The organism is Nocardioides mangrovicus, from assembly GCF_003674065.1.
Lineage (GTDB): Bacteria > Actinomycetota > Actinomycetes > Propionibacteriales > Nocardioidaceae > Marmoricola > Marmoricola mangrovicus.
In genome coordinates, this window is sequence record NZ_RDBE01000001.1 from 748,174 (window position 1) to 803,874 (window position 55,701).

Consider the following 55,701-nt stretch of genomic DNA (forward strand, 5'->3'; position numbering starts at 1 on the left):
CGATGGCGGAGTACTTCCGCGACGTGCAGAACCAGGACGTGCTGCTCTTCATCGACAACATCTTCCGGTTCACCCAGGCCGGCTCGGAGGTCTCCACGCTGCTGGGCCGGATGCCGTCCGCGGTGGGCTACCAGCCCAACCTGGCCGACGAGATGGGCGTGCTGCAGGAGCGGATCACCTCGACGCGTGGTCACTCGATCACCTCGATGCAGGCGATCTACGTGCCCGCCGACGACTACACCGACCCGGCGCCGGCCACCACGTTCGCCCACCTCGACGCCACCACGGAGCTCTCCCGCGAGATCGCCTCGCTGGGCATCTACCCCGCGGTGGACCCGCTGACCTCGACCTCGCGGATCCTCGACGCCCAGTACATCGGGCAGGAGCACTACGACTGCGCGATCCGCATCAAGCAGATCCTGCAGCGCAACAAGGAGCTGCAGGACATCATCGCGATCCTCGGCGTCGACGAGCTGTCCGAGGAGGACAAGATCATCGTCAGCCGGGCCCGCCGGATCCAGCGGTTCCTCTCCCAGAACACCTACGTGGCCAAGCAGTTCACCGGCATCGAGGGTTCGACCGTGCCCGTCAAGGACACCATCGAGGCCTTCAACAAGATCGCCGACGGCGAGTACGACCACGTGGCCGAGCAGGCGTTCTTCATGTGCGGCGGTCTCGACGACGTCGAGCGCAAGTGGGACGAGATCCAGAAGAACCTCTGACCCCGCCCGCCGGTTGAGGAGGTCGCGAAGCGACCGTGTCGAAACCAAGGGCTGAAGGAGTAGGACGTGGCTGACGGACTGCAGGTGGAGCTGGTCTCCGCCGACCGCCTGGTGTGGTCGGGGGAGGCCACGATGGTGCGCGCGAAGACGGCCGAGGGCGACATCGGCATCCTCAAGGACCACGCGCCGGTGCTCTCGGTGATGCGGGCGGCGCCCGTGGAGATCGAGACCAGCGGCGAGACGGTGGTCGCGGCGGTCGACGACGGGTTCCTCTCCGTGGCGGCCAACCGGGTCTCGATCCTGACCGAGCACGCCGAGCTCGCCGCCGACGTCGACGCCTCGGCCGCACGGGCCGAGCTCGACCGGCTCTCGGGCTCCGACGCCGATGACGAGGAGGCGCAGGCCGCCATCCGGGCCGCCGAGGCCCGGGTCGCTGTGTCCGAGCGTTCCTGACCGGTCATACTGGGTGCTCGCACCTAGGAGGTACACAGCGGCGTGGCGCTCTGGCAGTGGTTGGTCGACTCTGCCGGATTCGTGCTGCTCCTGGTACTCGTGTACGCGGTGGGGCTGGTCGTGCGGCGTCGGCTGCTCTCGCGCCACGGCGGCACGTTCGAGCTCTCGGTGCGCACGCCCGACGCCGACTCCGGCCGGGGCTGGATCCTCGGCCTGGGCCGCTACGGCGGGGAGGACGTCGAGTGGTTTCGGATCTTCTCGCTCTCGCCGTGGCCCAAGCGGACCTGGTACCGCGGGCACCTGGCGTACGAGTCGCAGCGACCCTCGGCGGACAACGAGCGCTTCACCCTCTACGAGGGCCACGTCGTGGTGGTGTGCCGCACCGACGACGGACCGGTCGAGATGGCGATGAGCCCGAGCGCGCTGACCGGGCTGCAGTCGTGGCTGGAGGCCGCACCACCGGGCGCCGGTGCGCGCCGCGAGCCGTCCTAGTGCTGGCCTAGTGTCGACCCGGGCTCGCAACGCGGTCGCGGTCTCCTTCCTGCTCAACGGGTTCGGCTTCGCCAGCTGGGTCTCCCGGATCCCCGAGACCCGGGCGCGGCTGCACCTGGACAACGGACAGCTGGGGCTGCTGCTGCTGTGCATCTCGGTCGGCTCGCTGGCCGCGATGCCCAGCGCCGGCGTGCTCATCGACCGCCTCGGCACGGCCGCGGTGGTGCGGGTGGGCACGGTGGCCGACGTCGCCGGTCTGGTCGTGGTCACCGTCGGCGTGGCGGCGTGGCAGGCGTGGTGGCTGACCGGCCTCGGACTCCTGGTGTACGGGCTCGGCGTCGGCATCTGGGACGTCGCGATGAACGTCGAGGGCGCAGCCGTCGAGCAGCGGCTGGGCCGCACCGTGATGCCGCGCTTCCACGCCGCCTTCAGCGGCGGCACCGTGCTGGCGGCCGGCGTCGGGGCGCTGGCCGAGCTGCTCGGGGTGCCGATCTGGGTGCACCTGCCCGTCGTCGCGCTGCTGCTGCTCGCCGGAAGCCTGGGCAGCGTGGGTCGCTTCCTTCCCGAGGCCGAGCGGGTCGCCGCCCACGGCCCGCAGGACGCCGACGACGCCTCCTTCGGCCGCAGCCGCGCGTGGCTGGAGCGGCGCACCCTGCTGGTGGGCGTGATGGTGCTCGCGCTCGCGCTGACCGAGGGCACCGCCAACGACTGGCTCGCCGTGGCCCTCCAGGACGGTTACGACGCCCCCCGCTGGCTGGCGGTCACCGGCTTCGCCGGGTTCGTCTCGGCGATGACGCTGGGCCGGCTGGTCGGGCCCGGTCTGCTCGACCGCTTCGGGCGCGTGAGCGTGCTGTGGGCCACGATGGCCGCGGCCGCCGTCGGCGTGCTGCTGATCGTCTTCGGCGGCCAGCTCGTCGCCGGGCCGGTGCTGGTGGTGGCGGGCATCGTGCTGTGGGGTGTGGGTGCGTCGCTCGGGTTCCCGGTCGGGATGAGCGCGGCGGCCGACGAGCCGCGCCGGGCCGCTGCGCGCGTCAGCGTCGTCTCCACCATCGGCTACACCGCCTTCCTGGCCGGCCCGCCGCTGCTGGGCTTCGTGGGCAACCAGGTGGGCACGTTGCGGGCGCTGCTCGTGGTGGCGGTGCTGCTGGTGCCGGCGGCGATCGTGGTGCCGGCGGCCCGGCAGCCTCGCTCCTAGGGGACGATCACCACCCGCTCGGGACCCTCGTACTGCCAGGCCCGGTCGACCTCGGCGAGGCCGAACGCGCGGTAGGAGACGGAGACGGTGCCGTCGGCGATGAGCGCCATCAGCTGGGGGAGCGTCGCGACGAGCTGCTCGGTGGAGATCGAACCGGCGCCGCTGCCGATCACGCGGATGCGCCGGCTGCGCAGCAGGGTGGAGGGCAGCGCCGCCGTGGCGCCGGCCAGCGACCCGATCTGGACGTAGGTCAGGTCGGCCTCGTCCTCGGCGAGTCCGGTGCGTCCCAGCGCGGTGAACGCCGCCTCGGCCACGGGGCCCCACACGAAGTCGAGCAGGATGCTGGGCGCGTGGCCCTCGAGCGCCGCGGCGATCGCCTGGGCGTCGCTCTCGGGATCGGTGAGGCGCACCGTGGTGACGTCGGGGCCGTCCAGCTGCTCCAGCCGCGCGGCGTCGCGGCCGACGGCCACGACGTGGCTCGCGCCGAGGGCGGCGGCCGACTGCAGTGCCATCCGGCCGGCCGCGCCGGTGGCGCCCAGCACGACGACGGTGCCCAGCGTGCTGCTCGCCGCCGCGAGCTCGTCGGCGCGCGCGGCCAGCGGCACCCAGCCGGCCATGCCCGGGTTCAGCCCGGCGGCCACCGCCAGCGGGTCGACGTCGGCGGGCAGCGGCAGCCCGAGCGGGGTGGCCAGCCGCTCGGCGACCGTTCCCCACGGTGCGGCCGGCCACCCGGTGTAGACGAGGCCGCCGTCGGCGTCCTGCGCCACGGCGTCGACGCCGATGCCGGCGGGGTAGACCCCGTGGCTGCCGTAGTGCCGCCCGGCCGCGAGCGAGCGGACGACCTGGTGGAGGCCGGCGCCGACCAGTGAACGCACCTGGCGGTGCTGGTCGGCCTCGGGCTCGGGGAACTCCCGGCAGGTCGGGATCGCGCCCGGCCCGGTGATGACGGCTGCTCTCATGACGACTCCTTAACTAAGTTCAAGTATGGCGATCCGGAGTGTTACTTAACTTTGTTAAGGACGTCAAGTACCCTGCTGGGATGCCATTCACCCGCGCCGACGTCGTCCGTGCCGCGCTCGAGCAGCTCGACGACGGCGGCATCGACAGCGTCACCGTGCGAGCCGTCGCCCAGCGCCTGGGCGTCAAGGCGCCGGCCCTGTACTGGCACGTGCGCAACAAGCAGGAGCTGCTCGACGAGATGGGTACCGAGGTGCAGCGGCGCATCGTCGCCGCCAGCCTCGCCGCGGCCGAGGCGGACGACGACCTGCTCGCCCTGCTCGGCAGCCACGCCAGGGCGACGCGGACCGAGTACCTCGCCCACCGCGACGGCGCGCGGACCTTCAGCGGCACCCGGCTGACCGACCCGGGCGTAATCCGCGACCAGGAGCCCGGGCTACGGGCACTGGTCGAGCGCGGTCACCGGCTGGAGTCGGTGATCACCGGCTTCCAGATCGTCAACGCCTTCGTCGTCGGGTTCGTGATCGAGGAGCAGGAGCGCGCCCAGTCGGCCCCCGAGCGCTACGACCTCGGCGCGCGCGACCAGGCCGTCGGTGAGGAGCACCCGTTGGCGCTGGCCGCCGGGCGCGTCGGCTTCGGCGACGCGGACGCGCAGTTCGCCGAGCAGCTCGAGGTGGTGCTGGCCGGCGTGGGGTCGGTGCTGCTCAGCGCTCCCCGCCCGGCTTCCACAGCACGTCGCCACCGTGATGCAGGTTCGCGTGGCGGGCCAGGATGAACAGCAGGTCCGAGAGCCGGTTCAGGTAGGTGATGGCCAGCATGTTCATGGACTCGCCGAACTCCTCCCACGCCAGCCAGGCGCCGCGCTCGGCCCGCCGGCAGACCGTGCGGGCCACGTGCAGGTGGGCGGCGCCCAGCGTGCCGCCGTTGAGGATGAAGGAGCGCAGGTTGGGCAGGTCCTCGTTGTAGCGGTCGCACCAGGCCTCGAGCCGGTCGATGTAGTCGGCGGTGATGCGCAGCGGCGGGTACTCGGGGTCCTCGACCACCGGGGTGCACAGGTCGGCGCCGACGTCGAACAGCTCGTTCTGCACCTGGCGCAGCACCTCCACCACGCCGGTCTGGAACTCATGGCTGGCCAGCGCGACGCCGAGATGGGCGTTGGTCTCGTCGACGCTGCCGTACGCCTCGACCCGCGGGTCGCGCTTGGAGGTCTCGCTCATGTCGCCCAGCCGGGTGCTGCCGGCGTCGCCGGTGCGGGTGTAGATCCGCGTCAGGTTCACCATGGGGTCACGGTAGCCGCGCGCCGGTTCGCGGAGGCCGGGGATCCGACCGGGCGCTCGCTGCGTCTGACTATCGTGGCGGCGATGGGCAGTTTCGTGATCACCTCCGAGGGGCCGCACCGCCGGCCTCTGGCGGGCACCGTGCACGTGGGCGGAGCGAAGAACTCCGCGCTCAAGCTGATGGCCGCCGCCCTGCTCGCGCCGGGCCGCACCGTGATCCACAACGTGCCGCGCATCCTCGACGTCGACGTGATGGGCCAGCTGCTCGAGCAGCTCGGCTGCCAGGTGAGCATCACCCACCCCGTCGACGTCGACCCCACCCGCGGGCTGACCAGCGGCACCGCCACCATCGACGTGCCCGAGGTGCTCGTGCCCGAGGCGCCTTATGACCTGGTGCGCCGGCTGCGGGCCTCGATCAGCGTGCTCGGCCCGCTGGTGGCGCGGTGCCGCCGTGCGAGCGTCGCGCTGCCGGGCGGCGACGCGATCGGCTCACGCGGGCTCGACATGCACGTGCGCGGGCTGGAGGAGCTGGGCGTCAAGGTGCGCGTCGAGCACGGCCAGGTGGTGGCCGAGGTGCCCGGGCGCTACGCCGGGGCCAACCTGTGGCTGGACTTCCCCAGCGTCGGCGCCACCGAGAACCTGCTCATGGCCGCGGTGCTGGCCGAGGGCACGAGCGTCATCGACAACGTCGCCCGCGAGCCCGAGATCGGCGACCTGTGCCAGATGCTGCTCTCGATGGGTGCCCGGATCGAGGGCGTCGGCAGCTCCACGCTGACCGTCGAGGGGGTCGCCGAGCTGCGGCCCACCGAGCACACCACCGTGACCGACCGGATCGTCTCGGGCACCTGGGCGTTCGCCGCGGCCATCGCCGGCGGCGAGGTGGTGGTGCAGCACGGCGTGGCCGGCCACCTCGACCTGGTGCTGGACAAGCTGGTCGACGCCGGGGCGGAGGTGGACCAGGGTGAGGGGTCGTTCACGGTCAGGTCGTTCGAGCGGCTGCGGGCCTTCGACGTCGTCACGCTGCCCTACCCGGGCTTCCCGACCGACCTGCAGCCCTTCGCGCTCGCGCTGGCGTCGGTCTCCCAGGGGGCCGCGATGATCACCGAGAACGTCTTCGAGGCGCGCTTCATGTTCGCCCAGGAGCTCGCCCGGCTGGGGGCCGACGTCCGCACCGACGGCCACCACGCCATCGTCCGCGGTCAGTCGGTGCTCTCCGGCGCGCCCGTGGAGGCGCACGACATCCGGGCCGGCGCGGCCCTGGTGCTGGCCGGGCTGGCCGCCCAGGGCACGACCACCGTGGCCGAGTCGCACCACATCGACCGGGGCTATCCCTCCTTCGCCGAGGTGCTCGCCGGGCTGGGTGCCGACGTGCATCGCCAGGACTGACCCGCGCGTCGCTGCGTGATCTGGGCCACGGCGGGGGTGACGATGGGCGCGCGGGGGCTGAACGGCGGGGACCGGATGGGCACGGAGATCTATCGCGACGGGGCGGTGCTGGTGGTCGTGGGACCACTCGACGCCCGGTGCGTGTGCGAGGTGCGCTCGGCCGTCTACGACCTGCTGGCCGCCTACCCCGAGGGGATCCACGTCGACCTCACCGACGTGCCGTGGGTGGACTCGGCGGCGCTGAACATGCTGGCGATGGCGGCCCACCATGCCGAGGTCGAGCAGCGTCACCTGCGGCTGCGCGGCTGCTCCAAGGCACTGCGTCGCACCCTCTACCGGACCCGGTTGCGGGCCCTGTTCGAGCTCGAGGGCGGCACCGCGGCCGGGTAGCGGCGCCCCTGAGGAATACCTCACTGATCGGTGACCGGCGGGTAACCCCGGCCTTACCCTCCGGACATGACCGAGCGCGACAAGCCCTGGGTGATGCGGACCTACGCCGGTCACTCCAGCGCGGCCGACAGCAACCGGCTCTACCGGGGCAACCTGGCCAAGGGGCAGACCGGGCTCTCGGTGGCCTTCGACCTGCCCACCCAGACCGGGTACGACCCCGACTCGCCGCTGGCCAAGGGCGAGGTCGGCAAGGTCGGCGTGCCGGTGCCGCACCTGGGCGAGATGCGCCGGCTCTTCGAGGACATCCCGCTGACCGGGATGAACACCTCGATGACCATCAACGCCACCGCCATGTGGCTGCTGGCGCTCTACCAGGTGGTGGCCGAGGAGCAGAACCCCTCGGCCGAACCCGCCGAGGTGGCCGCCCAGCTGGCCGGGACCACCCAGAACGACATCATCAAGGAGTACCTCTCCCGCGGCACCTACGTGTTCCCGCCCGAGCACTCGCTGCGGCTGATCGCCGACGTCATCTCCTACACCGTCCACCAGATCCCGAAGTGGAACCCGGTCAACATCTGCAGCTACCACCTGCAGGAGGTCGGCGCGACGCCGGTGCAGGAGCTCGCCTACTCACTGTGCACCGCGATCGCCGTGCTCGACGAGGTCAAGGACGCGGGCCAGGTGTCCGAGGAGGACTTCGGACGGGTGGTCGGACGGATCTCGTTCTTCGTCAACGCCGGCGTGCGCTTCGTCGAGGAGATGTGCAAGATGCGGGCCTTCGTCCGGCTGTGGGACGAGATCACCCGCGAGCGCTACGGCGTCGAGGACCCGAAGATGCGCCGCTTCCGCTACGGCGTGCAGGTCAACTCGTTGGGGCTGACCGAGGCGCAGCCCGAGAACAACGTGCAGCGCATCGTCTTGGAGATGCTGGGCGTGACGCTGTCGAAGGACGCCCGCGCCCGCGCCGTGCAGCTGCCCGCCTGGAACGAGGCGCTCGGCCTGCCGCGGCCCTGGGACCAGCAGTGGTCGCTGCGGCTGCAGCAGGTGCTGGCCGTGGAGTCCGACCTGCTGGAGTACGACGACATCTTCGAGGGCTCGGTCGTCGTCGAGGCCAAGGTGGAGCAGCTGTGCGCCGACGCGCGCGCCGAGATCGACCGGGTGCAGGCGATGGGTGGCGCCGTGGCCGCCGTGGAGTACATGAAGCAGGCGCTGGTCTCCTCCCACTCGGCCCGCCGGGGGCGGATCGAGAGCGGCGAGGAGAAGATCGTCGGGGTCAACTGCTACGAGACCACCGAGCCCTCGCCGCTGACCGCCGACCTCGACACCGCCATCCAGACCGCCGACCCGGAGGCCGAGCGCAGCGCGATCGCCTCGCTGGAGGCTTGGCGATCCGAGCGCGACGACGACGGGGTGCGCGTCGCGCTGGAGAACCTGGCCGCGGCCGCGAAGACCGACACCAACCTCATGGCCGCCACCTTGGAGGCCGCGCGCGCCGGCGCGACGACGGGGGAGTGGGCCGGCACCCTGCGCGAGGTGTTCGGCGAGTACCGCGCGCCCACCGGCGTCTCGGGGTCGGCCGTGGCCGAGGCCGGCGCCGAGCTCAGCGAGCTGCGCGAGAAGGTGAAGTCCACCGGCGAGGAGCTCGGCGGCCGGCTGCGGCTGCTGGTCGGCAAGCCCGGCCTCGACGGCCACTCCAACGGCGCTGAGCAGGTGGCCGTCCGCGCCCGCGACGCCGGCTTCGAGGTCGTCTACCAGGGCATCCGGCTCACGCCGGAGCAGATCGTCTCCGCCGCCGTGGCCGAGGACGTCCACGCGATCGGCCTCTCGATTCTCTCGGGCTCCCACATGGAGCTGGTGCCCGACGTGCTGGCCAAGATGAAGCAGGCCGGCATCGACGACGTCCCCGTCATCGTCGGCGGCATCATCCCCGCCTCCGACGCCCGCAGGCTCGAGGAGCTCGGGGTCGCGGCCGTCTTCACGCCCAAGGACTTCAGCCTGACCGAGTCGACCTCGGGGATCGTCGACGCGATCAGGCGGGCCAACGGCCTGGCGGTCTGATCACCAGTCCAGCTCTTACCAACCCAGCGTGCCGGGCTCGCCCTTGAACGGGCCGACCACCCGCGAGGTGATCCAGCCGCCGTAGAAGCCGCCGGCCTGGGCGGTGACGACCTCGCCGTCGACGACGCAGCGGTCGACGGCGCCGGGCATCACGGCGAGATGGTCGCGCAGCACCTCGAAGCCCGGCGTCGGGTCGGGGTAGGTCCACGCTGCGCGCGCAGCGACGAGGTCGCCGCCGAGCAGGTCGTAGTAGGCAGCGACGCCCTTCCACTCGCAGAACGAGGACCCGGCGGCCGGCCGCCGCGATCCGTCGACGAACGCGCCCAGCGGCAGGTAGTACGTCGGCGGGTGGCTGGTCTCCAGGACCCGGTAGGAGCTGGTCGTGCGGGCCACCACCTGCCCGCCCAGCACCACCTCGACCGTCTCGTCGCTGGCCTGTACCGCCGGTGGCCGGGGGTAGTCCCACACCGACTCCTGGCCGGGGCCTGGTTGCTCGCGCCTCACCCTGGCACGGTAGTCGGTGACGAACGGACCTCGTTCGTCCGGTTCGTCGTGCCGATCGTCACTGACTACCCGGAGACCCGGCTGGTCAGGCAAGGCTTACCTCAGTAGGCTGCCCGCGTGGCGAAGAAGCCGAAGAAGAAGTGCTGCGTGTCCCGGTCGCGGTGCAAGCGCTGCCCGATCCGGATGCTCAAGGAGGGCACGCTGCCCGAGGGGTATACCGTCAAGCGGCGCAAGCTCGTGAAGGCAGCCTGACCAGGAGTCGCGACCCGATGACCGCACCCCGCCTCGTCGACCAGATCAACGACCAGATCGGCAACGAACTGGCCGCGCACAGCCAGTACCTGGCCTGTGCCGTCTACTACGACGCGCTGACCATGCCGCAGATGGCGGCGTTCTTCTACGCCCAGGCGCTCGAGGAGCGCACTCACGCGATGATGTTCGTGCAGTACCTGCTCGACACCGACGCCGACGTGCAGATCCCGGCCGTCGAGGGCCCGGTCACCACGTTCGCCGACGTCGTCGCCCCCGTCGAGCTCGCGCTGGCCCAGGAGCGGCGCGTGACCGACCAGATCAGCGCCCTCATGCTCACCGCGCGCGAGGACCACGACTTCGTCTCCGAGCAGTTCCTGCAGTGGTTCCTCAAGGAGCAGGTCGAGGAGGTCGCCACCATGGACGACCTGCTGGCGGTAGCCACCCGCAACCGCGACGACATCGACGACATCGAGGACTACGTCGCCCGCGAGCAGGGCGCTGAGGGCGCCGACGCCACTGCTCCCCGCGCCGCCGGAGCGTGAACCCGGTCGACCTGGAGTGGGGGCTGGCCGGCGCGGAGCGACTGGCGGCGGAGGCCGACGTCAGCGTGGTCGTCGACGTGCTCAGCTTCACCACGACCCTCTCGGTGGCGCTCGAGGCCGGCATGACGGTGTTCCCGTACCCGTGGGCGTCGGCGCAAGCCGCGGCGTTCGCCGGTGAGCGCGACGCCGTGCTCGCGGTCGGCCGCCGAGCCGCCGCGCCGGGGGAGGTGAGCCTCTCGCCGACGTCGGTCCGCGCCGCGCGCGGCATCGAGCGGCTGGTGCTGCCCTCGCCGAACGGCTCGACCATCGCCCACGCGCTGGGGGCCGGCACGCTCGCCGCGTCGCTGCGCAACCGCGCCGCCGTGGCCACCGCCCTGGTCGGGGTGGACCGGATTCTGCTGGTGCCCGCCGGCGAGCGCTGGGACGACGGCTCGCTGCGCCCCGCCGTGGAGGACCTGTGGGGCGCCGGCGGCGTCGCCGCCGCGCTCGAGGACGCCGGCCGCTCCCTGAGCGAGGAGGCCGCGGCCGCCGCAGCGGCCTACCGGCTCGTGGCGACCAGGATCGCCGAGGCGCTGTCGGCCTGCGTGAGCGGTCAGGAGCTGATCGGCTACGGATTCGGTGACGACGTGGCGGTCGCGGCCGAATTGGACGCCAGCCACGTCGTCCCGCGGCTCCGCGAGGACGGCGCGTTCGCCTCGTGTGCTGGAGCGGCCGCTGAGACGACCACCTGAGCACACGAGGCGGTCAGAAGAGCCGGGACTCGGCGTCGTCCATGCCGCGCAGGGCGTCGTAGTCGACCAGCGCGCAGTCGATGCCGCGGTCGGTGGCCAGCACGCGGGCCTGGGGCTTGATCTCCTGGGCCGCGAAGACGCCGCGTACCGGGCCCTTGCGGGTCAGGGCCGGGTCGCGGTTGAGCAGGTCGAGGTAGCGGGTGAGCTGCTCGACACCGTCGATCTCGCCGCGGCGCTTGATCTCGACGGCCACCGAGAGGCCCGCGGCGTCGCGGCACATCAGGTCGACGGGGCCGATGGCGGTGGGGAACTCGCGGCGCACCAGCGTGAGGCCGTCGGCCAGCGTGGCGGGGTGCTCGGCGAGGAGCTCCTGCAGGTGCTTCTCGACGCCATCCTTCTGCAGGCCGGGGTCGATGCCGAGGTCGTGGCTGGTGTCGTGGAGCACCTCGTCGATGAGGATGCGCAGCGTGTCGTCGGACTTGGCCTGCGACACCACCCACTCGTCGCGGCCGTCCTCGGCGGTGCCGAACCGCACGGTGCACGGCGGGCTCATCCAGTTCAGCGGCTTGTAGGAGCCGCCGTCGGAGTGCACGAGCACCGAGCCGTCGGACTTGAGCATCAGCACCCGCGTGGCCATCGGCAGGTGGGCGGTGAGGCGTCCGGCGTAGTCGACCTGGCACCGTGCGACGACGATCCTCACGAGGCGCGAATCTACGCGACACTGGTGGCATGCACGCAGTCCGGTTCGCCGAGGAGGCCGACCTGCCGCTGCTGGCCGGCATCGAGGACGAGGGCGACCAGCTGGTGGTCGACCTGATCGGTCCCTCGGGCTTCGAAGCGCCGTCGACGGGTCAGTGGCGCGACGCCCAACCGGGGTTCCTGCTGGTGGCGGGTCGACCGCCGGTCGGCTTCGCGCACGTGCTCGAGGAGGACGGCAGCGCGCACCTGGAGCAGCTCGTCGTGCGACCCGCCGAGCAACGTCGCGGCGTGGGGCGCGAGCTGGTCGAGGCGGCCTGCGAGGAGGCACTGCGTCGCGGTCACAGCCGGCTGACCCTCACGACCTATCGCGACGTCTCGTTCAACCGGCCCTGGTACGAGCGGCTCGGCTTCACCGTCGTCGACCAGCCGACGGGCGTCCTGGCCCGCCACGTCGAGGCGGAGCGGAAGTACGCCGTCCATGCTGCGAGGGTGGCGATGGCACGTGGCTGAGCGCGTGCTCGTCGTCGGCGCCGGGGTGGTCGGGCTCAGCTGCGCCGTGCGCCTGCTGGAGTCCGGGCACCAGGTCGACGTGCTGGCTCGCGACCTGCCGCGCGAGACGACGTCGGCGGTCGCGGCGGCGCTCTGGTACCCCTACCTGGTCGAGCCGCGCGAGCGGGTGAGCGCGTGGTCCGCGGCGAGCTTCGAGACGTTCGCGGCGCTGGCCAAGGACGAGGCCACCGGCGTACGGATGCTGCGCGGCCGCGAGCTGGTGGCGCCGGGCGCGCCCGCGCCGTGGTGGGGCGACGCCGTGCCGGACCTTGAGGTCGGCGAGGGGGAGTGGCGCTTCACCAGCCCGGTGGCCGACATGCCCGTCTACGTCGACTGGCTGGCCGCCCGCGTGGGCAAGCTCGGCGGCACGATCACCCGGATGAACCTCGCTGCACTGCCCGAGCTGCCGGGAGGCCTGGTCGTGGACTGCTCGGGCATCGGTGCGCGGCTGCTGGCCCGCGACCTGAGCGTGACGCCGGTCCGCGGCCAGGTGGTGCTGCTCGAGCAGTGGGGGCTCGACACCTGGCACCTCGACGACACCGACCCCGACCACCCGGTCTACGTGATCCCGCGCCGGCACGAGGTGGTCGTCGGCGGCACGGCTGTCGAGGGCGAGTGGAGCCGCACGCCGGCCCCCGCGGTGGCGCAGGAGATCCTGCGCCGCGCCGCCGTCCTGGTGCCCGAGATCGCCGGCACGCGCGTCGTGCGCCACAAGGTCGGGCTGCGACCCGCACGTCCGCAGGTCCGGGTGGAGCGCCAGGGCGACGTCGTGCACTGCTACGGCCACGGCGGCGCGGGGATGACCGTCTCGTGGGGCTGCGCCGACGAGGTCAGCGCGCTATGTGCTCGATGACGCCGTCGGCGGTGCCGGTCACCCACAGGTCGTGGCCGCCGGGCGCGACCGCCACCGTGTCGGGCTGGCGCACGGTCGCGTAGGAGGACGTGCGCACCAGCCGGTCGCCGTCGACCCGGTAGCCCACCAGCCGGTTCGACCCGGTGAGGCTCACCCAGGCCGTCCCGGTGCTCTCGTCGCCGGCCATGCCGTAGGGACTGTGGCCCACGTGCACACGGTCCAGGCGCCGCAGGGGGTTGAGCCCGAACAGCAGGAGGTCGCCGCCGCGGGTGTCGGCCACGACGAAGTGGTCGTCGCCGACCAGCACCCCGTGCGTCGGGCCGGCGCCCGCGCTGTGCCGGGCCACCCGTCGCAGCGAGTCGGTGTAGACGCTGACGGTGAACGAGCCGACGTCGACCACGGCCAGCTGGTCGCCGAAGGCGTGGACGCCACCCGGCTGCTGCGGGCCCTTGACGCTGCGCACCAGCCGGCCGTCGCGTACCAGGGAGATCGATCCGGAGAACTCGTTGCCGACGAAGACGTCGCCGTTGGGGGCTATGGTCGCGTCGTGCGGGTGGCGCTGCACGCGGGTGGTCACCACGGGCCCGCCGTCGAGCGGCACCTGTACCAGCTGGTTCGCGGTCTCGACGGGCACGAGCACCCGTCCGCCGCCGATCTGCAGGTGCCGGGCCTTGCCGTCGAGCGGAACGCTGCGCCGCACCGCCAGGGTGCGCGAGTCGAGCAGCAGCAGCCGGTACGGGTCGTGCACGGCCACGGCGAGCTGGTGCGTGCTCGGGTCGTAGACGATGCCCTGAGGCGCCGAGCCGAGCGAGGTGGAGGTGCCTGCCGGCGCGGCCGTCGTCGCGGGCGCACGCGCGGGCTCGGCGGCGCCCAGGTGCTGTGTCGACGACCCGCAACCGGTCAGCACCAGCAGCACGAGGATCCCAAGACGTCTCATCGAGTGGAGTCTGTCACTGGGCGTGTAACACCGGGTTCACCGCTGGCATGATGCCCGGCATGTCACGCGAGTTCAGGACCATCGGCGTCGTCGGGCTGGGCACGATGGGTGCCGGCATCGCGGAGGTGTTCGCCCGCGAGGGTTTCGCGGTGGTCGGGCTCGAGCTGAGCGAGGACAGCCTGGTCCGCGGCCGCCAGCACCTCGAGCACTCCACCGGACGCGCGGTCAAGCGCGGCAAGCTCTCCGAGGCCGACCAGGCCGAGCTCCTCGAGCGCATCACGCTCACCACAGACGTCGCCGACCTCGCCGAGGCCGACCTCGTCGTCGAGGCGATCGTGGAGTCGCTGGAGGCGAAGAGGGACGTCTTCCGCGCCCTGGACGCCGTCGTCTCGCCCGACGCCGTGCTGGCCACCAACACCTCCTCGCTCTCGGTCACCGAGCTCTCCACCGCCTCCAGCGGCCCCGGCCGGGTGATCGGCGTCCACTTCTTCAACCCCGCCCCCGTGCAGGCCCTGGTCGAGGTGGTCACCACCGTCGTCACCGCCCCCGACGTGCTCGAGGACGTCCGCGAGCTGCTGGCCAAGATCGGCAAGGCGCCCGTGGTGGCCGGCGACAAGGCGGGCTTCATCGCCAACACGCTGCTCTTCGGCTACCTCAACCACGCCGTCTCGATGTACGAGGCGAAGTACGCCAGCCGCGAGGACCTCGACGCCGCGATGCGGTTCGGCTGCGGCTACCCGATGGGCCCGCTCTCGCTGCTCGACCTGATCGGGCTCGACACCGCCTACGAGATCCTCGAGACGATGTACCGCCAGGGCCGCGACCGGCTGCACGCCCCGGCGCCGATCCTCAAGCAGATGGTCACCGCGGGCATGCTCGGCCGCAAGACCGGACGTGGCTTCTACACCTACGAGGGCCCCGACAGCCCGGTCGTCGTGGCCGACGCGCAGACCCCGAGCGCCGACGACCAGCCGCAGCTGCGACGCGACGTCGCCACGGTGGGCGTGGTCGGCACCGGCACGATGGCCACCGGCATCGTCGAGGTGTTCGCGAAGGCGGGCTACCCGGTGACCTACGTCGGTCGCTCCGAGGCCAAGGTGGTCGCCGTCCGCGCGGCCGTCGAGCGCTCGCTGGACAAGGCGATCGGCCGCGGCAAGCTGGAGGAGTCGGCCAAGGACGAGGTGCTCGGCCGGCTCACCGGCAGCACCTCGCTGGACGACCTCGGCACGGTGGACCTGGTGGTCGAGGCGATCGCGGAGGACCTCAAGGTCAAGACGACGCTGTTCGCCAACCTCGACGACATCTGCAAGCCCGGCGCGATCCTGGCCACCACGACGTCGTCGCTGCCGATCATCACCTGCGCCCAGGCGACCTCGCGGCCCCACGACGTCATCGGGCTTCACTTCTTCAACCCGGCCGCGGTGATGAAGCTGGTCGAGGTGGTGAGCACGGTGGCCACCGCCGACGACGTCACCGAGACCTCCCTCGCGCTGTGCAAGCAGCTGGGCAAGGTGCCGGTCTCCTGCGGCGACCGCGCCGGCTTCATCGTCAACGCGCTGCTCTTCCCCTACCTCAACGACGCGATCAAGATGCTCGACGCGCACTACGCCACCGCCGACGACATCGACACCGCGATGAAGTCCGGCTGCGCCCTGCCGATGGGGCCGTTCGAGCTGCTCGACGTGGTGGGCAACGACGTCTCGCTGGCCATCCAGCGCGAGCTCTACCAGGAGTTCCGCGAGCCCGGCTACGCCCCCGCGCCGCTGCTCGAGCACCTGGTCACCGCGGGCTACCTGGGCCGCAAGACCAAGCGCGGGTTCCGCGACTACACCGCGGTCTGACCGACGTAGCCGCGCCTCACCGTGCGGTCGAGGATCCCGAGCGTGGCCTTGAGATTCGCCTCGGGCACGATCGGGAACGGCAGCTTGCCCCGCCAGTCCTCGTGCAGGTCGGACCAGTCGCAGTACGAGGTGACCAGCGTGCCACCGTCGGCGGGCTCGAGCCGGTAGCCGTAGACGTGCCCGATCGGCGGCTTCATCCGGCCGATGATGCTCCAGGCGAGCTCGCGGTCCTGCTCGTACGTGGTGATGTGCACGGTCACGTCGTAGAGCTTCCAGTCGATGTCGCCGAGCGACTCGCGGTCCATGTGGACGACGAACTCGTCGCCCACGGCGCGGACCCGCTCGCCATCGGCGTCCTGCAGCATGCCCGAGCCGTCGATGGCGACGTGCCCCTGGGGGTCGGTGAGCACCGCGAAGATCTCGGCGGGCGCGGCGGCGATGGTGCGGCTGACTTCCAGTCGGTCGGTCACACCGGCCAGACTAGAGCGGTGACCACGACGCGGTTGGAGGCCTTCAGCGACGCCGTGCTGGCGATCGTCATCACGATCATGGTGCTCGAGCTTCACCCGCCGGACGAACCGAGCCTCTCGGCGCTGTGGCACGAGACCGGCGTCGGGTTCCTCACCTACGTGCTCAGCTTCGCCTACATCGGCATCTACTGGAACAACCACCACCACCTCTTCCAGCTGGTCGACCGGGTCACCGGCCCGACGCTGTGGGCCAACCTGCACCTGATGTTCTGGCTCTCGATGTACCCCTTCACCACGCGGTGGATGGACGAGAGCGACCTGGCCCGCACGCCGGTCATCGTCTACGGCGTCAACCTGATCCTGGCCGCGCTGGCCTACCTGCTGCTGGAGATCGCGATCAAGCAGGTGCCCGACGAGCGCGAGCGGCTGCGGACGGTGCTCGCGGGCGGGGTGAAGGAAAACGTGTCGGTGGTGCTCTACGTGACCGGCATCGTGATCGCGGTGTTCCTGCCGCCGTGGGTGGCGCTGGTGCCGTTCGGTGTCGTCGCGCTGGTGTGGTTCGTGCCCGACCGCCGCGTCGAGCGCTACCTCGCCAACGCGTCGTGATCGGCGCGCTGCTGGCGGCCCTGCTCGCCCTGCCGGTCACGCCACCGCCGGCGAACGCCGACTGGGACTACCAGCTCGGCGGTGCCGTCGCGCCGGCCGCGAACGTCCGCGTGGTCACCCGTGACCGCACGCAGGCTCCCGCGCCCGGGGTCTACGACGTCTGCTACGTCAACGCCTTCCAGACCCAGCCCGGCCAGCGACGGTTCTGGCGCCACCACCAGCGGCTGCTGCTCCACGACCACGGCCGGGCGGTGGTGGACCAGGCGTGGGGGGAGTGGCTGCTCGACGTCGGCACGCCGGCCAAGCGGCGGGCGCTGGCCCGGATCGTCGGGCGTTGGATCGACGGCTGCGCGCGCAGCGGCTACCAGGCCGTGGAGCTGGACAACCTCGACTCGTTCTCGCGCTCGCACCACCTGCTGACCCGGTCCGACGACCTCGCGCTCGCGCGGCTGCTGGTCCGTCGCGCCCACCGTGCGGGGCTGGCCGTCGGGCAGAAGAACTGGGCCACCCTCGACGGTCGCCGGATCGGCTTCGACTTCGCCGTGGCCGAGCAGTGCGGGCAGTACCACGAGTGCGACGCCTACCTGGCGCACTACGGCGGCGAGGTGGTCGACGTCGAGTACACCGACGCCGGCTTCCGCTGGGCCTGCGACCACGTCGGCGAGGAGATCTCGGTCGAGCGTCGCGACGTCGACCTGACGCCGGGCGGTGTCCGCGCATGGTGCTGAGCAGCACGACGATCGGCGAGGCGGGGCCGTGGGTGGTCTTCTGCCACGGGCTCTTCGGGCAGGGCAAGAACTGGACCACCGTCGCCAAGGCGCTCGCCGTCGACCACCGCTGCCTGCTGCTGGACATGCCCCAGCACGGTCGCTCGCCGTGGAGCGAGGAGTTCGACTACCTGGCGGTGGCCGATGCAGTGGCCGATGCGCTGCCGCACGAGCCGGTGGCGCTGGTGGGACACTCGATGGGCGGCAAGATCGCCATGCTCGTCGCGTTGCGGCACCCCGAGCTGGTCGAGCGGCTGATGGTCGTCGACGTCGCCCCGGTCGCCCGCGACGCCCGCTCGGGCTTCGAGCCGTACGTCGCCGCGATGCGCGGGGTGGACCTGGCCCACCTGGCCCGCCGTCACGACGCCTCCCAGGCGATGCGCGCAGGCGTGCCCGACGACGGGGTGCGCGGCTTCCTGCTGCAGAACCTGCGCCACGACCCGACCGCCCCCGAGGGCGAGCAGTGGCGCTGGCAGATGAACCTCGACGTGCTGGGCGACAGCCTCGACGCGATCGGCGGCTGGCCCGAGGTGGCCGGCAGCTACGACGGCCCGGTGCTCTGGGTGGCCGGCGAGCGCTCGGACTACATCCGCGACGCCGACCTGCCCGCGATGAAGGCGCTCTTCCCGCGGGTGCGGAAGGTGAGCATCAAGGGCGCCGGGCACTGGGTGCACTCCGAGCAGCCCGAGGTGTTCGTGGCGGTGCTGCGGCGGTTCGTCACTCGTTCCCCGTGATTCCCCGCTCGTGTGGGGAATGGCAGAGGCTCAGCGCTGCCGGGCCCGGTACGCCGCGACGGCGTTCCGGTTGCCGCAGGTGGTGCTGCAGTAGATTCGCGAGCGGTTGCGGGAGAGGTCGAGCACCAGCGACCGGCACGAGTCGTCCGCGCAGACCGAGAGCCGGCTGAGGTCGTCGGCGCGGATGACGTCGATCATCGCCATGGCGGTCTCGACGACGATCCGGTCGGCCAGCGGGACCGAGGGGTCGGTGGCGTGGATGTGGTAGTCCCAGTCGTCGTGGCGCAGCAGCTGCGGCACCGCGTGCCGTTCGGCGAGCAGTCGGTTGACGACCTCGACCGCGCCGTCGCGGTCGCGGGTGAGCAGCTCGCGCAGCAGCGGCCGCACGGCGCGCACGGCGTCCAGCTCGGCCGCGTCGTGAGTGCGCGAGCCGGTGAAGCCGAATCGGCGGTAGAAGTCGTCGAGCTGGGCCTGCTCGGTCAGCGTGTCGGGCTCCTCGGCCGAGTTCACCAGCGCGACGGCGGCCTGCAGCGACCAGTCGGTGTCATCGGCAAATACCACGTTGACACCTTACTCGAGCCGGCCCTAATGTCATGAGCCATGGCGACGTTGACTCGTGACGAGACCGAGGGAGCGACGAGCGTGACGCAGCGTTCCGAGGTGTCCGCCGGCTTGGTCTTCGCGGTCATCACCGCGGTCTCGTTCGGGCTGTCCGGCTCGCTGGCGCGCGGCCTCATGGACGCCGGTTGGACCAGCAACGCCGCGGTCGTCGCACGGATCCTGATCGCCGGGGTGCTGCTGCTCCCGCTGGGGCTGCGCAGCGCCCGGGGTCACTGGTCGGCGATCCGGGCCAACGTGCCGATGCTGATCACGTACGGCCTGCTCGCGGTGGCCGCGGCGCAGCTGTGCTACTTCAACGCCGTGGCGCACATGCAGGTGGGCGTCGCGCTGCTGGTGGAGTACGTCGCTCCGGTCGCGGTGGTGCTCTGGCTGTGGCTGCGCCGCGGCGAGCGGCCCAGCCGGCTGACGGCGCTGGGTGGTGCGGTCGCGGCGGTGGGCCTGGTGCTGGTGCTCGACCTCCTCTCCGGGGCGCAGGTCAGCCTGGTCGGCGTGGTGTGGGCGCTGGGCGCCATGGTCGGCGCGGCCACCTTCTTCGTGCTCTCCGGTCGGCAGGAGGGCGCGCTGCCGGGCCCGGTGCTGGCCTGCGCCGGACTGCTCATCGGCGGCACCGGCCTGCTGCTGCTCGGCCTCGTCGGCGTGCTGCCACTCGCGGCCACCACGCACACGGTGGCCTTCGAGGGGTTCACCACCCCGTGGTGGGTCACGGTGCTCGGGCTCGGCGTCGTCTGCGCGGCGGTGCCCTACTCCTTCGGCATCCTGGCCGCGCGCCGGCTGGGCTCGCGGCTGGCGTCCTTCGTCGGGCTGCTCGAGGTGCTCTCGGCCCTGCTCTGGGCCTGGCTGCTGCTCGGCGAGCTGCCGCGCGGCATCCAGATCGCCGGCGGGGTCCTCGTGCTGGCCGGCGTGGTGCTGGTCAAGCTCGGGGAGCGGGCGGTGCAGCCCACCGGCCTCCCCTCGGCCGCGGTGATGCGCGAGGGGTGAGGCCGCCGGCCAGTCGGCCTACTCCTCCTCGCCGCCGAAGCCGGCGACGACGTCGCGCAGGGCGCCGAGCTGGGCCGAGATGCCGTCGCGACGCTTGGTGAGCCGGTCGACCTCCTTCTGCAGGTCGGCCAGCTCGCGCTCCCGCTCGGCGCGGCCTCCGGCGCGCAGCTCCTCGGCCTCCGAGCGGGCGGCGGCGACGATCTGCTCGGCCTCGCGGCGGGCACGGGTCAGCTGAGCCTCGGCCTCCGAACGCGAGCCCTCGCGGTGCTTGTTCGCGGTCTCCAGCGCCTCCGAGGCCCGCTTCTCCGCGGCGCTCGCGCGCTCCTCGGCCTCCTTGACCAGGCGGTCGGTCTCCTCGGTGGCGCCGCGGTGGTGCTCGACGGCCTCGCGGGTCAGCCGCTCCTTCTCCACCGCGAGTGCGCGGCGGGCCTCCTGCACCTCGCGGTCGACGGCGGCCTTGGCCTGCTCGGCCTCCCGGGCCGCCGTGGTGCGCTGCGACTCGACCTCCTGCTTGGCGCCCAGCCGCATCTGGTTGGCCTCGCGCCGTGCCGCGGCCTGCAGGTCGGCGGCCTCGGCCTTCGCGTGCTCGCGGGCCTGCTCCACCTCGGCCATCGTGCGCTCGCGGGTCTTCTCCAGGTCGGCGAGCTGGACCATGCGCATGTCCTCGGCGTCGCGCTCGGCCTTCGCCTTGGCCGCGGCCGCCTCGCGGGCGCCCTGCTCGCGCAGCTGCGCGGCCTGGGCGCTGGCCTGGGACAGCACCTCGTCGGCCTGCTCCTCGGCCAGCCGCAGCAGCTCGCTGGCCCGGCCGCCGAGGCCGGCGTAGGAGGGGCTCGCGTTCTCCTCGGCCCGCTTGCGGGTCTCGGCCAGCTCGGCGGAGAGCGACTCCAGTCGCTGGCGCGCATCGGCCAGGGCGGCCGCGGACTGGGCGCGCTCGGCGTCGACCTCGCGCAGCCGCCGGTCGACGGCGTCCTTGTCGTAGCCGTTGCGGCGCACCGTGGGAAGCGCCGACGCCGGTGCGGAGGCGGCGGCCGCCGGGGTGCTCGGGGCGGCGGGGGAGCCGCCGGTGCGCGAGGAGGCGGTGCGCTGGGCCGGTGCCGCCGGCGGGATGACCCGCGCCGGCGCCGTCGGTGCGGCCGGCTGGCTCTCGGGCTTCACCGGCGCGATCTCGGCGGTGGACTCGGCCTTCGGCTCGGCGTTCGACGCCGGCGCCGGCTCGGCCTTCGGTGAGGCCTCCCGCTTGGCCGCGGCCGCCTCGTCGGGCTTGACGGCGGTGATGACCTGCGTCGGCTCGTCGGCCACGTCGAGGTCGTCGCCGCCCTCGGGCTCGTCATCGAAGATGGACAGTCCGCGACGTTCAGCCATGTGCGGTGCGCCTCCCGGGGTCGATGCTGGCGATGGCCGCCAGTCTGGCCGATGCCGACCCCGGGACCAAACCCCCTGATCAGACAAACAGCGTCCGGACAAGCAACGCTCAGACGGACCCGAGCACCCGGCGGCGACCCCCGGAGCCGCGGCGGCGCCTAGACCCCGCGGAAGCGGTTGATCGCGTCGACGTGCTGGCTGCGCAGCTCGGCGTCGCGCACCCCGAGGCCCTCCTCGGGGGCCAGGCACAGCACACCGACCTTGCCCTGGTGGGCGTTCTGGTGGACGTCCAGCGCGGCCTGGCCGGTGTCCTCGAGGGCGTACGTGCGCGAGAGCGTGGGGTGGATCTTGCCCTTGGCGATGAGCCGGTTGGCCTCCCAGGACTCGCGGTAGTTGGCGAAGTGCGAGGAGATGATCCGCTTCAGGTTCATCCACAGGTACCGGTTGTCGTACTCGTGCATGTAGCCGCTGGTGGAGGCGCAGGTGGTGATCGTGCCGCCCTTGCGGGTCACGAAGACGCTGGCGCCGAAGGTCTCGCGGCCCGGGTGCTCGAAGACGATGTCGATGTCCTCACCGCCGGTGAGCTCGCGGATCCGCGCGCCGAAGCGCTTCCACTCCTTGGGGTCCTGGGTCCGCTCGTCCTTCCAGAAGCGGTACCCCTCCTCGTTGCGGTTGATGATGAGCTCGGCGCCCATCGAGCGGCAGATCTCGGCCTTGTCGTCGCTGGAGACGACGCACACCGGCGTCGCGCCGCCGTTGAGGGCGTACTGCGTGGCGAAACCGCCGAGGCCACCGGAGGCGCCCCAGATCAAGACGTTGTCGCCCTGCTTCATGTCGCCGCCGTTCTTGCTGACCAGCTGGCGGTAGGCGGTGCAGTTGACCAGCCCGGGGGAGGCCGCCTCCTCCCACGTCAGGTGGGCGGGCTTGGGCATGAGCTGGTTGGCCTTGACCAGCGCCAGGTGCGCCAGTCCGCCGAAGTTGGTCTCGAAGCCCCAGATCCGCTGCTCGGGGTCGAGCATCGTGTCGTTGTGGCCGTCTGGGCCCTCCAGCTCCACCGACAGGCAGTGCGCGACCACCTCGGCGCCGGGCTGCCACAGGTGCACGCCGGGTCCGGTCCGCAGCACCACGCCGGCCAGGTCGGAGCCGACGACGTGATAGGGCAGGTCGTGCCGCTTGGCCAGCGGGGAGAGCCGGCCGTAGCGCTCGAGGAAGCCGAAGGTGGAGACCGGCTCGAAGATCGAGGTCCACACGGTGTTGTAGTTGATGGCGCTGGCCATCACCGCCACCAGCGCCTCGCCGGGGCCGAGCTCGGGCACGGCCACGTCGTCGAGGTGCAGCGACTTGCGAGGGTCCTTGTCCTTGCTGTCGATGCCCTCGAACATGACGGCGTCGTCCTTGTGCACCGTCACGGCGCGGTAGGACTCCGGGACGTCGAGGTGGCCGAACTCCTCCGGCGCGGTGTCGCCGGCGAGGATGGCGTCGAGGATCTGCTGCACGGTGGCCTCCATCGGGTCGTGCTCCCTGGGTGGACCGGAGACTACCCACGGTGTCACTCGCTGTGACACCACGTGTGCGGCTTGTCTCACCCGGCGGTGGGCTGCACCAGCTCGACCAGCACTCCACCGGCGTCCTTGGGGTGCACGAAGTTGACCCGGCTGCCGGCGGTGCCGCGGCGCGGCTGGTCGTAGAGCAGGCGCAGCCCGCGCTCGCGCAGCACCTGCGCGGTGTGCTCGACGTCGACCACGCGGTAGGCGATCTGCTGCAGTCCCGGGCCGGAGCGGTCGAGGAACTTCGCGATCGTCGAGTCCGGCGTTAGCGGCGCGAGCAGCTGGATGCGCTGCTCGGTACCGGCCACCGCGACCATCGCCTCCTCGACGCCCTGCTCCTCGTTGGTCTCGCGGTGCACCGTCTCCATACCGAAGGCGGAGGCGTAGAAGGCGATGGCGGCGTCGAGGTCGGGCACCGCGACGCCGACGTGGTCGATGCAGACGAAGAGGTCCTCGCCGGACGGCTGGGCCGGGTCCTGGGACGGATCTGGGGGCAGGCTCATCCGGCGATGGTGACCGAGCCCGGCGGCCGGCGTCAGGGGAGTGTGACCAGTCCGACAGGCTGGTGTCGTCCATCACGGCTAACCTCGGCTGCATCCCGACCGCAGGAGGTTCGTCGTGACCAGTTCCGTGATCGTCGCCGGTGCCCGCACCCCGATCGGCCGTCTCCTGGGGGGCCTGAAGTCGCTCTCGGCCGCCGACCTGGGCGGTGTCGCCATCAAGGCGGCGCTGGAGAAGGCCGGCGTCACCCCCGAGCAGGTCGACTACTTGATCATGGGCCAGGTGATCCAGGCCGGGGCGGGCCAGAACCCGGCCCGCACGGCCGGCATCGCCGCCGGGCTGCCGATGAGCCTGCCCTCGATCACCATCAACAAGGTCTGCCTCTCGGGCATCAACGCGATCGCCACCGCCGACCAGCTGATCCGGGCGGGTGAGCACGAGATCGTGGTGGCCGGCGGCATGGAGTCGATGACCAACGCCCCGCACCTGCTGCCCAAGTCGCGTGAGGGCTTCAAGTACGGCGACACCACGCTGGTGGACTCGATGGCCTACGACGCCCTGTACGACCAGGCCACCTCGCAGGCGATGGGCGCGCTCACCGAGCAGGCCAACCCCTCGACGCTCACCCGCGAGGAGCAGGACGAGTTCTCGGCCCGCTCCCACCAGCGGGCGGCGCAGGCGTGGAAGAACGGCCTCTTCGACGACGAGGTCGTCCCGGTCTCCATCCCGCAGCGCAAGGGCGACGCCCTGGTCGTCGACACCGATGAGGGCGTGCGGGGCGACACCAGCGCCGAGTCGCTCTCGCGGCTGCGGCCGGCCTTCAGCAAGGACGGCACCATCACCGCCGGCTCGTCCTCGCAGATCTCCGACGGCGCGTGCGCGGTGGTGGTGATGAGCAAGGCCAAGGCCGAGGAGCTGGGCCTGACCTGGCTGGCCGAGATCGGCGCCCACGGCATGGTGGCCGGCCCCGACTCGACCCTGCAGCAGCAGCCCGCCAACGCCACGCAGAAGGCGCTCGACAAGGAGGGCCTCAGCGTCGCCGATCTCGACCTGGTCGAGTTCAACGAGGCGTTCGCCGCCGTCGGCATCGAGTCCGCCCGCGAGCTGGGGCTCTCCGAGGACAAGGTCAACGTCAACGGCGGCGCCATCGCGCTGGGCCACCCGGTCGGCATGTCCGGCGCGCGGATCGTGCTGCACCTGGCCCTGGAGCTCAAGCGCCGCGGTGGCGGTGTCGGCGCCGCCGCCCTGTGCGGCGGTGGCGGTCAGGGCGACGCCCTGATCATCCGCGTCCCTGCCTAGGGGTGGCGGGCGGTCGGCGCTCGCGCGGGGACGTCCCCGCGTTGGTGGCGCAGGCGCGCGAGGGTGAGGCCCGTGCGGTGGCGCGGCTGATCTCGATGGTCGAGGACGCCTCGCCGGCCCTGCGCGAGGTGATGGCCGGCCTGGCGCCGTACGCCGGGCAGGCGCACGTGATCGGGCTGACCGGCGCTCCCGGCGTCGGCAAGTCCACCTCGACCAGCGCCCTGGTCTCGCTCATGCGTGCACGGGACCGGCGCGTCGGCGTGCTCGCCGTGGACCCCTCCTCACCCTTCTCGGGCGGGGCGCTGCTGGGCGACCGGGTGCGGATGGAGGAGCACGCGCTCGACCCCGAGGTGTTCATCCGCTCGATGGCCACGCGGGGCCACCTCGGCGGGCTGTCGTGGGCCACGCCCCAGGCGCTGCGGGTGCTCGACGCCGCCGGCTGTGACGTCGTGCTGGTCGAGACCGTCGGCGTCGGCCAGAGCGAGGTCGAGGTGGCCGCGATGGCCGACACCACGCTGGTGCTGCTCGCGCCCGGCATGGGCGACGGCATCCAGGCCGCCAAGGCGGGCATCCTCGAGATCGGCGACGTCTACGTCATCAACAAGGCCGACCGCGAGGGCGCCGACCAGCTGCGCCGCGAGCTGCGCTCGATGCTCGCGCTCGGCACGGGCGCCGACGAGGGTTGGACGCCGCCCATCGTGCGGACCGTCGCCAGCCGGGGCGAGGGCCTCGACGACCTCGCGCAGGCGATCGAGGACCACCGGACCTGGCTCGGCGACCACGACCAGCTGCGGGTCCGCCGGCTGCGCCGGGCCCGCGAGGAGATCGAGGCGATCGCGCTGACCTCCCTGCGCGAGCGCTGGCGCGACGTCCACGACCACACCGACCTCGACGAGCTCGCCGGCGCCGTGGTGGCCGGGGAGACCGACCCCTACACTGCCGCCGACCGGCTGCTGGCGGCTGTCGGCGGCTGAGCGCGGGCGGGGCCCGGTTTCACCGGCCGGCGGGTGAAACCGGGTCACGAACCACCGCGAACCGGGCGCGAAACCACCGGTTTCAGGCGCCCGTCGCGATGAATGTCCGGTTCGCTCAGTCCTCGCGGGCGGCGTACCAGGTCCGGACCGCGGGGACGGCGAGCAGGAGCAGGGTGGTCAGGGCGCCAAGCGGTACCGGGACATCGACCACGGTGCGCAGCTCGTAGCCGGCCAGGGCGAAGGCCAACAGCGAGGAGACGGCCAGCGCGACGGCGGCCCACCGTCGGCGGGCGAAGGCGGCCGCGGCGAACCAGAGGGCGAGCGCGCACCACACGGCGTAGCCCGCGGCGAGGCCCCAGCGCCACCAGTGACCGTGGGGGAGGAGGCCGGTCGGGTCGGCGTGGCGCCAGCCCTGTGCCGTGGGGTGCAGGGCGAACCGCACCGCGAGGACGAGCACGGCCAGGCTCCATACCGCGGCGATCGCGGTGGCCAGCACGAGCACCTCGGGCCGGCGGTGCGGGTCGTCCGCGGCCGCGACCGGCCACGAGGGGGCGGGCGGCTCGCTCATGTCCGGATCGCGGCTGCCACCTCGGCGGCCGCGCCGGGGTCGAACAGGATCGTGTAGTGGTTGACGTCGGGCACGGTGCGGACCCTGACGTGGGGAGCGTCCTCCAGCGCGTGCAGAGCGTCGGCCGGCAGCAGGCCCGGAGCCGCGCCGAACATCCCCAGCGGTGCCGCCAGGATCGTGACCGGGCGCGGGGTGGCGCGCAGCTCGGGCTCGAAGGAGGCGCCGTCGACCAACAGGTCGCGGCCGTCGGCGCGCACCGAGCCCTCGACCGCTCGTGACCGCACGCCGTCCTCGACTCCGAGGGCGTCGTAGCGCACGTAGGCCTCGACGGTGTCGTTCCAGTGGTCGGCGAGCGCGGGGTGGGCGCGGAAGAAGTCGACGTACTCGGTCACCGACGCGTAGGTCCGCGAGAGCCGCTCGATGGCCGGTCCCAGGGTGCCGGCCATGATCGCGTCGGGATCGGCGCCGGCAGGCAGCGGCAGCGCCACGCCGCCGTCGACCAGCACGACGCGCGAGAAGAGGTCGGGCCGGGCGTGTGCGGCATGCACGGCGACGTAGGCGCCCATCGAGTGGCCGGTCAGCACGACCGGGCCGGGCAGCTGCTCGGCCACCCGGACCAGGTCGGCGGCGTGATCGCGCAGGCCGGTCGAGTCCGGCAGGTCCCGCGAGCGGCCACGGCCACGCAGGTCGACCGCCACCAGCGACCAGTCCTCGGGCAGGGCCGCCGCCACCGCCGGCCACGCCATCGCGCTGGCCGTGATGCCGTGGGCGGCGAGCACCACCTGCGGGCCCCCGCCGAACCGCAGCGCGTGCAGCGTGCCGCCGTCGACGTCGTAGCTCGTCTCCTCCACGACGCCCGAGTCAACACCCGCGCGCCTCCCGGGCAAAGGACCGCCCCGCAGCTATAAAGATGACTGACGTGTGTCCAGCCCGACAGGAGGGCCCTTCCCATGGATGCCGCACTGAAGAAGGGTGCACTCCTTCTCGTCATCGTCTTCGTCGGCTACTACATGTTCACCAACCCCGCGGGCGCGGCGGCGACGTCGAAGAACATCGCCGACCACGTGTGGACCGGGCTGGTGAACCTGTTCAGCGCGCTGATCTCGTTCCTCAACGCGGTCTTCGCCTGAGCCTCACGTGCTGAGCTGGTTCGTCAGGCGCTTCGCGACGCCGCAGATCTCCGAGCGGCTGCTGCGTCACCTCGACGAGACCCTCGTGCGCGACGTCCGCCACCACTGGGTGGTCTTCGTTCGGCCGGCGCTCGTCGGTGCGCTGGGACTGATGTTCGTGGTGCTCGGCTTCTTCGTGGTGATGAAGGCCGGCTGGTTCTGCTTCGGCGTCGGGGGCGTGCTCCTGCTGTGGGCGGGGTGGAAGGCGCTCGGCGAGCACATGGACCGCTTCGTGCTCACCAACATGCGGGTCTTCCGCGTCAGCGGGGTGTTCTCCCAGACCGCGGCGACCATGCCGCTCAACCGGGTCCTCGACATCACCGTGCGCAAGACGCTGGCCGGCCGGGTGCTCGGCTACGGCCACTTCGTCTTCGAGTCGGCCGCGCAGGACCAGGGGCTCAAGGAGATCTCCTACGTGCCGCACCCCGACCGCCTCGACCTGCTCATCCAGGAGCAGGTGCAGCGGGCCGGGCTGCGCGGCAAGGCGACCGCCGAGCCCTCGAACGGCTGATGGGGCTGCCGCTCGACCTGCTCACGCGGTGGGGGTGGCGAGCCGTCGGACGACGCGTCGACCTGACCGGCCGTGACGCCTGGCTGACCGGGCCGACCAGCGTCGGCCCGACGGTGCGCGACGCCTGGCTCGACGCGTACGCCGCGCAGCTGAGCGGGACGGTGCACGAGCAGGTGCCCGGCGCCGGCCTGGTGCCGGACCTGGCGGTGCTCGACGGTCCCGGGTTCGCCGCGGCCGCGCTGCACCGCTCGGTGCGCGACTTCTACGAGCACACCGAGCGGTGGCGGATGGAGGTGTGGGCGGCGTGGTCGCCGCTGTTCTGGCCCGGTGGCGAGCTGATCAGCCGGCTCTTCGGCCGGCGGGTCGACCAGCTGGCGCTGCCGATGCGACCGCTCGACGTCGCCCGCGGCATGGACAGCCGGGTCGCGGTCATCACCGACGCCCACGACGTCCAGGTGGCCGCCGGCTGGCTGCGGACGCTGCGCTCGACCGGTGAGTACGTCTACAGCGGCTGCTACTCCCACCGCACGCTGCCCGGTGCCGAGCGACCCAGCGTGCACGTCGCGTTCCCGCTCGAGAGCGGCAACGTGCAGGTGTTCCTGCGTCCGGAGAACGGCGCCGGCGGGTCGCTGTGGCTGCACTCCTCCGGCGGCCGGTTCGGCGGCGACGGCGCCTACGTGGTGGTGCTGCACGGCGACCGTCCGTACGCTGCGACGGCGCCGCTGCGCGAGACCTTCCACGTGTTCGTCGACGACGACGGCGTCCTGCGCACCGACCACACGCTGCGCATCCGGTCGGCCACGGCGCTAAGGCTGCACTACAAGCTGGAGAGGCGCACCCCATGAGCCCACGCACGCTCGGCGTCGAGGAGGAGCTGCTGCTGGTCGACCCCGACTCGCTGCGGCCGGTCGCGCGGGCGGGCGCGGCCGTGGCGGCGAACCGGCGCGAGGAGGAGGTCGGCCACGAGCTCTTCGGCCACCAGCTGGAGACGTCCACCGAGCCGGCGGTCGAGCCCGACGACGTGCTGGCGCAGCTGCGGGCGGGCCGCCGCGCGGTGCAGGAGGCCGCGAGAGCGGCCGGTGCTGTCGCCCTGCCGCTGGCCACCAGCCCGCTCGCGCCCGAGGTGGAGGAGTTCACCCCGCACGATCGCTACCTGCGCTTCGAGGGAGCCTTCGGCGAGGTCGCCCGCGAGGCCCACGTGTGCGCGATGCACGTGCACGTCGGCATCGAGAGCCGTGAGGAGGGGCTGCGGGTGCTGGACGGCATCCGGCCGTGGCTGCCGCTGCTGGTGGCGATGAGCGCGAACTCGCCCTACTGGCGCGGCCACGACACCGGCTTCGCCAGCTGGCGCACGGTGGTCTGGGGACGCTGGGCCACCACCGGCTCCCGCGAGCCGTTCGGCGACGCCGCCACCTACGACGAGGTCGCGAGGTCGATGGTCGAGTGGGGCGCCGCGCTGGACCCGGGCATGCTCTACTTCGACGCCCGTCTCTCGGCGCACGCCCCGACGGTTGAGGTGCGGGTGGCCGATGTGTGCCTCGAGGCCGAGGACGCCCTGCTGGTCGCGGTGCTGGTGCGTGGCCTGGTCTCGACCTACGCCGGCCGCGACGCCGAGCCCTGGCGCGCGGACCTGCTGCGGGCCGCGACCTGGCGCGCCGCCCGGGTGGGCCTCGGCGACGAGCTCGTGCACCCCCTGGCCCGTCGGCTGGCTCCGCCGCGCGAGGTGCTCGCCGCTCTGCTCGAGGTGTGTGGCGAGCACGTGGACGCCGACCTGGTCGAGTCGCTCGTGGAGCCGGTGCTGGCCCGCGGCACGGGAGCGGTGCAGCAGCGCCGGGTGCACGAGCGGGAGGGCGACGTCGCGTCCGTGGTTCGCGACCTGGTCGATCGCATCGCCGATCCGTGACTACGGTTGGGACCATGAGCGAGAACGAGCCGGAGAACGACTCCTACGAGGGGTACAGCGTCGACCCCGAGGACCAGCCGCAGGGCGGCGGTGGGCTCGAGGGCGACAGCACCACGGGCGACCGGGGTCTTCAGGACCCGCTCGATGAGGGGTACTCGCCGCCGGAGAAGTGGTCCGCGGCCGAGGGCTGGGGCAACACGCCGCTGGAGGAGGAGCTCGGCGAGACCCTCGAGATGCGGCTGAAGCAGGAGGAGCCCGAGCCCGACCCCTACGAGGAGGCCGCGCGCGAGGACGACCCGGACGCCGAGGACCTCGACGACGGTGAGGTCGGCGACCGCCGCTCCGGTCGGCTGGTGGCGCCCGACGAGGGCCTGGGCGAGGACGTCGACTCCGAGCTGCTCGGCGAGGACGTCGGCATCGACGGCGCCGGCGCCAGCGCCGAGGAGGCCGCCGTGCACGAGGTGGAGGAGTGAGCACGCCGCAGCGCCCCCGCAACCAGCAGGCGGCCTTCACGCGGCCCGGCGCGGTCGACCTCTCCGCGCTCAAGCAGCCCGCGGCGCCGGGTCCCGGCGCTGGCGCCGACGCCGCCGGGGGAGGCGCCCCGGGTGGTGGGGTCGTCGGCGCGTACACCGTGCAGGTCGACGAGCAGAACTTCCAGCAGCTGCTGGAGCAGTCGATGACGGCGCCCGTGCTGCTCTCCTTCTACAGCCCGACCCGCGCGCCGGCCAGCGTCGGCCTGGCCGACGACTTGCAGAGCCTCGCCGACGAGTTCGAGGGCAAGTTCCTGCTGGGCCGGGTCGACATCGACGCGGTGCCGCAGATCGCCCAGGCCGCAGCGCAGGCGATGCAGGCCCAGGCGCTGCCGCTGGTCGCCCTGGTCGCGCAGGGGCGCCCGATGCCGCTGTTCGAGGACGCGCCGCCGCTGGAGGAGCTGCGTACCGGGCTCACCCAGGTCTTCCAGCAGCTGGCCACCCAGGGCTTCACCGGACGGCACCAGCCGCGCAGCGCGGCGCCGGCCGGCGAGAGCGACTCCGACGAGCCGCCGCTCGACCCCCGCTACGCCCCCGCGCAGAACGCGCTCGAGGCCAACGACCTCGACGGTGCGGTGGCGGAGTACCAGAAGCTGGTCGACGCCAACCCCGCCGACGCCGAGGCGGCCGGCGGCCTGGCCATGGCCAAGGTGCTCCAGCGCACCCAGGGCGTCAACCTCCAGACCGCCCGGGAGTCCGCCGCGTCGGCGCCGGACGACGTCGACGCGCAGACACTGGTGGCCGACCTCGACATGCTCGGCGGCCACGTGGAGGACGCCTTCAACCGCCTTATCGAGGTCATTCGCCGCACCGCCGACGCCGACCGCGACCGGGCCCGCAACCACCTCATCGGCCTGTTCGCCGCCGTCGGCAACGACGACCCGCGCGTGCTCGCCGCCCGGCGGGGGCTGGCCAGCGCGCTGTTCTGAGGCGGCCGGACGCGGGTGGGACGGTTTCCCCGCCTAGGCGGAGAAACCGTTCCCCGGATCGGGACGAACCCGGGCGCCGAAGGGCGGTTTCCTCCACTCGCGTGTCCGATGTGGGGATTTCTGACACAACCCGAACCTGATGAACGGCCCGTCAGCCCGCCGGAAATGCGCGGTTCAGGAATACTGCCGCGGGTGAAGCCCTCGGTACACGCCCGTGTCCTCGCTCTCGCTGTGCTCGGCGCCGTGCTCGCCGTCCCGGCCGCGGCCGCGGTGGCACAGGGCCCGACGACGTCCAGCAGCACCGGCAGCACGGGCAGCACCGGCAGCACGGGAGCCGCCACCGCCGCGAGTGCCGCCCTGACCCGGACGAGCGCCACCCAGACCACCACCCAGACCACCACGCAGGCCGCGGCCAAGCAGAAGCCGCTGTGCCGCAAGCTCTACTACAGCCGCGTGATGGGTCCGAAGCCGACCTACTCGCGGGGCCTCAAGCACTACCCCGCCCGGCAGTTCACCTGCCGGGCCTACTGGCTGGCCGGCGCCGACAACAACTTCGTGCCGCAGGCCGTCGCCGTGGACGGCTCGACGGCCTGGGTCTCGGGCTACACCTACCCGGCCGACGTCAACCACAACCGCTGCCGGATCCAGCGCATCGACCTGCGCACCGGGCAGACCCTGCTCGACACGAGCCCCGACCCGGCCAACCCGGTGAACATCGGCGGCCGGCGCGCCGACGGCCGCTACGAGGTGTGCCGCCACGGCGGCGGTCTGGCTCTGGACGCCCAGGGGCTGTGGATCAGCGAGTCGGGGCGGCTGTGGCTGCTCAACACCGCCACGCTGGCCACCGACCCGGCCAACGCGGCCACGCGCTACTGGGACACCCCGACCGTGCCGGTGAAGGCGTCGGTGCTGGTCGCGGCCAACGGCAACATCGGCATGGCCTACTACACGACGTCGGCGAAGAACTCGGTGCTCAGCTGGTTCGGCGAGGCGCGGATCCTGACGCCGGGCTACCAGACCCTCACCGCGACCCCGGTGAACCCCGTGACGGACACGGCGCCCTACCGCCAGCAGCGGGTGCCCACGAAGACCCAGGGGCTGGGCTGGTTCAAGGGCCACGGCGGTCTGGTCACCACGCGCTCCGTGGGGGCTTGCAGCCGCATCGTCGTCAAGGGACGCCAGTTCGGGGCGATCCCCGGCCTGGAGGCGATCCAGCTCTCGCCCAACGGGCTGAAGACCTACCTGATGTCGGAGAACACCGCCCGGCCCTTCACCGGCGCCGGTGAGCACCTGGTGCCGTTCCTGAGCCAGGTGAAGACCTCGGAGCTGTTCAAGCTCCGCGGCGCCGGCAGCTGCGGCTGAGCCGTCCGGCCCAGAGCGTCGCGGCGCCGACCAGGATCGCGCCGACCACACCCAGCAGCACGCCGGTCCAGTTCGCCGTGACGTCTGCGAGGAAGAACGACACCCGTCCCAACGGCGGCACCAGCCACTGCACGCCCTCGGCCAGCGGCGGCACGACGACGGCGACCAGCAGCGGGAACCATCGGTGCAGCCGCCGTGCCCACAGCGCGCCCAGCAGCCCCATCGGCACGGCGATCACCGCGTTCAGACCGGTCTGGTCGGAGGCCGAGAGCAGCTGGTGCAGGTCGGGGACGTCAGGGGTCAGCGACAGCGTGCGCCCGCTCGCCCCTCCCGGGTTGGGGGTCACCGTCACGGCCAGGAACCCGGCCGTGGCCACCCAGAACAGGTACGCCAGGAGGCTGCGCCGCACCAGGGGGACCAGGACGATCGCGCTGACCAGGGTCGCTGGCACCGCCCACGGCGTGGCGCTCAGGAACGCCTCGATCATGGCCTGATCGCCGGCCTCGTCACGGGTGGGTCGGTCCACCGGACTCGACGTAGGCCGGGCCCGCCCCGTCGACGTTGGCCAGCGCGGAGGCGACCCGGCGGGCCGTGAAGTCCGCGCACCGCTCGCGCACCTCGTCGGGGGTGCAGAAGGCGACGTCGCGGATCTCGCGCTCCTGGCGTACTACGTCGGCCAGGATGCCCGGGTCCAGGACGCCGCCGTCGAAGACCAGGCACAGCGCGTCGTCCCAGCCGCTCCACGGCGGCAGCCAGTCGGTCAGCAGGAGAGGTCCGGCCGGCAGGGTGAGGGCGAGCTCCTCGGTCACCTCGCGCTCGACCGCGAGCTGCGGTGACTCGCCCACCTCGACGACCCCGCCGGGCAGGTCCCAGTCCTGCTTGTAGGTCAGCCGGCAGAGCATCACCCGCGCGTGCTCGTCGCGCACCAGCAGCTGCGCGATGGCCCGCTTGCGCGGCAGGAAGGAGTTCAGCAGCGCTCGGAACCCCTCGGGCTGGTCGGCGGGGACGTCGGCGGCCAGCCGCGCGTAGACGATGCGGTCGGCCCCCTGCTCGACGCCGCGGAGCACGCCCTCCTTGCGCAGCCCGCTGAAGGTGGCGGCGCGCTGCGCGGCCAGGTCGGCCGGGTCGACGTAGGCCTCGACGCGCGAGGCCCCGGCCGCCAGGGCCTCGGCGACGTCGCTGCGGACGGACTCGACCGGGCGGTCGGTGGAGACACGGACGGTGCCGCTCATGCGCGCAGGTGCTCGCCGAGGAAGGCGTCGATGCGAACCCAGGCGTCGGCCGCCGACGTGGGCTCGGGGCCCACGTGCATGAGGGCGCCGGCGATCGGCGCCGCCCAGGCGGGGGCGTTGGGGTGCTCGTTGAGGAAGGAGTGCCCGGCGGCCGGGTACTCCTTGACATCGTGCGCGACGTCGGCCTCCCGCAGCGCGGCGGCCAGCTTCCGAGCGGCACCCGGAAGCGTGCGGTCGCGGCCGCCGTAGGAGCCGACCACCGGGCACGATCCGCCGACGGCGCTGCCCAGTCGGCGGGGGAGCGCGCCGTAGTTGACCGCCGCAGCATCCCAGTCCGGCAGCGTCATCAGCGCGAAGCCGCCGCCCAGGCAGAACCCGACGACACCAACCCGCCCGGTGCAGCCGTCCTGCGCGCGCAGCCACTCGCGTGCGGTGGCGATGTCGGCGTACTCGGGTCCGGAGCCGGTGGCCACGGCCTTCAGCGCCCGCGCCGTGCACAGCCGCCGCCGCTCGGCGAACAGGTCGACGGCGAACGCGAGATAGCCCATGGCGGCGAGGCGGTCGGTGTGGATCCGGATCTCCTCGTCGAGCCCGAAGATCTCGTGGATCACCACGACGCCGGGCCACGGGCCCTCACCGGCGGGGGTGGCGAGGTAGCCCGCCGGCCGGTTCACCGCGCGAACCAGACGGCGCCCAGCGGCGGCACCGAGATCGTGGCCGAGGCCGGCTGGTCGTGCCAGGGGTCCTCGGTGGCGGTGATCCGGCCCAGGTTGCCGACGCCGGAGCCGGTGTAGACCTCGGCGTCGGTGTTGATCACCTCGCGCCACTCACCGGCGGCCGGAAAGCCGAGGCGGTAGTCGTGGTGGGGCACGGACGAGAAGTTGGTGACGCACACCAGCTCGCTGCCGTCGGCCCCCGTGCGCAGGAAGGAGAAGGTGCTGCGGTCGGAGTCGTTGGCGTCGAGCCAGGTGAAGCCGGCCGGGTCGTTGTCACGGCTCCACAGGGCGGGGGAGACCGCATAGGCGCGGTTCAGGTCGCGGACGAGCGACTGCACGCCGCGGTGCTCGGGGTGGTCGAGCAGCCACCAGTCCAGCTCGCGGGCCTCGGCCCACTCCGCCTCCTGGCCGAACTCCGAACCCATGAACAGCAGTTGCTTGCCCGGGTGGCTCCACATGAAGGCCAGGTACGCACGCAGGTTGGCCAGCTGCTGCCACCGGTCTCCGGGCATCTTGCGCAGCAGCGAGCCCTTGCCGTGCACGACCTCGTCGTGGCTGATCGGCAGCACGTAGTTCTCCGAGTAGGCGTAGACCAGCGAGAAGGTCATCTGCCCGTGGTGCCAGGAGCGGTGCACCGGCTCGTGCTCGACGTAGCCGAGGCTGTCGTGCATCCAGCCCATGTTCCACTTGAAGCCGAAGCCCAGGCCGTCGGCGTCGGTGGGCTTGGTGACGCCGGGCCACGACGTCGACTCCTCGGCGACGGTGATGGCGCCCGGCACCCGCCGGTAGACGGTGGCGTTCATCTCCTGCAGGAACTGCACGGCCTCGAGGTTCTCGCGGCCGCCGTGCACGTTGGGCGTCCACTGGCCCGGCTCGCGGGAGTAGTCCAGGTAGAGCATCGAGGCGACGGCGTCGACGCGGATGCCGTCGGCGTGGAACTCCTCGAGCCAGTACAGCGCGTTGGCGACCAGGAAGTTGCGCACCTCGCGACGCCCGAAGTTGAAGACGTAGGTGCCCCAGTCGGGGTGCTCGCCGCGCGAGGGGTTGGGGTCCTCGTACAGCGGGGTGCCGTCGAAGCGCGCGAGCGCGAAGGCGTCCTTGGGGAAGTGCGCCGGCACCCAGTCCAAGATGACGCCGATGCCGTGCTGGTGCAGCGTGTCGACCAGCCGCCGGAAGCCGTCGGGGTCGCCGAAGCGCGAGGTGGGCGCGTAGTAGGAGGTCACCTGGTAGCCCCACGAGCCGCCGAAGGGGTGCTCCATCACCGGCAGGAACTCCACGTGGGTGAAGCCGAGGTCCTGGCAGTAGGCCGCCAGCTCCTCGCCCAGCTCGACGTAGTCCTTGTCGCGCCGCCACGAGCCCAGGTGCACCTCGTAGACCGAGAACGGCTTGTCGACCGCCGAGCCCTGGCTGCGGGTGGTCATCCAGGTCTCGTCGTCCCAGACGTGCTTGGACTCGAACACCACCGACGACGTCGCCGGCGGCACCTCGGTGTGGAAGGCCATCGGGTCGGCCTTGTCGCGCCACTCGCCGTCGGCGCCGAGCACCGAGAACTTGTACTGCGCGCCCGAGGCCACCCCGGGCAGGAACAGCTCCCAGACCCCGGAGACGCCGAGCTGGCGCATCGGGTGCTCGCGCCCGTCCCAGCTGTTGAAGTCGCCCTTGAGGCGCACGCCGCGCGCCGAGGGCGCCCACACCGAGAACGACGTGCCCGTCACCGGTTCGCCGCCCAGACCGTCGTAGTGGCGCACGTGCGCGCCGAGCACGTCCCACAGCCGCTCGTGACGACCCTCGTTGATCAGGTGGAGGTCGGTCTCGCCAAGCGTCGGCAGGTAGCGGTAGGGGTCGTCGAGCACGAGCGGCTCACTGCCGGGGTAGGTCACCTCGATGCGGTAGTCGGGCACCCCGCCGTCGCTCGTGATGGCACCGAGCCGGCCCTCCCAGACGCCGCCCTCGACGTGCTCGAGCCGTGTGCGCCCGCCGTCGTGGCTGATCTCGACGGTCTCGGCCAGCGGCTTGAGCACGCGGACGACGACCTGCTCGGACCCCGGGGAGCCCTCCACGTGGGGGCCGAGGAGGTCGTGGGGCGCGCCGTGCTCGCCGGCGGCCAGCTGCTCGAGCTGGGTGGTCATCGTGCGGCTCCTTCGGCCAGGCGGGTGAGCGCCCCCAGCGGGATGCTCACCCAGGTCGGTCGGTTGCGGGTCTCGTAGCCGACCTCGTAGACGGCCTTGTCGGCCTCGTAGGCCGCCACCAGTGTCTGCTCGGCCGGGCTCATCTCACGCCCCTGCAGGTAGCCCGTGAGGAAGGCCTGGCGGTTGCGGCGGGTCCACTCCTGCGCGCGGAAGGACAGCTGGTCGGCCGCCCCCTGCTGACCGCTGGCGGACTCGAACGCGAAGTCGCGCTCGACGGCGCGCGCGGCGTAGTCGAGCGAGCGCAGCATGCCGGCGACGTCGCGCCACGGGTTGTCGGGCAGCACGCGATCGGCGAGCGTCTTGGCGGGCTCGCCCTCGAAGTCCACCAGCTTCCAGTTGTGCACCACGCGCAGCGTCTGGCCCAGGTGCAGGTCGCCGTGGATGCGCTGGGCGGAGTCGTCCTCGCCCAGCGCGGCCAGGGCGTCGTAGACACCGCGCAGGGCGTCGGCGTGCTCGGCCAGCGCCGGGGCGACCTCGATCTGGGCCGTGAGGCGATCGCCCATCGCGGCCGCGACCTCGCGGCCCGACCAGGACGCGCTGCCGAAGTGCTCGCGCAGCACCTGGTGCACCTCGGCCACCGCGGCGCCGAGCCGCTCGGCCTCGCCCGCGAAGTCGCCGCCCACCTCGTCGGCGTGCAGGTCGGCCTCGGCGAACAGGTTGCGCACGCTGCTCAGCGCCAGGTCCCACCCGTCGCTGGCGGTGCGCAGGAACTGCTGGATCATCGCCAGGTCGAGCCTGCCGTCGGTGGTCGAGCCCTCGACCCAGCCGTAGAGCGCGGCGACGTTGGGGTTCTCGGCGCGGGTCAGCGCGGCGTGGATCTCGATGTCGGGGTTGCGGCCCGGGGTGACCTTGCGGAACACCTTGAGCAGGCTGTCGTCGCCGAAGGCCACCGAGGAGTTGCTCTGCTCGCCGCTGAACAGCGTCGAGTGGGCCTCGGTGTCGAGCTCGTGGCCGGCCAGCCGGTGGAAGGTCAGCCCGCCGAGCTCGACGCTGGCGTTGGCCGGGGTGTCGTCGAAGGTCTCCAGGTAGACCGCCATCGCCTCGCGGTCGTGGACGGCGTCGTAGGTGTGGGCCACCGCGGGGTCGACCCCGGGCGCGGCGCCCAGGTAGGCGTGCTGGATGCGCTCCTGCGGCTCGGGGTAGTGCGAGAGCGGCATCTGGTACAGCTCGACCCCGCCGTCGGCGTAGCGCACCGTCAGCACATCGATCGTCACCACGGGCGGACCCACCATCGTCGCGACGCGCTGGACGTCGACCACGTCGTAGTCGCGGCCCTTGCCCCCGAACCACCGCGCGTCGGCGAGGTAGCGGGTCATCTGGGGATGCTCGGACCCTGGTGTCGGGGAGGGTGTCGGGGAGGGGTTCGCTGGAGCGTTCACCGCGGCTCGTCACCGTCCTGGCGGATCTCGGGGTCGGGTAGCCGGATCCAGTAGAAGCCGTACCCGCCCAGCGTCATCAGGTACGGCAGCTCGCCGATCTGCGGGAACCGCACGCCGCCGAGGAGCTCCACCGGCACGACGCCCTCCCAGCGGCGCAGGTCCAGCTCGACGGGCTGGGCGAACCGGGAGAGGTTGTTGACGCACAGGATCGAGTCCGTGGTGCCGTCGGGCGCGGTGTACTCGCGGACGTAGGAGAGCACCGAGGCGTTCGAGCCGCCGAGGTCGTTGAACTCACCGAGCCCGAACGCCGGGTGGCGCTTGCGGGCCAGGATCATCCGGCGGGTCCAGTGCAGCAGCGAGCTGGGGTTGTCCAGCTCGGTCTCGACGTTGACCCGCTGGTAGCCGTAGACGGGGTCCTGGATGGGCGGCAGGTGCAGCCGGCCGGGGGTGGCGCGGGAGAACCCGGCATTGCGGTCGGGGGTCCACTGCATCGGGGTGCGGACGCCGTCGCGGTCGCCCAGCCAGATGTTGTCGCCCATGCCGATCTCGTCGCCGTAGTAGAGCACGGGCGAGCCCGGCAGCGAGAGCAGCAGGGCGGTGAAGAGCTCCATCTGGTTGGCGTCGTTGTCCAACAGCGGCGCCAGCCGTCGGCGGATGCCGATGTTGGCCTTCATCCGCGGGTCCTTGGCGTACTCCGACCACATGTAGTCGCGGTCCTCGTCGGTGACCATCTCCAAGGTCAGCTCGTCGTGGTTGCGCAAGAAGATGCCCCACTGGCAGCCCGACGGGATCGGCGGCGTCTGCTCGAGGATCTCCGAGATCGGGTAGCGCGACTCGCGCCGCACCGACATGAAGATGCGCGGCATCACCGGGAAGTGGAAGCACATGTGGCACTCGTCGCCGCCGGAGGCGAAGTCGCCGAAGTAGTCCACGACGTCGGCCGGCCACTGGTTGGCCTCGGCCAGCACCACCCGGCCGGGGTAGTTCTCGTCGATGTGGCGGCGGACCTTCTTCAAGAAGGCGTGGGTCTCGGGCAGGTTCTCCCCGTTGGTGCCCTCGCGCACGTAGAGGTACGGCACGGCGTCGAGGCGGAAGCCGTCCAGGCCCATGTCGAGCCAGAAGTCCAGCGCCTCGAGCATCGCCTCGTGGACGGCCGGCTCCTCGAAGTTCAGGTCCGGCTGGTGGCTGAAGAACCGGTGCCAGAAGTACTGCTGGCGCACCGGGTCCCAGGTCCAGTTCGACGGCTCGGTGTCGACGAAGATGATGCGCGCGTCCTCGTACTTCTCGTCGGTGTCGGACCACACGTAGAAGTTGCCGTAGGGCCCGTCGGGGTCCTCGCGGCTGGCCTGGAACCACGGATGCGCGTCGGAGGTGTGGTTCATGACGAAGTCGATGATCACGCGGATGCCGCGCTCGTGGGCGGCGTCGAGGAAGGCCTGGAAGTCCTCGACCGTACCGATCTCGGGCAGCACGCCGGTGTAGTCGGCCACGTCGTAGCCGCCGTCGCGCAGCGGCGAGGGGAAGAACGGCGGCAGCCACAGGCAGTCGACACCGAGCCAGGACAGGTAGTCCAGCTTCTCGGTGAGGCCCTTGAAGTCGCCGATGCCGTCGCCGTTCTCGTCGGCGAACGAGCGCACCAGCACCTCGTAGAAGACCGCTGTCTTGAACCAGTCGGGCTGCGGGGGAGCGGTCTGCAGATCGGTCTGCTCGCCGGTGCTGCGCTCGATGAGGGCCTCGGCGCGCTCCTCCGGGGTGGCCTCGCTCATGCACCCGCTCCTTCTCGCCGCCGGACCACGAGAACGTGGGCGGGCTCCCAGAACGGGTCGAGGCGTACGTAGTTGTGGGCGCCCCACTGCCAGACCTCGCCGCTGATCTCGTCGTGCACGGCGAAGGTCTCCTGCCAGTCCAGGCCGAGGGCGGGCAGGTCGAGGTGCACGGTGGTCTCCCGGGTGCCGTGGGGGTCGAGGTTGACCACCACGATGACGGTGTCGCTGTCGGGGTCGCCCACCACGGCCTGCTTGGTGTAGGCGACGACCGAGTCGTCGTCGGTGGCCTGCACGCGCAGGTTGCGCAGCTGCTGCAGCGCGGGGTGCTCGCGGCGGACGCGGTTGAGATTCGCGAGGTAGGGCGCCAAGGTGCGCCCCTCGGCCTCGGCGGCCTCCCAGTCGCGCGTGCGGACCTGGTACTTCTCCGAGTCCAGGTACTCCTCGCTGCCCGGGCGCACGGCGACGTGCTCGTAGAGCTCGTAGCCGGCGTAGACGCCCCAGCTGGGCGAGCCGGTGGCGGCCAGCACCGCGCGGATCTTGAACGCCGGCGGCCCGCCGTACTGCAGGTACGCGTGGAGGATGTCGGGGGTGTTGACGAAGAAGTTCGGCCGCATGTAGGCGGGCGAGTCCTGCGAGACCTCGGTGAAGTACTCCTCGATGTCGCGCTTGGAGGTGCGCCAGGTGAAGTAGGTGTAGCTCTGCTGGTAGCCGATCTTGCCCAGCGTGGCCATCATCGGCGGCTTGGTGAACGCCTCGGCCAGGAAGAGGACGTCGGGATCGGTGCGCCGGATCTCACCGAGGAGCTTCTCCCAGAACGGCACCGTCTTGGTGTGGGGGTTGTCGACGCGGAAGATGCGCACGCCGTGGGCCATCCAGTGGCGCAGGATCCGCAGCGACTCGGCGTAGATGCCCTCGAGATCGTTGTCGAAGTTGATCGGGTAGATGTCCTGGTACTTCTTCGGCGGGTTCTCGGCGTAGGCGATCGTGCCGTCGACGCGGGTGGTGAAGAACTCCGGGTGCTCGGTGACCCACGGGTGGTCCGGTGCGGCCTGCAGCGCGAAGTCCAGCGCCACCTCCAGGCCGTGGTCGGCCGCGGTCTGCACGAAGTGATCGAAGTCCTCCAGCGTGCCCAGATCGGGGTGCACGGCGTCGTGGCCGCCGTCCTTCGACCCGATCGCCCAGGGCGAGCCGACGTCGTCCCAGTCGGGGGTGAGGGTGTTGTTGCGGCCCTTGCGGTTGACCTCGCCGATCGGGTGGATCGGCGGGAGGTAGACGACGTCGAAGCCCATGCGGGCGACCGCCTCCAGCCGCTCGGCGGCGGACAGGAACGTGCCGCTGAGCACGCGGCCGGTCGCCTCGTCCAGGCGTGCGCCCTCCGAGCGGGGGAAGAACTCGTACCAGGAGCCGAACAGGGCGCGCCGCCGGTCGACGAACACCGGGTAGGGACCCTCGGCGTCGAGCAGGTCGCGCAGCGGGTGGGCGTGCAGCACGGCTGCGAGCGCGGGGTCCAAGGCGATCTGCAGCCGGGCCTCGACGGGTCGCTCGGTGTCGGCGATGCCCTTCGCGGCCGCCTTGACCAGCTGCTTCTCGGTGGGGTCGAGGCCCTTGCGCTTGGCCACGCGGTCGAGCAGCAGCCTGCCCTCGGTGAACATCAGCTCCACGTCGACGCCGGCCGGCACCTTCAGCTCCGTGTGGTGCAGCCAGGTGCCGAGCACGTCGCTCCACGACTGCACCTCGAAGGTCCAGGCGCCCTCGCGGTCGGCGGTGACCCAGGCGGCGTAGCGGTCGACCTGCTCGCCCTCGCGGCTCATCCGCACCGGGTCGCTCCGCTTGCCGTCGGGGTCGATGAGGACGACGTCGCAGCCAAGCTCGTCGTGTCCCTCGCGGAACACCACGGCGGAGACCTCGAAGGGCTCGCCAACGGCGGCCTTGGCGGGGTACCGCCCGTGGTCGACCACGGGCGACACGTCCTGCACGGGGATCCGCGTGACCATGCACTCAACCCTTCCTGACCAGGGTGGATCGTGCAAACGCCACGTCAGGGCGTCGTCATCACCCAGCCGACGCCGGCCAGCACGGCCCGCCCGGCGAACAGCGCGCCGGGGCGGGCGCGGACGCCGATCATCTCCCGGGCCCAGCCGGGCAGCGTCGCCACCGCGGCGTGGGCGATGGCGTCGTAGAAGGGCCGACCCCACAGCGCCAGCGGGGGCTCGTGCAGCACCAGGGCGATGGCATCCCGGGCGGGCTCGGTGACCGCCAGGTCGGGCCGGAACCGCTCGACGACGGCGTCGAGCTCGGCGACGCTGGCGGGCGGGTCGACGACGCCCAGCAACCGGGCCGGCAGGCCTGCCTGCGCGACGTAGGTGTCGGCCTCGCGCGCGGTGAGCGGCCGGCGGGCGAGGGCCTGGTGGGTGGCCAGGAAGCTGCCGATCTCGGCCGCGTGCACCCACAGCAGGAGCTCGGGGTCGTCGGCGGCGTACGCGCGGCCGTCGGGTGCGGTGCCGCGCACGTGGGAGTGGATGCGCCGCACCGTGGCGATGGCGGCCTCGGCGTCCTCGACGGTGCCGTACGTCGTCCGCGCGATGTAGGCGCTGGTGGAGGCGACGCGCGCCCATGGGTCGTCGCGGTAGCCGGAGAACTCCGCGACGCCGTACATCGCCAGCGGGTGCAGCGACTGCAGCAGCAGCGCCCGCACGCCACCGGCGAACATCGCGGCGTCGCCGTGGACGCGCCAGACCGGGTCGCCGTCGTGGAACCAGCGTTCGCCCTCGGTGCGCCAGATCCGGTCGGCGGTGGCCGCGGCGTCGGGGCCGGCGACCTTGGCCCGCAGCCCCGAGGCGAGGGTGCGGCGTACGGGAGCCAGGACGGGGGAGAGGAGCGCCACGCTGTCAGTCTCCACCGGGGCCGGTGGGGCGGCTGCCACCCGCAGGGGTCGCAGCAGCCGGCCGGCAGCTGCCGGCTGTCGCCACGCTGTGACTGTCCAGATCCCTTGGATCGATCCAAGCACCTGCACTACCGTGGGCGCGTGCGCGCCATCCGACGTTTCACCGTCCGTCCCGCCCTGCCCGAGCCGCTCGCGGCCCTCGGCGACCTCGCCAGCAACCTGCGCTGGTCGTGGCACCAGGAGACCCAGGACGTCTTCGCGACGGTCGACGCGGAGGCCTGGAAGCGCTCGGGCAAGGACCCGGTCAAGATGCTGGGCGAGGTCTCCCCGGCCCGGCTCACCGAGCTCGCCGGCGACAAGAAGTTCCGCAAGCGCCTCGAGCTGGCAGCCGCCGACCTCGACCAGTACCTCACCGGCGACCGCTGGTTCCAGCAGAACGCCGGCGACGACGCCCCGGCGGCGATCGCCTACTTCTCCCCGGAGTTCGGCATCACCAGCGTGCTGCCGCAGTACTCCGGCGGGCTCGGCATCCTGGCCGGCGACCACCTCAAGACCGCCAGCGACATGGGCATCCCGATCATCGGCGTGTGCCTGCTCTACCGGCACGGCTACTTCCGCCAGGCGCTGTCGTTCGAGGGCTGGCAGCAGGAGACCTACCCGGTGCTCGACCCCGACGGGCTGCCGATCTCGCTGCTGCGCGAGGTCGACGACACGCCGGTGAAGGTCGCCATCGACGTCCCGGGCGACACCCTGGTCGCGCGGGTCTGGGTGGCGTCGGTGGGCCGCGTGCCGCTGCTGCTGCTGGACTCCGACGTCGAGGAGAACAGCCTGGCGCTGCGCGAGGTCACCGACCGCCTCTACGGCGGCACCACCGAGCATCGGCTGCTGCAGGAGCTGCTGCTCGGCGTCGGCGGCGTGCGCGCCATCAGGGCCTACTCGCGGATCAACGGCTCGCCGGCGCCCGAGGTGTTCCACACCAACGAGGGTCACGCCGGCTTCCTCGGCCTGGAGCGCATCCGCGAGCTCAGCGTCGAGGAGTCCGGGCCGCGCCTGGACTTCGACACCGCCCTGGAGGTCTCCCGCGCGGGCACCGTCTTCACCACCCACACCCCCGTGCCGGCCGGCATCGACCGGTTCCCGCGCGACCTGGTGGCGCAGTACTTCGGCTCGACCAGCCCCACGCCCGGCGTGCCGGTGGACCGGATCCTGGCGCTGGGCGAGGAGAGCTACGCCGGCGGCGACCGCGGCGTGTTCAACATGGCCGTGATGGGCTTCCGGCTCGCCCAGCGCGCCAACGGCGTCTCGCTGCTCCACGGCCACGTCAGCCGCGGCATGTTCAACGGGCTGTGGCCGGCCTTCGACGAGGACGAGGTGCCGATCACCTCCATCACCAACGGCGTTCACGCCCCGACGTGGGTCGCGCCGGAGGTGCTCACGCTGGCCGACGAGGTCGGCGCCGACCTCGACTCCGAGGCCGCGGACGCCTTCGACGTCGTCGACAAGATCCCCGGCAAGAAGCTGTGGGACACCAAGCGCGTGCTGCGCCAGCGACTCGTCGACGACGCCCGCGCGCGGCTGCGGGCCTCCTGGCTCAAACGCGGTGCCGCCACCGCCGAGCTGGGCTGGATCGACAACGTGCTCGACCCCGACGTCCTCACCATCGGGTTCGCGCGCCGGGTGCCCTCCTACAAGCGGCTCACCCTCATGCTGCGCGACCCCGAGCGGCTCAAGGCGCTGCTGCTACACCCCGAGCGGCCGATCCAGCTGGTCATCGCGGGCAAGGCCCACCCGGCCGACGAGGGCGGCAAGAAGCTGATCCAGGAGATCGTCCGGTTCTCCGACGACCCCGAGGTCCGCCACCGCATCGTCTTCCTGCCCAACTACGACATCGCGATGGCCCAGCCGCTCTACCCCGGCTGCGACGTCTGGCTCAACAACCCGCTGCGGCCCTACGAGGCCTGCGGCACCTCGGGCATGAAGGCCGCGCTCAACGGCGGGCTCAACCTCTCCATCCTCGACGGCTGGTGGGACGAGTGGTACGACGGTGACAACGGCTGGGCCATCCCCTCCGCCGACGGCGTCGACGACCCCGACCGCCGCGACGACATCGAGGCGCACGCGCTGTACGACCTCATCGAGTCCGAGGTGGCGGCGCGGTTCTACGACCTCGACCCCTCGGGCCTGCCGGTGCGGTGGCTGGAGATGGTGCGGCACACGCTGAAGTCGCTGGGCCCCAAGGTGGTGTCCTCCCGGATGCTGCGCGACTACACCGAGCGGCTCTACGTCCCCGCGGCGCAGACCTCCCGGCTGGTCAACCACGACTACAAGGGCGCCGCTGCGCTGGCTGACTGGAAGCAGCGCGTCCGCGCGGGCTGGCCCGCCGTGCGCGTCGACCACGTGGAGTCCGCCGGCCTCGAGGACGTCCCGGAGATGGGCGGCGTCATGGAGCTGCGGGCCTTCGTCTCGCTGGGCGACCTGGCCCCCGACGACGTCGACGTGCAGGTCGTGCACGGCCGGGTGCGCGGCGAAGACGACCTGGTCGACCAGGTCGCCCAGTCGCTTACCCTCACCGAGAACTTCGAGGCCGGGCGGTACCGCTTCGACGGCCGCCTGACCCTCTCGCGCACCGGCCCGTTCGGCTACACCGTCCGGGTGCTGCCGAGGAACGAGCTGCTCGCCACCCCGGCCGAGCTGGGGGTCGTGACGCTGGCGTAGGGGTTCGCGCGCCAAAGTCCCGCACTTGCGCAGTTGGGGTGGTGACATATCGGGCGACCCCTGCGAGTTGCTTCGCAAGTGTTGGACTTTGGCGGCGGCGCAAGCCCGGCAGCGACCCGCAGGACCAGATCGGTAGCCGGTCGGGCGGGAGTGTGGTTCAGGGGCCCGGGGCCTGCTGGAGCAGCACCAGGCTGCGGGCGGCCAGGCGCAGCGTCGCGCCGGCCCCGACCAGCGCACCGACGGCCACCTCGGGGTCGGTGGAGAGTGCCACGGTGGCCTGCTGCACCCACTCGTTGGGCGGCGGCAGCACGTGCCGCTCGTGCGCCGAGCCGTTGAGCCAGAGCAGGAACGAGCTGTCGCGCTGCTGCTCGCCGTGCGGGCCGGGGTAGCGCAGCGGGCTGCCGGAGACGAACATCCCGAGCACGTGCTGGCCCGGGTCCTCCCAGTCCTCGGTGCGCATCTCGCGGCCGTCGGGGTGGACCCAGGCCAGGTCCTTGGGCCCGCCGGGCACGGTCGGGCGTCCCTCGAACCAGTGCCGCTGCCGCAGCGCGGGGTGTGTGCGCCGGATCTGCAGCGCCGCGCGGGTGACGGCGTGCAGGTCGAGCCACTCCTGGTCCTGCCAGTCCAGCCAGGAGACCTCGTTGTCCTGGCTGTAGGCGTTGTTGTTGCCCCGCTGGGTGCGGCCGCGCTCGTCGCCGGCGGTGATCATCGGCACGCCGTTCGAGAGGCACAGCGTCGCCATCAGGTTGGCCGCCTGCCGGTGCCGCAGCGCCTGCACGTCGGCGTCGTCGGTCTCGCCCTCCACCCCGCAGTTCCAGGAGTGGTTGTGGTCGGCACCGTCGCGGTTGTCCTCGCCGTTGTCCTCGTTGTGCTTGTGGTCGTAGGAGACCAGGTCGCGCAGCGTGAAGCCGTCGTGGGAGGTCACCAGGTTCACCGAGTTGTACGGCGCGCGCCCGTCGTCGGCGTACAGGTCGGAGGAGCCGGCCAGTCGTGTGGCCAGGGTGCGGGTGCCGTCGGAGGCCGTGCGCCAGAAGTCGCGGACGGTGTCGCGGTACTGGTCGTTCCACTCCGCCCAGGGCGGCGGGAACTCCCCGACCTGGTAGCCCTCCGGCGAGGCGTCCCACGGCTCGGCAATGAGCTTGACCTGCCGCAGCACGGGGTCCTGCGCGATGGTGGTGAGCAGGTGGCAGCGCATGTCGACGGTGTGGCCGGTGCGGGCGATGGCCGGCATCAGGTCGAAGCGGAACCCGTCGACGTGCATCTCGGTGACCCAGTAGCGCAGCGAGTCCAGGATCAGCCGCAGCGGATGGGGCTGATCGGCCGCGACGGTGTTGCCGCACCCGGTGACGTCCCAGTACCGCGACGGGTCGGTGCCGCCGTGGCGGGTGCTGGCGCGCTGGTAGAAGCCGAGGTCGTCGTAGCCGCGGAAGCTCAGGGTCGGTCCGCCGAGCTCGCCCTCGGCGGTGTGGTTGTAGACGACGTCGAGGATCACCTCGAGGCCGGCGGCGTGCATCGCCTTGACCATCGACTGGAACTCGGTGATCTGCTCGCCCCGGTCGCCCGAGGCGGAGTACGCCGCATGCGGGGCGAGGAAGCCGATGGAGTTGTAACCCCAGTAGTTCGACCGTCCCTGCGCCGCCAGCCGCGGCTCGGAGACGTACTGGTGCACCGGCAGCAGCTCGACCGCGGTGACGCCGAGGTCGACCAGGTAGTCCAGCACCGCGGGCGTGGCCAGACCGGCGTAGGTGCCGCGCAGGTCCTCGGGGACGTCGGGGTGGGTCTGGGTGAAGCCCTTGACGTGCAGCTCGTAGACCACCGTGTCGCGCCACAGCCGGCGCATCGGCCGGTCCTCGCCCCAGTCGAACCCGTCGTGGGTGACCACGCTGCGGCCCACGTACGGCGCGGAGTCGGTGCCGTCGCGCACCGTGGAGGTCACGTGCTGCGGCTCGAACCGGCCGCTGACCGCGCGGGCGTAGGGGTCCAGCAGCAGCTTGTCGGGATCGAAGAGCAGTCCGGCCGCCGGGTCCCACGGGCCGTCGGCGCGGATCCCGTAGCGCTGCCCGATCGCGACGCCGGGGATCGCGCCGTGCCAGCTGCCCAGGGTGTGCTCGGTGAGCGGGTACCTGGTCTCCGCGTCGTGCTCGTCGAACAGGCACACCCAGACCCCGGTGGCGCCGGGGGAGTGCACGACGAAGTTGGTGGCCTCGGGCGACCAGGTCGCCCCGAAGGGCCACGACCGGCCGGGCCAGGTCATCGCCCGCTCGCCGTCACTGGCCCACTGCCCCGGACTCATCGGCCCCATCCTTCCGTATGGTGCGGGCATGACCTACGAGGGTGAGTTCGTCCGGCTCGACGTGGCCGACGGCGTCGGCACCATCCGGCTCGACCGGCCGAAGATGAACGCGCTCGACGCGCAGATGCAGGAGGAGATCCGTGCCGCCGCGCGCGAGGCGAGCCTCGACGACGCGGTGAAGGCCGTGGTCGTCTGGGGCGGCGAGCGGGTCTTCGCGGCCGGTGCGGACGTCAAGGAGATGGCCACCATGTCCTACACCGACATGGCCAAGCGCTCGGGCGCTCTGACCTCGGCCTTCAGCGCCGTGGCCCGGATCCCCAAGCCGACGGTGGCCGCGGTCAACGGCTACGCGCTGGGCGGCGGCTGCGAGCTGTCGATGTGCACCGACATCCGCATCGCCGCCGAGGACGCCACCTTCGGCCAGCCCGAGATCCTGCTCGGCATCATCCCGGGCGCCGGCGGGACGCAGCGGCTCTCGCGGCTGGTGGGCCCCAGCCGGGCGAAGGACATCATCTTCACCGGCCGCTTCGTCAAGGCCGACGAGGCCGAGCGGATCGGCCTGGCCGACCGCGTGGTCGCTCCCGAGGCGGTCTACGAGGAGGCCGTGGCCTGGGCCGCTCGCTTCACCGGAGCGGCGTCGGTGGCGCTGCGGGCGGCCAAGGACGCCGTCGACCGTGGCCTGGAGGTGGACCTCGAGACCGGGCTGGAGATCGAGCGGCAGCAGTTCGCGGCCCTGTTCGCCACCGAGGACCGCACGACCGGAATGACCTCGTTCGTGGAGAACGGACCCGGCAAGGCGCGCTTCGCGGGGCGCTGACGCTGGTGAACACCTGTCGTACTCGCGGGTAGCCCCGCGGCGAAACTGGCTCTAAGGTGCGAAGGACCGACCGAGGAGCCACCAGTGACGACCGACGAGAAGACCGACGCCGCGAACCAGACCGTCCCCGACCAGCGGACGGTGCCGCAGGCGCAGCACGAGCAGGAGCACCAGGTGGCGCAGGAGGAGTCCTCGTCGTCGTCCGCGGCGGCCGAGCAGGCCGAGCAGGAGAGGGCGGCCGAGGAGAAGAAGGCGGCCGATGCCAAGGCCGCCGAGGACAAGAAGGCCGCCGAGGACAAGAAGGCCGAGCAGAAGAAGGCGGCCGAGGACAAGAAGGCCGCGGACGCCCAGGCTGCACAGGACCGCAAGGCCGAGCGCGCTGAGAAGCGCCGCGACCGGGCCGCCGCCACCAAGGCGAGCGTCGAGGCCGTCCGCGAGCGCACCGCGCAGGTGATCCGTGTGGTCACCCTCGTCATCGCCTTCATCCTGGCCATCGCCGCGCTGCTGGTCGCGTTGCGCCACAGCGTCAACGAGCAGAACGTGCTCGTGCAGGCCATGACCGACATGGCCCGCTTCTTCGACGGCCCGTTCAACCTCCAAGACGGCGTCTTCTCCTTCACCGGCAAGCACGCGCTGATCAAGGAGGCGCTGCTCAACTGGGGGATCGCCGCGCTGGTCTACCTGCTCGTCGGCCGGCTGGTGTCCAAGCTCGTCGCTCCCTGACCCCCACCACACGCGCCCCATTGCGGGCACTGGTCACGCGTGACGTAACACCGTGTGACAAGACCCACCCGGCGACCCGTTCGCACCACGGTGACCGACCAGTAGTGTGCGAGAGAGCCACCCGCCGCACACGAGCAGGAGTTGCACGGAGCCCATGAACATCGTCGTTTGCGTGAAGTACGTGCCGGATGCGACGGCCGACCGCACGTTCGAGTCCGACCACACCGTCGACCGCCAGGGCGTCCCTGGGCTGCTCTCCGAGCTGGACGAGTACGCCGTCGAGCAGGCGCTGCAGCTGAAGGAGAAGCGCGAGGGCGAGGACGTCGAGATCACCGCGCTCTGCGTCGGCCCCGCCTCGGCCGAGGAGGCCGTCCGCAAGGCGCTGCAGATGGGCGCCGACAAGGGCGTGCTTGTGGCCGACGACGCCATCGCCGGCTCGGACGCCGTCGGCACCTCGGCCGTGCTGGCCGGCGCGGTCCAGCACATCGGGGGCGTCGACGTCATCATGTGCGGCATGGCCTCCACCGACGGCGCCATGTCCGTCGTGCCGGCGATGCTCGCCGAGCGGCTCGACCTGCCGCAGGTCACGCTGGCCAGCAAGGTCGAGAGCCAGGGCGACCAGTTCCGCATCCAGCGCGACGGCGACACCTCCACCGAGGTCATCGGCGCCACCGCGCCGCTGGTGCTCAGCGTCACCGACCAGTCCGGGGAGGCGCGCTACCCCTCGTTCAAGGGCATCATGGCGGCGAAGAAGAAGCCGCTGGAGACCTGGTCGCTCTCCGACATCGGGGTCGACGCCGGCGACCTGGGGCTCTCCGCCGCGTGGAGCGAGGTCGCCGACACCGAGGCCCGGCCGCCGCGCAGCCAGGGCGAGATCGTGACCGACGAGGACGGGTCCGGCGCCGAGGCGCTGGTCGGGTTCCTCGCCTCCAAGAAGTTCATCTGAGGAGCGTGAGAATGTCTGAGGTTCTGGTCCTGGTCGACCACGTCGACGGCGCAGTCCGCAAGCCCACCCTGGAGCTGCTGACCCTGGCCAAGCGGCTCGGCGCGCCAGCCGCGGTGTTCATCGGCGCCAGCCCCGACGATGCCGTCGCCCAGCTGAAGAAGTACGGCGCCGAGAAGGTCTACGTCGTCGACGACGCCGAGACCAAGGGCTACCTGGTGGCCCCCAAGGCCGAGGTGCTGGCCCAGCTGGTGGAGAAGACCAGCCCGGCCGCGGTGCTGGTGGTCTCGACCGCGGAGGGCAAGGAGATCGCCGGCCGGCTCGCCATCAAGACCGGCTCGGGTCTGATCACCGACGCCGTCGAGATCGACGACGACGGCACCACCACGCAGAGCGTGTTCGCCGGCAGCTACACCGTCAAGGCGAAGGTGACCACCGGGACACCGATCATCACCGTCAAGCCCAACTCCGCGACGCCGCAGGAGGGCGAGGGCAAGGGCGAGGTGGAGCAGTTCGCCGCCACCATCTCCGACTCCGCGAAGAAGGCCAAGATCGTGGCGAGCCAGCCGCGCAAGTCCTCCGGTCGCCCCGAGCTGACCGAGGCCGCCATCGTCGTCTCCGGCGGCCGCGGCACGGGCGGCGACTTCGAGCCGATCGAGGGCTTCGCCGACTCCCTGGGCGCCGCGGTCGGTGCGAGCCGGGCCGCGGTCGACTCCGGCTGGATCCCTCACGCCTTCCAGATCGGCCAGACCGGCAAGACGGTCAGCCCGCAGCTCTACGTCGCCAACGGCATCTCCGGCGCCATCCAGCACCGGGCCGGCATGCAGACCTCGAAGACCATCGTCGCGGTCAATAAGGACGACGAGGCCCCGATCTTCGAGCTCGTGGACTTCGGTGTGGTCGGCGACCTGAAGACGGTCCTGCCTGCTGCCACCGAGGAGATCACCAAGCGCAAGGGGTGAGAGCCACCCGCGTCGTCGCCGGCGCCCTCGCGACCGTCCTGGTCGCGGGGGCGCTGTTGCTCTCCGCGCTCCGGTTGGTCGACACCGCCGCCCGGTGGCCGGCGATGCTGGCGTCCTTCGCCGCCTACGGCCTGGTCGGCTTCGTGGCCTACCTGGTGCTCGCCACGCTCCTGTTCCGTGGCACCGGTGCACGTGCGCGCTCCTGGCTGGTCGGGGGAGTCGTGGTCTGCCTGGTCGGATCGCTGGTGCAGGTCGCGTGGAACCTCCCGCTGTTCCGCGGCGACGGCGCGCGCCGGGCCGACCTGACGGTGATGACCGCCAACCTGCAGTTCGGCAACGCCGACGCGGCCGCCGTCGTACGTGCCGCGCGCCGGTCGGGCGCCGCGGTGCTGGTGCTCGAGGAGGTCACCTTCGGCGAGCAGCCCCGCTTGGAGCAGGCCGGGCTCCGTCGCACCTTCGGCTACGTCACCGGACTGCCGGACCAGAGCGCGGCGGGCACGCTGATCTACTCCCGGTACCCGTTGTCCGGCCAGCGCCGGCTCGGCATCTCGAACGGCGGCGTGGCCGCTCGCGTCGAGGCGCCGCGTCCCTTCGAGCTGCTGGCCGTGCATCCCGGCCAGCCCCGCAACTCCCCGGCGAACTGGCAGCACGACCTGGCGACCATCCGCACCCTCGCCCGGGCCGCGGTGCGATCGGGCCCGACGCTGGTGGTCGGCGACTTCAACGCCACCCGCGACCACGTCGCCTTCCGCCGCGTCCTGGGCGCCGGGCTGGCCGACGCCGCCGAGCAGGCCGGATCGGGCTGGCAGCCCACCTGGCCGGAGTCGATCCCGATCTCGGGTCCCGGCGGCACCGTGCGCGGCACCTGGCTGCGTCCGCTCATCGCCATCGATCACGTGCTGCTCAGCCACCAGTTCCGGGCCGTGAGCACCAGCACCGTCCAGCTGCCGGGCAGCGACCACCGGGCGCTCGTGGCCCGGCTCGACACCCGCGGCCTGCCGGGGTAGTCCAGAACGTTTGGTCGGTTCCGCCACCCTCGACCGACAGGAGAGTGCTGGACTACGCCACCGGGCGGTCGGTGCGCCTCGACGGCACACCAGCCGAGGCGTCCTACGGTGACGTGTGCGGTGGCTGGTCGCGTTGCTCGGATGGGTGGTGCTGGGGGTCTCGGCGGCGGTGACCCTGGACCGGTTCCTGCCCTACGTCGGCCGCTGGCCGGTGATGGCCGCCGCGTTCGCGACTTACACCCTGATCGGATTCGCCCTCGCCCTCCTCCTGCTGCTGCCGCTGGCCGGTCGCCGGGGCTGGGCGCGGCCCTGGTACTTCGCCGGGGCCACCGTCGCCCTGCTCGGCATCGGGCTGCAGGGGTGGCTGGTAGCCCCGCTCTACGTCGGCAGCCGCGCCGGCACCGCCACCGACCTGACGGTGATGAGCGCCAACCTGGAGGTCGGCGGTGGCGATGCCGACACGGTGGTGCGCACCGCCACCGACCGTCACGTCGGCGTGCTGGTGCTGCAGGAGGTCACGCCCAGCGAGCTGACCGCGCTCGACGCTTCCGGCCTGGCGCAGCTGCTGCCCAACCGGGTGGGCACGGCGCAGCCCGGGGTGCGGGGGACCATGGTGTTCTCGACGTACCCGCTCACCGAGCAGGGGACGCTCCCGCTGGCCAACGGCGGCCTCGCGGTGCAGGTCGCGGCACCTCAGCCGTTCAGCCTGCTCGCCGTGCACACCGCGACCCCCACCGACGACGTCCGCCGCTGGGCCGCCGACCTGCGCACCGTCCGCGACCACGCGCAGGAGTCGCTCGCGGCCCACCGGCCGCTGCTCGTGGTGGGCGACTTCAACGCCACCACCGACCACGCCCTCTTCCGCCGCGTGCTGGCCACCGGCCTCTCCGACGCCACCGCCCAGGCCAACTCGGGCTGGCAGCCCACGTGGCCCACGAAGTACCGGCGATCCTGGTACCGCCCGCTCATCGCGATCGACCACGTGCTCACCTCGCGGCGCTACTCCGCGCGCAGCACGAGCACGGTCTCGGTGCCCGACACCGACCATCTCGCTCTCGTGGTCACGCTCCAGCGACGTCAGTAGACCCCCGTACGCTGGGAGTCGATGAGCGCGTACCTCGACCACGCCGCCACCACCCCGGTGCTGCCGGAGGCGGTGGCCGCGATGACCGACCAGCTGCTGCGGGTGGGCAACGCCTCCTCGCTGCACGCCTCGGGCCGCGATGCGCGCCGTGTCGTGGAGGAGGCGCGCGAGACCATCGCGGCCGCCGTGGGGTGCCGTCCCGGCGAGGTCGTCTTCACCTCCGGCGGCACCGAGGCCGACAACCTCGCGGTGAAGGGGCTGTGGTGGGCCCGCCACGACGAGGACCCGCGACGTCGCCGGATCCTGGTCAGCGCGATCGAGCACCACGCCGTGCTCGACGCGGCCCACTGGCTGGCCGAGCACGAGGGCGCCGAGGTGGTCCTGCTCGAGGTCGACGGCGAGGGTCGGCTCGACCTGGCCGCCTTCGAGACGGCGCTGGCCGACGACGTCGCGCTGGTCTCGGTGATGTGGGCCAACAACGAGGTGGGCACCCTGCAGCCGGTCGAGGAGGTCGTCGCGCTCGCCCACGCCCACGGCGTCCCCGTGCACACCGACGCGGTGCAGGCCGTCGGCCAGGTGCCCGTCGACGTCGGCGCCACCGGCGTAGACGCCCTCACGCTCACCGGCCACAAGCTGGGCGGACCTTGCGGCGTCGGAGCGCTGGTGGTGCGCCGTGAGCTGCCGCTGACCGCCCTGCAGCACGGCGGCGGCCAGGAGCGCGACGTGCGCTCGGGCACGCTCGACGTACCGGCCATCGCGGCCTTCGCCACCGCCGTCGAGCTCGCGGTCGGGCGCCGCGAAAAGTACGCCGCCCGGGTCGGCGCGCTGCGCGACGACCTGGTGCGCCGCGTGGTCGAGGTCGTGCCGAGCGCAGTGGTCAACGGCAGCACCGAGCACCGGCTGCCCGGCAATGCCCACCTGTCCTTCCCCGGCTGTGAGGGCGACTCCCTGCTGATGCTGCTCGACGCCCAGGGCGTGGAGTGCTCCACCGGCTCGGCCTGCTCCGCCGGCGTGCCGCAGGCCTCACACGTGCTGCTGGCCATGGGCTGCGGCGACGACCACGCCCGCAGCTCGCTGCGCTTCTCCCTGGGCCACTCCTCGACCCCGGCCGACGTCGACGCCGTCGTCGCGGCCATCGGTGCGGCCTATGAACGGGCGCGTCGGGCCGGAGTCGTCGCTGGTCTCTCGGCATGAGGGTGCGTTCGCCAAAGTCGCGCACTTGCGAGGTTTTCGACGGGATATTTCGGGCAACCCCCGCTCAGGTCTTTGCAAGTGTGGGGTTTTCGCGGCAGGGGGCTCACCAGTGAGGGTCGTCGCCGCGATGTCCGGCGGCGTCGACTCGGCGGTCGCCGCCGCCCGGGCCAAAGCCGCCGGCCACGACGTCACCGGTGTGCACCTCGCGCTCTCGCGCAACCCGCAGTCCTACCGATCGGGCGCGCGGGGGTGCTGCACGATCGAGGACAGCAACGACGCGCGCCGCGCGGCCGACGTGATCGGCATCCCGTTCTACGTATGGGACCTCAGCGACCGCTTCCACGCCGACGTCGTGGAGGACTTCCTCGACGAGTACGCCGCCGGGCGCACCCCTAACCCGTGCCTGCGGTGCAACGAGAAGATCAAGTTCGCAGCCGTGCTCGACCGCGCCCTCGCGCTCGGCTTCGACGCCGTGGTCACCGGCCACTACGCCCGGCTCGTCGACGGGGCGCTCCATCGCGCCGTCGACCCGGGCAAGGACCAGTCCTACGTACTCGGGGTCCTCGACGCCGCCCAACTGGCCAGCACTGTGCTGCCGCTGGGCGACACCCGCAAGGTCGACGTCCGGCAGGAGGCCGCCGAGCGCGGCCTGGCCACCGTCGCCGACAAGCCCGACAGCCACGACATCTGCTTCATCTCCGACGGCGACACCGGGGGCTGGCTGGGGGAGAAGCTGGCCGAGCGCGAGCTGGCCCACGCCGGCGCGATCGTCGACCGCGACGGCACGGAGCTCGGTCGTCACGACGGCAGCTACCGGTTCACCGTCGGCCAGCGCAAGGGACTGCGGATCGGCACGCCCGCGCCCGACGGCCGGCCGCGCTACGTGCTCGACATCGAGCCGGTCTCCGGCACCGTCACGGTCGGCCCGCGCGAGGCGCTCGACGTCACCCGCCTCGACGCCGTGCGGCCGCGGTGGTGCGGTCCGCAGCGGACGGAGCCGTTCGAGGCGGGGGTGCAGCTGCGGGCGCACGGTGCCGAGCACCGCGCGGTGGTGACTCCCGGCGACGGCTGGCGGGTCGACCTGCTCGAGCCCGCCTCCGGCATCGCGCCCGGCCAGGCCGTCGTCGC

Annotated in this window: 57 protein-coding genes (2 of these 57 cut by a window edge); 36 read left to right on the forward strand and 21 right to left on the reverse strand. The window is 72.2% G+C overall.

Going from position 1 to position 55,701, the window contains the following annotated elements:
- From atpD to D9V37_RS03720, 4 genes are all read left to right on the forward strand, one after another.
- Positions 1-722: the 3' portion of a F0F1 ATP synthase subunit beta gene (atpD, locus tag D9V37_RS03705; protein WP_121804716.1), read on the forward strand. Its footprint begins 733 nt before the window's first position; 722 of the gene's 1,455 nt are visible here — the last part of the coding sequence; its start codon lies beyond the left edge, outside the window; the stop codon is at positions 720-722.
- A 66-nt stretch (positions 723-788) separates the two neighbouring features.
- Entirely contained in the window at positions 789-1,175 is a 387-nt protein-coding gene (locus D9V37_RS03710; RefSeq protein ID WP_121804717.1) for a F0F1 ATP synthase subunit epsilon, read from the forward strand.
- A 42-nt stretch (positions 1,176-1,217) separates the two neighbouring features.
- Entirely contained in the window at positions 1,218-1,667 is a 450-nt protein-coding gene (locus D9V37_RS03715; protein WP_121804718.1) for a DUF2550 domain-containing protein, read from the forward strand.
- 10 nt (positions 1,668-1,677) lie between these two features.
- Entirely contained in the window at positions 1,678-2,862 is a 1,185-nt protein-coding gene (locus D9V37_RS03720) for an MFS transporter (protein ID WP_121804719.1), read from the forward strand.
- On the opposite strand, the gene D9V37_RS03725 is transcribed toward D9V37_RS03720, so the two are convergent.
- Positions 2,859-3,821: a zinc-binding alcohol dehydrogenase family protein gene (locus tag D9V37_RS03725; protein WP_121804720.1), complete on the reverse strand. Its 963-nt coding sequence runs from the start codon at positions 3,819-3,821 to the stop codon at positions 2,859-2,861. The two genes, D9V37_RS03720 and D9V37_RS03725, sit on opposite strands and share 4 nt — an antisense overlap.
- Before the next feature lie 80 nt (positions 3,822-3,901).
- On the opposite strand from D9V37_RS03725, the gene D9V37_RS03730 reads away from it, so the two are divergent.
- The gene (locus D9V37_RS03730) at positions 3,902-4,594 is read left to right on the forward strand and encodes a TetR/AcrR family transcriptional regulator C-terminal domain-containing protein (RefSeq protein WP_121804721.1); all 693 of its coding nucleotides are present in this window, start codon (positions 3,902-3,904) and stop codon (positions 4,592-4,594) included.
- On the opposite strand, the gene D9V37_RS03735 is transcribed toward D9V37_RS03730, so the two are convergent.
- On the reverse strand, positions 4,524-5,099 hold the full coding sequence (locus D9V37_RS03735; protein WP_121804722.1) for a cob(I)yrinic acid a,c-diamide adenosyltransferase: 576 nt from the start codon (positions 5,097-5,099) through the stop codon (positions 4,524-4,526). The genes D9V37_RS03730 and D9V37_RS03735 overlap by 71 nt on opposite strands.
- Positions 5,100-5,180: 81 nt before the next feature.
- Between D9V37_RS03735 and murA the strand changes: the two genes are divergently transcribed.
- The 3 genes from murA (at position 5,181) to D9V37_RS03750 (ending at position 8,930) form a co-directional block, all read left to right on the forward strand.
- Complete coding sequence (murA, locus tag D9V37_RS03740) at positions 5,181-6,482, forward strand: UDP-N-acetylglucosamine 1-carboxyvinyltransferase (protein ID WP_121804723.1); 1,302 nt, start codon at positions 5,181-5,183, stop codon at positions 6,480-6,482.
- A gap of 15 nt (positions 6,483-6,497) precedes the next feature.
- Positions 6,498-6,872 carry an STAS domain-containing protein gene (locus D9V37_RS03745; protein WP_121804724.1) on the forward strand — a complete coding sequence of 125 codons (375 nt, stop codon included), beginning with the start codon at positions 6,498-6,500 and terminating at the stop codon, positions 6,870-6,872.
- A gap of 66 nt (positions 6,873-6,938) precedes the next feature.
- Complete coding sequence (locus tag D9V37_RS03750; protein WP_121804725.1) at positions 6,939-8,930, forward strand: protein meaA; 1,992 nt, start codon at positions 6,939-6,941, stop codon at positions 8,928-8,930.
- A gap of 15 nt (positions 8,931-8,945) precedes the next feature.
- Here the strand turns inward: D9V37_RS03750 and D9V37_RS03755 are convergent, their stop codons facing one another.
- On the reverse strand, positions 8,946-9,434 hold the full coding sequence (locus D9V37_RS03755; RefSeq protein WP_121804726.1) for a DUF427 domain-containing protein: 489 nt from the start codon (positions 9,432-9,434) through the stop codon (positions 8,946-8,948).
- Between the two features lie 117 nt (positions 9,435-9,551).
- Here D9V37_RS03755 and D9V37_RS20850 point away from each other — a divergent pair, with 117 nt between their 5' ends.
- From D9V37_RS20850 to D9V37_RS03765, 3 genes are read left to right on the forward strand one after another with little or no spacing between them, the layout of a single operon-like run.
- Positions 9,552-9,686, forward strand: a complete 135-nt coding sequence (locus D9V37_RS20850; protein WP_269778358.1) for a hypothetical protein — start codon at positions 9,552-9,554, stop codon at positions 9,684-9,686.
- 17 nt (positions 9,687-9,703) lie between these two features.
- Entirely contained in the window at positions 9,704-10,228 is a 525-nt protein-coding gene (locus D9V37_RS03760) for a ferritin (protein ID WP_121804727.1), read from the forward strand.
- Complete coding sequence (locus tag D9V37_RS03765; protein WP_121804728.1) at positions 10,225-10,959, forward strand: 2-phosphosulfolactate phosphatase; 735 nt, start codon at positions 10,225-10,227, stop codon at positions 10,957-10,959. The genes D9V37_RS03760 and D9V37_RS03765 overlap by 4 nt, the downstream gene beginning before the upstream one ends.
- Positions 10,960-10,972: 13 nt before the next feature.
- Here D9V37_RS03765 and nucS read toward each other — a convergent pair whose 3' ends face one another.
- Positions 10,973-11,659: an endonuclease NucS gene (gene nucS / locus D9V37_RS03770; RefSeq protein ID WP_121804729.1), complete on the reverse strand. Its 687-nt coding sequence runs from the start codon at positions 11,657-11,659 to the stop codon at positions 10,973-10,975.
- A gap of 29 nt (positions 11,660-11,688) precedes the next feature.
- On the opposite strand from nucS, the gene D9V37_RS03775 reads away from it, so the two are divergent.
- The gene (locus tag D9V37_RS03775; protein ID WP_121804730.1) at positions 11,689-12,168 is read left to right on the forward strand and encodes a GNAT family N-acetyltransferase; all 480 of its coding nucleotides are present in this window, start codon (positions 11,689-11,691) and stop codon (positions 12,166-12,168) included.
- A complete protein-coding gene (locus D9V37_RS03780) occupies positions 12,161-13,060 on the forward strand; it encodes an FAD-dependent oxidoreductase (protein ID WP_232524717.1) in 900 nt (299 codons plus the stop codon). The genes D9V37_RS03775 and D9V37_RS03780 overlap by 8 nt, the downstream gene beginning before the upstream one ends.
- Here the strand turns inward: D9V37_RS03780 and D9V37_RS03785 are convergent.
- On the reverse strand, positions 13,038-13,997 hold the full coding sequence (locus tag D9V37_RS03785; protein ID WP_147455857.1) for a YncE family protein: 960 nt from the start codon (positions 13,995-13,997) through the stop codon (positions 13,038-13,040). The genes D9V37_RS03780 and D9V37_RS03785 overlap by 23 nt on opposite strands.
- Before the next feature lie 59 nt (positions 13,998-14,056).
- Here D9V37_RS03785 and D9V37_RS03790 point away from each other — a divergent pair, with 59 nt between their 5' ends.
- Positions 14,057-15,838 (forward strand): 3-hydroxyacyl-CoA dehydrogenase family protein, encoded by a 1,782-nt coding sequence (locus D9V37_RS03790; protein ID WP_121804733.1) that lies wholly within the window; start codon positions 14,057-14,059, stop codon positions 15,836-15,838.
- On the opposite strand, the gene D9V37_RS03795 is transcribed toward D9V37_RS03790, so the two are convergent.
- Positions 15,823-16,308: an SRPBCC family protein gene (locus tag D9V37_RS03795; protein ID WP_121804734.1), complete on the reverse strand. Its 486-nt coding sequence runs from the start codon at positions 16,306-16,308 to the stop codon at positions 15,823-15,825. The two genes, D9V37_RS03790 and D9V37_RS03795, sit on opposite strands and share 16 nt — an antisense overlap.
- Before the next feature lie 18 nt (positions 16,309-16,326).
- Here D9V37_RS03795 and D9V37_RS03800 point away from each other — a divergent pair, with 18 nt between their 5' ends.
- The 3 genes from D9V37_RS03800 to D9V37_RS03810 are packed head-to-tail and all read left to right on the forward strand — an operon-like array spanning position 16,327 to position 18,415.
- The gene (locus tag D9V37_RS03800; RefSeq protein WP_121804735.1) at positions 16,327-16,914 is read left to right on the forward strand and encodes a TMEM175 family protein; all 588 of its coding nucleotides are present in this window, start codon (positions 16,327-16,329) and stop codon (positions 16,912-16,914) included.
- A complete protein-coding gene (locus tag D9V37_RS03805) occupies positions 16,911-17,642 on the forward strand; it encodes an endo alpha-1,4 polygalactosaminidase (RefSeq protein ID WP_198412340.1) in 732 nt (243 codons plus the stop codon). Before D9V37_RS03800 ends, D9V37_RS03805 begins: the two co-directional genes overlap by 4 nt.
- Positions 17,633-18,415 (forward strand): alpha/beta fold hydrolase, encoded by a 783-nt coding sequence (locus tag D9V37_RS03810; protein ID WP_121804737.1) that lies wholly within the window; start codon positions 17,633-17,635, stop codon positions 18,413-18,415. The genes D9V37_RS03805 and D9V37_RS03810 overlap by 10 nt, the downstream gene beginning before the upstream one ends.
- A 30-nt stretch (positions 18,416-18,445) precedes the next feature.
- On the opposite strand, the gene D9V37_RS03815 is transcribed toward D9V37_RS03810, so the two are convergent.
- Entirely contained in the window at positions 18,446-18,976 is a 531-nt protein-coding gene (locus D9V37_RS03815; protein WP_121804738.1) for a CGNR zinc finger domain-containing protein, read from the reverse strand.
- Between the two features lie 99 nt (positions 18,977-19,075).
- On the opposite strand from D9V37_RS03815, the gene D9V37_RS03820 reads away from it, so the two are divergent.
- The gene (locus D9V37_RS03820; protein WP_232524718.1) at positions 19,076-20,014 is read left to right on the forward strand and encodes an EamA family transporter; all 939 of its coding nucleotides are present in this window, start codon (positions 19,076-19,078) and stop codon (positions 20,012-20,014) included.
- A gap of 18 nt (positions 20,015-20,032) precedes the next feature.
- Here the strand turns inward: D9V37_RS03820 and D9V37_RS03825 are convergent, their stop codons facing one another.
- From D9V37_RS03825 to mce, 3 genes are all read right to left on the reverse strand, one after another.
- Entirely contained in the window at positions 20,033-21,376 is a 1,344-nt protein-coding gene (locus tag D9V37_RS03825) for a coiled-coil domain-containing protein (protein ID WP_121804740.1), read from the reverse strand.
- Between the two features lie 158 nt (positions 21,377-21,534).
- The gene (ccrA, locus tag D9V37_RS03830; protein WP_198412367.1) at positions 21,535-22,872 is read right to left on the reverse strand and encodes a crotonyl-CoA carboxylase/reductase; all 1,338 of its coding nucleotides are present in this window, start codon (positions 22,870-22,872) and stop codon (positions 21,535-21,537) included.
- Positions 22,873-22,958: 86 nt separating this feature from the next.
- The gene (gene mce, locus D9V37_RS03835) at positions 22,959-23,426 is read right to left on the reverse strand and encodes a methylmalonyl-CoA epimerase (RefSeq protein WP_121804742.1); all 468 of its coding nucleotides are present in this window, start codon (positions 23,424-23,426) and stop codon (positions 22,959-22,961) included.
- Positions 23,427-23,541: 115 nt separating this feature from the next.
- On the opposite strand from mce, the gene D9V37_RS03840 reads away from it, so the two are divergent.
- Positions 23,542-24,723, forward strand: coding sequence for an acetyl-CoA C-acetyltransferase (locus D9V37_RS03840; protein ID WP_121804743.1), 1,182 nt, complete (start codon positions 23,542-23,544; stop codon positions 24,721-24,723).
- A 2-nt stretch (positions 24,724-24,725) separates the two neighbouring features.
- On the forward strand, positions 24,726-25,697 hold the full coding sequence (meaB, locus tag D9V37_RS03845; protein ID WP_269778359.1) for a methylmalonyl Co-A mutase-associated GTPase MeaB: 972 nt from the start codon (positions 24,726-24,728) through the stop codon (positions 25,695-25,697).
- Between the two features lie 115 nt (positions 25,698-25,812).
- Here the strand turns inward: meaB and D9V37_RS03850 are convergent, their stop codons facing one another.
- On the reverse strand, positions 25,813-26,265 hold the full coding sequence (locus D9V37_RS03850) for a hypothetical protein (protein WP_121804744.1): 453 nt from the start codon (positions 26,263-26,265) through the stop codon (positions 25,813-25,815).
- Positions 26,262-27,116: an alpha/beta hydrolase gene (locus tag D9V37_RS03855; RefSeq protein ID WP_198412341.1), complete on the reverse strand. Its 855-nt coding sequence runs from the start codon at positions 27,114-27,116 to the stop codon at positions 26,262-26,264. The genes D9V37_RS03850 and D9V37_RS03855 overlap by 4 nt, the downstream gene beginning before the upstream one ends.
- 99 nt (positions 27,117-27,215) lie before the next feature.
- On the opposite strand from D9V37_RS03855, the gene D9V37_RS03860 reads away from it, so the two are divergent.
- The 7 genes from D9V37_RS03860 to D9V37_RS03890 all read left to right on the forward strand — a co-directional run bounded on the left by D9V37_RS03860 (position 27,216) and on the right by D9V37_RS03890 (position 32,669).
- Positions 27,216-27,395 carry a hypothetical protein gene (locus D9V37_RS03860; RefSeq protein WP_121804745.1) on the forward strand — a complete coding sequence of 60 codons (180 nt, stop codon included), beginning with the start codon at positions 27,216-27,218 and terminating at the stop codon, positions 27,393-27,395.
- A 7-nt stretch (positions 27,396-27,402) separates the two neighbouring features.
- Positions 27,403-27,945 (forward strand): PH domain-containing protein, encoded by a 543-nt coding sequence (locus D9V37_RS03865; RefSeq protein ID WP_232524720.1) that lies wholly within the window; start codon positions 27,403-27,405, stop codon positions 27,943-27,945.
- The gene (locus D9V37_RS03870; protein ID WP_121804746.1) at positions 27,945-28,790 is read left to right on the forward strand and encodes a hypothetical protein; all 846 of its coding nucleotides are present in this window, start codon (positions 27,945-27,947) and stop codon (positions 28,788-28,790) included. The genes D9V37_RS03865 and D9V37_RS03870 overlap by 1 nt, the downstream gene beginning before the upstream one ends.
- Entirely contained in the window at positions 28,787-29,848 is a 1,062-nt protein-coding gene (locus tag D9V37_RS03875) for a carboxylate-amine ligase (RefSeq protein ID WP_121804747.1), read from the forward strand. Before D9V37_RS03870 ends, D9V37_RS03875 begins: the two co-directional genes overlap by 4 nt.
- A 14-nt stretch (positions 29,849-29,862) precedes the next feature.
- The gene (locus D9V37_RS03880) at positions 29,863-30,321 is read left to right on the forward strand and encodes a DUF5709 domain-containing protein (protein ID WP_121804748.1); all 459 of its coding nucleotides are present in this window, start codon (positions 29,863-29,865) and stop codon (positions 30,319-30,321) included.
- Entirely contained in the window at positions 30,318-31,307 is a 990-nt protein-coding gene (locus tag D9V37_RS03885) for a co-chaperone YbbN (protein ID WP_121804749.1), read from the forward strand. The genes D9V37_RS03880 and D9V37_RS03885 overlap by 4 nt, the downstream gene beginning before the upstream one ends.
- Before the next feature lie 192 nt (positions 31,308-31,499).
- The gene (locus tag D9V37_RS03890; protein WP_147455858.1) at positions 31,500-32,669 is read left to right on the forward strand and encodes a hypothetical protein; all 1,170 of its coding nucleotides are present in this window, start codon (positions 31,500-31,502) and stop codon (positions 32,667-32,669) included.
- Here D9V37_RS03890 and D9V37_RS03895 read toward each other — a convergent pair.
- The 8 genes from D9V37_RS03895 to D9V37_RS03930 are packed head-to-tail and all read right to left on the reverse strand — an operon-like array spanning position 32,638 to position 42,835.
- Positions 32,638-33,195 carry a hypothetical protein gene (locus D9V37_RS03895; protein WP_121804751.1) on the reverse strand — a complete coding sequence of 186 codons (558 nt, stop codon included), beginning with the start codon at positions 33,193-33,195 and terminating at the stop codon, positions 32,638-32,640. The two genes, D9V37_RS03890 and D9V37_RS03895, sit on opposite strands and share 32 nt — an antisense overlap.
- The gene (locus D9V37_RS03900) at positions 33,176-33,901 is read right to left on the reverse strand and encodes an NUDIX domain-containing protein (protein WP_121804752.1); all 726 of its coding nucleotides are present in this window, start codon (positions 33,899-33,901) and stop codon (positions 33,176-33,178) included. The genes D9V37_RS03895 and D9V37_RS03900 overlap by 20 nt, the downstream gene beginning before the upstream one ends.
- Positions 33,898-34,575: a dienelactone hydrolase family protein gene (locus D9V37_RS03905; protein WP_198412342.1), complete on the reverse strand. Its 678-nt coding sequence runs from the start codon at positions 34,573-34,575 to the stop codon at positions 33,898-33,900. Before D9V37_RS03905 ends, D9V37_RS03900 begins: the two co-directional genes overlap by 4 nt.
- Complete coding sequence (gene glgB / locus D9V37_RS03910; RefSeq protein ID WP_121804753.1) at positions 34,572-36,746, reverse strand: 1,4-alpha-glucan branching protein GlgB; 2,175 nt, start codon at positions 36,744-36,746, stop codon at positions 34,572-34,574. Before glgB ends, D9V37_RS03905 begins: the two co-directional genes overlap by 4 nt.
- Positions 36,743-38,122, reverse strand: coding sequence for a maltokinase N-terminal cap-like domain-containing protein (locus D9V37_RS03915; RefSeq protein WP_121804754.1), 1,380 nt, complete (start codon positions 38,120-38,122; stop codon positions 36,743-36,745). The genes glgB and D9V37_RS03915 overlap by 4 nt, the downstream gene beginning before the upstream one ends.
- 59 nt (positions 38,123-38,181) lie before the next feature.
- Positions 38,182-39,951 (reverse strand): maltose alpha-D-glucosyltransferase, encoded by a 1,770-nt coding sequence (gene treS, locus D9V37_RS03920; protein ID WP_121804755.1) that lies wholly within the window; start codon positions 39,949-39,951, stop codon positions 38,182-38,184.
- A complete protein-coding gene (locus D9V37_RS03925; protein WP_121804756.1) occupies positions 39,948-41,945 on the reverse strand; it encodes an alpha-1,4-glucan--maltose-1-phosphate maltosyltransferase in 1,998 nt (665 codons plus the stop codon). Before D9V37_RS03925 ends, treS begins: the two co-directional genes overlap by 4 nt.
- A gap of 44 nt (positions 41,946-41,989) precedes the next feature.
- Positions 41,990-42,835 carry an oxygenase MpaB family protein gene (locus D9V37_RS03930; RefSeq protein ID WP_198412343.1) on the reverse strand — a complete coding sequence of 282 codons (846 nt, stop codon included), beginning with the start codon at positions 42,833-42,835 and terminating at the stop codon, positions 41,990-41,992.
- Between the two features lie 141 nt (positions 42,836-42,976).
- Between D9V37_RS03930 and glgP the strand changes: the two genes are divergently transcribed.
- A complete protein-coding gene (gene glgP / locus D9V37_RS03935) occupies positions 42,977-45,550 on the forward strand; it encodes an alpha-glucan family phosphorylase (RefSeq protein WP_121804758.1) in 2,574 nt (857 codons plus the stop codon).
- A gap of 157 nt (positions 45,551-45,707) precedes the next feature.
- On the opposite strand, the gene glgX is transcribed toward glgP, so the two are convergent.
- Positions 45,708-47,843, reverse strand: a complete 2,136-nt coding sequence (gene glgX / locus D9V37_RS03940; RefSeq protein ID WP_121804759.1) for a glycogen debranching protein GlgX — start codon at positions 47,841-47,843, stop codon at positions 45,708-45,710.
- Between the two features lie 28 nt (positions 47,844-47,871).
- On the opposite strand from glgX, the gene D9V37_RS03945 reads away from it, so the two are divergent.
- From D9V37_RS03945 to mnmA, 8 genes are all read left to right on the forward strand, one after another.
- On the forward strand, positions 47,872-48,660 hold the full coding sequence (locus tag D9V37_RS03945; protein WP_121804760.1) for an enoyl-CoA hydratase/isomerase family protein: 789 nt from the start codon (positions 47,872-47,874) through the stop codon (positions 48,658-48,660).
- 84 nt (positions 48,661-48,744) lie between these two features.
- Positions 48,745-49,383, forward strand: coding sequence for a hypothetical protein (locus D9V37_RS03950; protein ID WP_121804761.1), 639 nt, complete (start codon positions 48,745-48,747; stop codon positions 49,381-49,383).
- 172 nt (positions 49,384-49,555) lie between these two features.
- Complete coding sequence (locus tag D9V37_RS03955; protein WP_232524721.1) at positions 49,556-50,329, forward strand: electron transfer flavoprotein subunit beta/FixA family protein; 774 nt, start codon at positions 49,556-49,558, stop codon at positions 50,327-50,329.
- Between the two features lie 11 nt (positions 50,330-50,340).
- Entirely contained in the window at positions 50,341-51,288 is a 948-nt protein-coding gene (locus D9V37_RS03960) for an electron transfer flavoprotein subunit alpha/FixB family protein (protein WP_121804763.1), read from the forward strand.
- The gene (locus D9V37_RS03965) at positions 51,285-52,295 is read left to right on the forward strand and encodes an endonuclease/exonuclease/phosphatase family protein (protein ID WP_121804764.1); all 1,011 of its coding nucleotides are present in this window, start codon (positions 51,285-51,287) and stop codon (positions 52,293-52,295) included. The genes D9V37_RS03960 and D9V37_RS03965 overlap by 4 nt, the downstream gene beginning before the upstream one ends.
- A 115-nt stretch (positions 52,296-52,410) precedes the next feature.
- Positions 52,411-53,379: an endonuclease/exonuclease/phosphatase family protein gene (locus D9V37_RS03970; RefSeq protein ID WP_121804765.1), complete on the forward strand. Its 969-nt coding sequence runs from the start codon at positions 52,411-52,413 to the stop codon at positions 53,377-53,379.
- A gap of 21 nt (positions 53,380-53,400) precedes the next feature.
- Positions 53,401-54,573 (forward strand): cysteine desulfurase family protein, encoded by a 1,173-nt coding sequence (locus D9V37_RS03975; protein ID WP_121804766.1) that lies wholly within the window; start codon positions 53,401-53,403, stop codon positions 54,571-54,573.
- A 109-nt stretch (positions 54,574-54,682) separates the two neighbouring features.
- Positions 54,683-55,701, forward strand: the 5' portion of a protein-coding gene (gene mnmA, locus D9V37_RS03980; protein ID WP_198412344.1) for a tRNA 2-thiouridine(34) synthase MnmA. Its footprint extends 52 nt past the window's final position; only the first 1,019 of its 1,071 coding nucleotides appear in the window; its start codon is at positions 54,683-54,685; its stop codon lies beyond the right edge, outside the window.

Bases quoted from the DNA above. Each gene is read 5' to 3' on its own strand.
- D9V37_RS03725 (WP_121804720.1), bottom strand. From the start codon at position 3,821: ATGAGAGCAGCCGTCATCACCGGGCCGGGCGCGATCCCGACCTGCCGG.
- D9V37_RS03730 (WP_121804721.1), top strand. From the start codon at position 3,902: ATGCCATTCACCCGCGCCGACGTCGTCCGTGCCGCGCTCGAGCAGCTC.
- D9V37_RS03735 (WP_121804722.1), bottom strand. From the start codon at position 5,099: ATGGTGAACCTGACGCGGATCTACACCCGCACCGGCGACGCCGGCAGC.
- murA (WP_121804723.1), top strand. From the start codon at position 5,181: ATGGGCAGTTTCGTGATCACCTCCGAGGGGCCGCACCGCCGGCCTCTG.
- D9V37_RS03750 (WP_121804725.1), top strand. From the start codon at position 6,939: ATGACCGAGCGCGACAAGCCCTGGGTGATGCGGACCTACGCCGGTCAC.
- D9V37_RS03760 (WP_121804727.1), top strand. From the start codon at position 9,704: ATGACCGCACCCCGCCTCGTCGACCAGATCAACGACCAGATCGGCAAC.
- D9V37_RS03775 (WP_121804730.1), top strand. From the start codon at position 11,689: ATGCACGCAGTCCGGTTCGCCGAGGAGGCCGACCTGCCGCTGCTGGCC.
- D9V37_RS03785 (WP_147455857.1), bottom strand. From the start codon at position 13,997: ATGAGACGTCTTGGGATCCTCGTGCTGCTGGTGCTGACCGGTTGCGGG.
- D9V37_RS03790 (WP_121804733.1), top strand. From the start codon at position 14,057: ATGTCACGCGAGTTCAGGACCATCGGCGTCGTCGGGCTGGGCACGATG.
- D9V37_RS03810 (WP_121804737.1), top strand. From the start codon at position 17,633: ATGGTGCTGAGCAGCACGACGATCGGCGAGGCGGGGCCGTGGGTGGTC.
- D9V37_RS03825 (WP_121804740.1), bottom strand. From the start codon at position 21,376: ATGGCTGAACGTCGCGGACTGTCCATCTTCGATGACGAGCCCGAGGGC.
- mce (WP_121804742.1), bottom strand. From the start codon at position 23,426: ATGAGCCTGCCCCCAGATCCGTCCCAGGACCCGGCCCAGCCGTCCGGC.
- D9V37_RS03850 (WP_121804744.1), bottom strand. From the start codon at position 26,265: ATGAGCGAGCCGCCCGCCCCCTCGTGGCCGGTCGCGGCCGCGGACGAC.
- D9V37_RS03860 (WP_121804745.1), top strand. From the start codon at position 27,216: ATGGATGCCGCACTGAAGAAGGGTGCACTCCTTCTCGTCATCGTCTTC.
- D9V37_RS03870 (WP_121804746.1), top strand. From the start codon at position 27,945: ATGGGGCTGCCGCTCGACCTGCTCACGCGGTGGGGGTGGCGAGCCGTC.
- D9V37_RS03875 (WP_121804747.1), top strand. From the start codon at position 28,787: ATGAGCCCACGCACGCTCGGCGTCGAGGAGGAGCTGCTGCTGGTCGAC.
- D9V37_RS03880 (WP_121804748.1), top strand. From the start codon at position 29,863: ATGAGCGAGAACGAGCCGGAGAACGACTCCTACGAGGGGTACAGCGTC.
- D9V37_RS03900 (WP_121804752.1), bottom strand. From the start codon at position 33,901: ATGAGCGGCACCGTCCGTGTCTCCACCGACCGCCCGGTCGAGTCCGTC.
- glgB (WP_121804753.1), bottom strand. From the start codon at position 36,746: ATGACCACCCAGCTCGAGCAGCTGGCCGCCGGCGAGCACGGCGCGCCC.
- D9V37_RS03915 (WP_121804754.1), bottom strand. From the start codon at position 38,122: ATGACCCGCTACCTCGCCGACGCGCGGTGGTTCGGGGGCAAGGGCCGC.
- treS (WP_121804755.1), bottom strand. From the start codon at position 39,951: ATGAGCGAGGCCACCCCGGAGGAGCGCGCCGAGGCCCTCATCGAGCGC.
- D9V37_RS03925 (WP_121804756.1), bottom strand. From the start codon at position 41,945: ATGGTCACGCGGATCCCCGTGCAGGACGTGTCGCCCGTGGTCGACCAC.
- glgX (WP_121804759.1), bottom strand. From the start codon at position 47,843: ATGAGTCCGGGGCAGTGGGCCAGTGACGGCGAGCGGGCGATGACCTGG.
- D9V37_RS03945 (WP_121804760.1), top strand. From the start codon at position 47,872: ATGACCTACGAGGGTGAGTTCGTCCGGCTCGACGTGGCCGACGGCGTC.
- D9V37_RS03960 (WP_121804763.1), top strand. From the start codon at position 50,341: ATGTCTGAGGTTCTGGTCCTGGTCGACCACGTCGACGGCGCAGTCCGC.
- D9V37_RS03975 (WP_121804766.1), top strand. From the start codon at position 53,401: ATGAGCGCGTACCTCGACCACGCCGCCACCACCCCGGTGCTGCCGGAG.